We start from the raw sequence: 44,195 nt of genomic DNA on the forward strand, positions 1-44,195 counted from the left end.
GCGCGGCGTACGGCAGGATCTGGTGGGAACGCGCGGGGGCGAACGGCATCATGATCGAGTAGGCGGTCATGCGCGACCTCCGTGAGCCGGGGCATCCGGATCGGGGGACCCGGCCGCCGCCTCCGATACGCGACCTCCGTGAGCCGGGGCGTCGGGATCGGGAGACTCGGCCGCCGGGACCTTCAGCCGGGTCAGCAGGAGCGTCAGGGCCCACAGCAGCCCGGCGAAGACCAGCAGGCTCGCGCCGCCGGACAGGCGGTCGAGCATCAGGCCGGCCACGGCCGGGCCGAGTGCCGCGGCGAGCTGGGTCAGGTTGAAGACGCTGTTCACCCGTCCCTGGAAGCCGTCGGGCGTCCGCAGCAGCCGGGCCGTGGTCAGCACGCTCCCGGCGATGGACATGACGACCATGGCCAGGGCGAGCAGGGCGGCCAGAACGATCCGGTCGCCGGCGGCGGCCATGACGAGCACCAGGCAGCCGGTGACCGCGGTGGCGCCCGTGACGAGCCGTACGGGCGGGAACCTGTCGCCGGCGATGGGGGCGAGCACCGTGCCGACCAGGGCTCCTCCGGTGGCGGCGGCCACGATGAGGCCGACCGACGGTCCGCTCGTGCCGCGCTGGGCGTTGACCATGATGACGAGCAGGAGGATGCCCTGGAGGATCAGGCCGAGCGCCACGGTGGTCAGCAGGCAGATTCGCAGAAGCCTCTCCCTCCACACGAACCGGAATCCGGCGGTGAGGTCGCTCAGGAACCCGGACCCGGCGGGCGGGGTGGCGGCGCGCAGGGACCCGCGCACCGCGAACACGCACACCCCGGACATGACGAACGAGCACGCGTCGAACCAGAACGGGACGCTGGGCGACACGCCGAACAGGAAGCCGCCGACGATCGGGCCGATCAGACTCGCGGCCTGGATACGCCCGAGCGTCACCGACACCGCCGTGGACAGCCGTGACCCGGGAACGAGCCGGCGGAGCGAGGCGAGGACCGCGGCGTTGGACGGCGCGCCCAGGAAACCCAGGACGACGCCCGCACTCAAGAGGATCCAGACCGGTGGGCGGCCACCGAGCGAGGCAAGGGCCAGCGCGGTACTGGCCAGTGCCCGTCCCGCATCGCAGATCAGCAGGACGGTGAGCCGGTCGAAGCGGTCCACGATCGGACCGGCCGGCACACATGCGAGGCCGACGGACGCCGCCCAGACGGCCTCGACCGCGCCGACCCACAGCGTCGAGCCGGTCGAGCGCAGGACCACCAGCGGCAGCACCATTCCCGCCGCGCCCGTGCCCACCTGCGACAGGCCGTTCCCGATCGACATGATCAGGAAGTCGCGATTACCCGACAGCCGCCCGCCCGCGCCACGCGCCGGGCGCCTCGACGTGAGTGGCCGGGTCAACGGGCCGGGCTCGCCGTCAGGGGGGCCGCACCGGCCCAGGCCAGCGGGGTGCCGCCCGGCCCGAGCGCGCCGTGGACGGCGAGAAGCACCCCCGCCGTTCCGGTGCCCAGATCCATGGACAGCCGATTGAGGTCGCCCGAGGGGAAGGCGAGGTGCCGGTGGAAGCGGACCGCGTGCCAGCCGAGGTGACGAAGGTGCGTGTCGACCGCGGGATCGCCGTCGGCGCCGGACAGGTGTGCCAGGACGGCCAGGACTCCCGAACGCCCCTCGAGAAGCCCCGAGGACAGCATCAGATCCGTGCCCAGCCCGGCGCGGACGGCATCGAGGACGTGGCGGTAGTGGTCGTCGTCCGCCCGGTGGGTGAGGTACTCCCGCAGCGCGACCGCGATTCCGGCGCTTCCTCGCATGAGGCTCAGGCGCCAGTCGGTCCCCCCTCGTACTTGGAGGCATCCGTCGGCCGGGACGCCGCAGTGGGCGATGTCCCTGGCCAACGCGGTCGAGGCGGCGTCGAGATAGCGCTCCTGCCCGGTCACCCCGTACAGGCGGGTGAGCAGCAGCGCGACGCCGGACCAGCCGTGCATGAGGCCGGGGCGGGTGACGGCGGCGACGTCGCCCACGTCTCCGTCGATCACACGAGTCAGCCGGTCGGCGATCCGGACCGCCTCCTCGTACGGGCCGCCGCCGACGAGCCCGTCGCGGAGGTGCAGCAGGCCGAGGCCGATCCCGGCGAGACCACCGAACAGACCGGCCGCGCTCCCGCGAAGGTCGAGGCCGCGCAGACGGCTCACCGTGTCGAGGGCTTCGTCGTGTCGGCCCAGCTCGGCGAGTACGTACGCGACTCCCGTCAGCCCGTCGCAGAGCCCCGCCCGTGGCGTGTCGATGCGCCTGTTCGCGTGGATCAGCCAGTCGACGTGTTCCTCGAAACCGGGGTAGCCGGTACGTCCCGTCGCGTGCAGCGCGTAGAGAACACCCGCGGCGCCGTAGGCGAGGGTGGCGCCCTGCCCCTCGAACTGGCGGGGATCTCCGGGGAAGAGCCGGTCATCGCGCCCCGGCGTCGCACTGCAGACGATCGCGTCTCGCATCGCGTCCAGTACCGTCGGCCACGCCGGGGCGTCCCGGGTGTCCGGCCAGGACGGGGGCGGGAGATGCCCCGGCCCGGCGCAGTCGCGGTGCCGGGACGCGGACCGTACGCGAACCGCGAACTCCGGAGGCGGGGCGAGACGTTTCCGCAGCCGGCGTCCGAAGCCCTCCGGCACGGGGAACAGTTCCTCGGCGGCGTCCACCAGGACTCCGATCCTGGCGGGATCGAGCCGGATGAGCTGGGTGATGGGGAGGAACAGGGCCAGGCGCAGGCATTGCAGCGCATAGTCGTCGGGATCGAATCCGGACCGTGCCCACGAGGCGGCGAAGCCCGAGGTGGCCAGGCCCGACGCGGGGTCGTCCGAGAGCTCGTGCGCCGTCTCGAAGTCGACCAGGCACACCCGGCCGTCGGGGCGGACGATCACGTTGCCGGGCTGGAGGTCGCCGAAGACGATCCCTCTTTCGTGCAGGTCGGCCAGGGCCGACCCGACGCGCTCCAGGACGGTCAGCGCCCAGCGCGCGTACTCGGCCCGGCTCGCCGCGGTATGGCCCGGACGGCGCAGCGGGTGCCGCCGGGCGACGGCGTCCTGCAGGCTCTCGCCCTCGACGAACTCTTCCACGAGGAAGTGGTGTTCCCAGTGCACGCGGTGGGCGAGGACCTTGGGGACCACGTCGACGTCGTGCAGTCGTTGCAGGACGGCCCGCGCGCGTAGCAGGCGGGTGACCGCGTCGTCGCCCGCGTCGTCCAGCCCGGCGTGCGGCCGAGCCTCACGGAGCACCACGGTACGGCCGGATTCCGGCTGCGTCGCGCGGTAGACGCCGCCGGCGTTCGACAGGCGCAGGGCCTTAACGACCCGGTAGGGGAACGGCTCCGAGGCCTTCCCGCGCCTCGCCTCGATCCTCGTCTCGATGAAGTGGGGAACCGGTGCCCAGGGCGGCAGCCGGAACGTGGGGCCGCGAAGGTCGGGCGTCAGGCGTCCGGCCGGGTCTCGGATGGCGGGCACGTGCTCGCCCTCGGCGTCAAAGCAGGTCCGGGGTCTGAACGCGCCATAGCGGACGTACAGCGGCCCGGCATTCCATCGCAGGTCGCTGAGCACGTACGGCCCCTCGACGCCGGCGAGCAGCTCGGAAAGGTCGTTCAGCGTCCGTTCGAGAAGGTGTTCGGGCGGGTAGACGGTGATCAGCTTTCCGCTGGACGCGCGTGCGGCCACCTTGCTGTTGGCGATCTCCATGATCTGCCTGCTGCGCAGGAACTTCAGGCTCAATTCGTGCTCGAAGCAGTAGCCGCAGACCGTGTCGATCACTTGGGCCGCGTCGGTCGCGGTGGCCGAGACGTGGATCTTCCATCCCTGGTCCGGCAGGGTCGTACCCCGCTTGGCCAGTTGCACCCAGCCGCCGCTCTCCACCCGTGTCCAGCCGGCCGGCATCGGTGGCCGGAACCTGGTCCCGCCGTCGTCGACGTTGTCCACGGCGTCGGCGAACAACGGGTCCGCCGCCAGAAACAGTTCGGCCAGCATTTCCCCTCCGAAGGCGATTGACCGGTGCCGGCCGGCCGTGGTGAAAGGACCGGCCGGCACCGGGGACGCTCCCGACGCCTGGCGTCAGAAGGCCGTGTTGCTCGACGTCCAGCTCACGCAGTTCGACGGCACCGAAACGGTGTCCTCCTGCATGTCCTGCAAGGCGAGGATCTGTTCCATGGTTCTCACCTCCCTCCCTCCGGGGGATCGGTCGTGGCCGTCCGCGAATCGAGGTGGGGAAGGACCCCCGTACGTTCCCCGAACGCGGCGCCCAGGGCGAGCAGAACGCCCGCGGATCCGGTTGCCAGATCCATGGCCAACCGGCGCATGCGGAAGCCTGGGAAGACCAGGTGTCCGTGGCGCCGCCGGGCGTGCCAGGCGAGGCGGCGGACCTGGTCCCTGATGGCCGGGCCGTCCTCGGCGAAGCCGAGCTCGGCCAGCGTCGCGATCATGCCGGCGCGGCCGCGGAACAGCCCCGCGTTGTGGACGCAGGCCGGCTGGCACGCACGCCTGATGCCGTCGAGCGCCGCTCGCAGGTCGGGTGCCGGACGGTGCCGGAGCTGGTTCCGCAGGACGAAGGCCAGGCCGTTGCTCCCGCCGTGCAGGTACGTCAGGTAGCGGGTGCCGTCGAACAGGTGCACCGTCCCGTCGGGACGGGTCACGCACCGGTCGAGGTCGTGCCGCAGGGCCGTGTCGGCCAGGTCCAGGTAGCGGGGCTCGCCGGTGTGCGCGTACAGGTGCTGAAAGAGCAGGGCCGGCCCGGTCGGGCCGTGCAGCAGGCCGTACGGCTCCGGCCCGCCGGGGGTCGCCGGGAGCCCGTCCCGGACGCGTACGGCGAGGTCGTCGCCGAGGTGTACGGCGCGTGCCAGCATCTCCTCGTCGCCGGTGACCCGGGCGAAGTGGAGAAGGTTCAGCGCGATGCCCGCCAGGCCGCCATTGAGATCGGCCGAACGCGCCGTCTCATCCAGCGGCCGGGAACGGTCGAGCACGGTGAGTGCCGTCTCGCGGTGACCGAGGTGGTCGAGGACGAACGCCACGCCGTGCAGCCCGTCGTAGAGGCCCGGCAGGGGAGCCGGATCGTCGAGGGCCGCCTTCGCCAGCCACCCGACGTACTCCTCCGGAATCTCGGCACCCGCCTGGCCAAGGGCGTAGAGAACCCCCGCCGCCCCGTACCCGAGCGGATGGCCGCCGATCGTCGTCGGCGTCGTCGGCGTCCCCGGGAACAGCCGGTCCCGCCGATGCGGGGTCGCGACCGCGTGGATGCCGCGGATGAGAGAGTCTCGGATCTCCGGCCAGTTCGCCTCTGGCCGGTCCAGCGCATCCCCGGCGGAGTCGGGGTCGGAGCACCCCAGTACGCGCACCAGGTTCGCGCCGAAATCGGGCGGCACCGGGTAATGCCGGGTGACGGCCTCGGACAGCGTCCGCACCTTGGCCCGCTCGTGGTATGGCAGTGGGAGGAACAGCCACAGCCGCAGCCGGTTGATCAGATGGTCGTGCGCCGCGGCTCCGCGGACACCCGCGGGGACGCAGAACTGCGGGTCGTCGGCCGCCGGAGCACGGTCGTCGTCGAGCGATGTCGCCGATTCGAGATCGACCAGTGCGACGCGCCCGTCCGGACGGACCACGACGTTCTCGGGATCGAGCTCGCCCAGCCGGATCCCGCGGCCGAGCAGCCCGTCCACCGCGTCCCGCAGCTGGTCCAGGACGTCCATCGCCCATTTCGTGTACGTGGCGACGTCCCCGGAATCGCGTACGGCCTCTTGGTGAGTGAGCAACGGCAGGCCGGCGAGCATCGAAAGGCTCAGCGGCACGCCTTCGACGAACTCCTCGACCAGGAACCGGTGTTCCCCGAAGGTGCGGCATTCGAGCAGCTCCGGCACGTAGTCCAGGCCGGCGGCCCGCTCCAGCGCCGCGCGATGCCGGTCGAGCCGGGTCACCGCGTCCTCGCCGCGCTCGTCGAGGCCCGCGTACGGCCGGGCCTCACGCAGGACGACCCGCGCGCCGGTCAGCCGATCCGCGGCCACGTACGTGCCGCCCGCGTTGGTGATCGCCAGGGCGCGCTCGATGCGGTACGGGAGCCCGCCCTGGACCGTTTCGCGCATCGCTCGCAGATCCGCGTCCAGCACCTCCGGGACGGAGACCCAGTCGGGCGGACGGAACACCGGAGCGCTGTCCTCCACGACCAGCCGGCCGTCCGGGCAGCGGAGTCTGCTCACCGGTTCGCCGTGCTCGTCGGTCTCGGTGGCCGGAGCGAATGAGCCGTATCGGCAATAGAGCGGGCCGGAGCCGTGCCGCAGCGCGCCCAGCGCATAGGGGCCCGGCTGTCCTTTCAAAAGGGTGTCCAGGTCGAGCAGTGCGGTCGTGAACCGCGCTTCGTCCGCCGGGAAAAGTGTCATCAGCCGGCCGCTTCGCCGGCGGTCGGCGCGCTTGGCATTCAGCGCGCGGGCGGCCCGTCGGCTGCGGATGCCCTCGAATCCGATCGAGTGATTCAGGCAGTACCCGCCCACGATCTCGACCGTGCGCTCGACCAGATGCTCGGCGACCGAAACATGAATCATCCACCCCTGTTCGGGCCCTGCCTCGGCGGACGGACTCAGCCGAACCCACCACCCGTTCTCCGCGCGCCGCCAGCCCGCGGGCACATCCGCCGAGAAGAAAGAGAGACGGGTGTCCCCATCGGGAATCCTGTCCGGGACCTCGAAGAAATCCGGATCGGCGACGTAGAACCGGTCGTAGTCGTTGATGCGCTGCACAGAAATCCCCCGCCTTCGCCGCCGTACCTCTCGGCCGCTCACTGAGAGTGGCGCAGGCGACGGGCGCGGAGGTATCCCCAAACCTCGGGATTGACATCGTCCGGCGCAGACATGCCACCGCCCTGGCGCCGACGGTGATCAAATCGTGTTCTCCCAGAGGTCAACGCCATGGGGCCGAATGGCGTCGTTCAGATGACCACGGATCGGTTCTACCCGGGGGACTACGTCGACGTGAGGTGATTCAGTTCCGTATCGTCACGCCGCCCGGTGCGGAACGCCTCGGACATCGGGGGCGGCACGCCGGGCCTCAGCCTGTCGGGCGCGACGCTCGGCCTCCGCGCTGCGGGCCGCGGCCAAGCCGGCGCGAGCCTGGGCGGCACCGCTGCGGGCGGTCGCCGGATCGACGACCCGGCCCGCGTACTGGGCCAGTACCTCATGCACCGGCGGTGGGGACGGCGGATCCGGGAGGGTCAGACCCGGCGGTGCGCTGCCGCCGGTGGCGGCGAGCACGAGGGACGCGTGACAGCTCGGGCACCTCAATGCGGGCCGGTCGTCCTTGCACATGCCGCCGATGATTGCCCGCACCGCCGACAAAACCAGCACCACGCGGTCGGGACCTGCGGGGCTGCACGGCAGAGAAGGCCGGGTTCGTCGGGTTTCGGCTTCTGCGGAGTCCCTGGTGGTGATTCGATGTTGCGTGTGCGGGCAGGACGACGCCGTCCCGGATGGCGGCCATCACCGGTGACGGCTCTGTCCGTTGGGTTGGCGCTGGCGCTGATCGGCAACCTGGCGACCAACACGGTGCAGGTCGCCGGGCGATGGTGGCCATGGCTGGTCTGGACGGCCACCGGACTGCTGGCCTTGACCGCCGTCATCGTGGAGTACCTCCAGCGGCGTGCGGACCGCGCCGTAGCCGCCGCGGCCGTGGACCTGGACGAGGTCGTGGGCGTGCTCGCCCAGGAGGTACGCCGGCAGTGGCTGGAGGAGGCGGTGTTCCGGCGGGTGCGCCAGCCGCTGCCCCTGTGGGTCCGGTGGTCCTCCACCGGTCGGCCCGTCGCGGCCGGCCGGGATGCCGTACTCGATGACGCCGGCGGGACCGACTGGCGGGAGGTACCGCTGGAAGGCGACTTGAACGGGATCGTCGCCGCGTTCACGTCCCTGCCCCACGCCCAGCTCGTGATCCTCGGCGAGGCCGGAGCCGGCAAGACCGTAATGGCGATGCAGCTGACTCTCGGCCTGATCGAACAACAGGTGCCGGGCGACCCGGTGCCGGTTCTGCTGCCCATCGCGTCCTGGAATCCGAACGTCGAGCACGCGGAGGAGTTCATCACCCGCAGGCTCCGCGAGGAGTACGGGTTCCTGGCCGAATCCGGCACCGACGGGGACCTCGCGGGAACGCTGCTGGCCTCGGGCCGGTTGCTGCCGGTCCTCGACGGTCTGGACGAGATCGCCGACGGCCGGCATGGCGCCGCCGTCGACGCGCTCGACAGATTCGCCGCCGCGGGCAGACCGCTGGTGGTGACCTGCCGCAGCCACGAGTACGAACAGGCCGTGACCCGCAGCGGCACGGTCGTGTCCCGCGCCGCCGTCGTGGAGATCGAACCGACCGACGTCGACCGTGTGATCGCATTCTTGTCCCACCCCGCGCCCTCGCGGTCCCGGTGGAAGCCGGTGTTCGATCATCTGCGCGCGCACCCCGACGGGGTTCTGGCCCGGGCGCTGTCAACGCCGCTGATGGTGGCGCTGGCCCGTACCGGCTTCCAGGACCCCGCCACCGACCCCGCCACCCTGCTCAGCCTGCCCGACCGAAGGACGGTCACCGGCGCACTGCTCGACGGTTTCGTCAACAGCGCCTACCAGCCCGGCCCGCCGACCGGTTCCCTGCGCTCCTATGACCCCGCCAAGGCCACCCGGTGGCTGACCTGCCTGGCCGCTCACCTGGACCGGGCCGGTACCCGCGACCTGTGGTGGTGGCAACTCGGCCCCGGCCTCATGTCACGCCGCCCGGCCCGTACCGAGGTCACGGTCACCGTCCTCGCCGTCCTCGCCGCAGGCCTGGCGGCCGGGCTGGGAGCGGCCCTGCTCGTCGGACCCGGCTTCGCACTCGGGGCGGCCGTGCTGGGTGAGGCGGTCGTCGGAATCAGCGCGACCGGAGCGTTGAGGTGGTTGTGGCCCGGCGGCTACCCGCCTTACGAACCGCTGGCTCTTCCCCGGCGCAGTCGTCGCGGCTACCGGTGCCTGCTCTTCGGCGGGGGGTTCGGGCTGTTGCCCAGCCCGTCGTGGGCCGGGCTCGCCGGCGGTCTGCTGTACGGGCTGGCCGTCCAGTTCATCCCCGCCTGGTCGCTCCCCGCACGGCCGCGACGCGCCACACCCCGCCTGACCCTGCACGCCAACCGCCGTAACGCCCTCGCGGCGGCGCTGCAGCACGCCGTGATCGCTGCGACGATCTTCGCCGCGGTGGCGGCGCTCGTCCCAGGAGCGCCGGGTCCGCTCCTCGCGGCCACGACCGCCGCGCTGGTCTACGGTGCGGCCGCCGCTTTCGGGGCCGGCCTGTGGACCTGGACCCGGTACCGCCTCGCCCACCTCCGCCTCGCCGCCCGCGGCCACCTGCCCTGGCGGTTGTGGGTCTTCCTCGACGACGCCCACCATCGCGGCACGCTCCGCCAGGCCGGAACCGCGTGGCAGTTCCGCCACGCCCTCCTCCAGGACCACCTCGGCGCCCGGGTACGCGGGACCCGCGTCGGTACCGGCGACCAGACCGCCGCCCGAAAACTCGCCGACCTGCTCGTTGAACACGGCCGCCTCGAGGAACTCCGCATCCGCGCTGATGCCGGCGACCAGGTCGCGGGCCGGCGGCTGGCCGATCTGTTCCTCGACCAAGGCCACCTGGACGAGGCCCTGTCGATCCTTCGCACCCAGGCCGACGTGGCCGCCGAGAACCCGGCGGCCGTTCAAGAACGCTGGAACGCCGCCCGGCACCTGGACGACGTACTCGTCCAGCACGGCCGCTTCGAGGAACTCCGCGCCCGCGCCGACGCCGGTGACCAGTCCGCGGGCCGGCGGCTGGACTCTCTGGATCTCGGCCCGGACGGTGACATCACGGCCACTCACCGCCACAGCGGTACCGGTGGGTCGTCGACCTCGCGGACACGCGCCGCCCAAATGAACATGGCACCGATCGCCGACCTGTTCGCCGAACGCGGAGACCTCGACGAGGCCGTCGAGCTCCTTCGCGACTTCGCCGATCCCGGCGACGACCTCGCCACCGACCGGCTGTACGACCTGCTCGCCGAGCAGGGTCGCCTCGCCGAGACGATCGCCTCTTGGCGTACCGGCACCCAGAGTGGCCCCGAGGCCGTGCGCCTGCCCAGATTCCTCGCCAGAGACGGCCGCCTCGACGAAGCGGTCCAGATCCTGCGCGCTCGCGCCGACGCCGGCGACTGGAACGCCGCCTTGCGCCTTCCCAGGCTTCTTGCCGACTACGGCCGCGTGGACGAGGCCATCGCCCTCCTTCGAGCCCGCGCCGACGCCGGCGACTGACACCCGACCGTCGTCAAGCCGGCGGATGCCCACACTCACCGTCCGTCAACCCACATTGGCTACTGCTTCGATTTTCGGAATATCCTATAGTCGGAGTTATGTCAGACAGAGAGATCACGGTCGCCAGGTTGAGCGCCGCGATCCGGCGCTACCAGCGCGAGATCGACGTCTTTGACCAGGCCGTCGCCGAACGGCTGGGGCTCAACCGAACCGATCTTCGATGCGTCGACCTCCTCCTTGACCGGCCACTGAGCCTGACCGAGCTGGCCGAACACGCAGGTCTCAGCCAGTCGGCGATGACGACGGCACTCGACCGCCTGGAAAGGGCCGGATACGCCTGCAGAACCCGGGACACCAACGATCGGCGCCGCTTCCTCGTGCAGCTCACGCCCGAACTCCTCACCCGCGTCGCCGAGATCTTCAAACCGTTCGCGGCCGAGGCCACCGCCGAGCTTGACCGCTATTCCGTATCCGAGCTGGAAACCCTGGTCCGGTTCTTCGCCGACGGGTCCGAGCGGCGGGCCCGCCACGCCCGACGCATCCGAACCACGCCGAAGGTTCGGCAACAGTCCGCACACCCGGACGACGTCCCGCCGACGACGGCCCCGTCGGGCTCGTGAAGGGAAGGCGCACCATGACCGGCATACGACCCGCGTCCCGCAGCACGGCCGCGCGACCCACGTCCCGCACCCTCGCCCGATGGGGATTGATCGGCCTGATCTCGGAAATCGTCGCCGTGTGCACGTGGCTGGTGGCCGGCACATGGCAGGGCCCCGCCTACAGCCCGGTGCACGATGACATCAGCGACATGGGAGCCCTCACCGCCCCGCACGCGTGGGCGTTCCTCATCCCGCAGGCGCTCGCCGGCGCCGGAAGTATCGCCTTCGTACTGTTCGGGCTGCGTCCGTCACTCGCGTACGACGGGCGAGCCGGCCGATCCGGCCCCTGGCTGGCCGCACTCTCGGGGATTCAAGACCTGACCGACGCGGCGTTCCGGCTCGACTGCCGGGCCGCCGACGGCTGCGACCAGGCCCGCGCGACCACTTCCTGGCATGCGCAGCTGCACAGTGCGATCGGCTTCGCATGCGTCCTCGTGCTGATCGTCACGCCGTTCGTGCTCGCCCGCCGCTTCAAGCGCCTGCCCCAGTGGCGTCGCTTCACCGTTCCCTCGGTCCTGCTGGGAATCGTCTTCATCATCGGCCTGATCGCGGTGCTGGCACCCCAGACGGCCGCATATCAGGGGCTGAGTCAACGAACGATCGCAATCGGCGGCGCGGTCTGGGGCATCGCCGTGGCCGCCCACGTCCTCCGGCTGGGACGCAACCGATGCCCTCATGACCCGGCGCGCAGCGCGTAGCCGAAGCCGCGGACCGTGTGGATCATCGGTGGGCCGGTCCGGTCCAGCTTCTTGCGGAGGTAGTAGACGTACGTCTCGACGACCTGTGCGTTGCCGTCGAAGTCGTAGTTCCAGACCAGGTCGAGCAACTGCTCCTTGGACAGCACCTGGCCCGCGTGCTCCATCAGGCAGCGCAGCAACTTGAACTCGGTTGGGGTGAGGGTGATCTGGTCGTCCGCGCGGCGCACCGTACAGGTGTCGACGTCCAGCTCCAGGTCGCCGACCCGCAATCGGCGGAGTACGTCCGGCGCGGCCCGGGTACGGCGCAGCACCACCCGTACCCGGGCGTGCAGTTCCTGCAGGCTGAACGGCTTGGTGATGTAGTCGTCGCCGCCGGAGGACAGGCCCGTGAGCTTGTCCTCCAGCGTGCGGCGTGCGGTCAGGAAGATGATCGGCGGTGCCTGTCCGAGGCCCTGCAGCCGGTCGCACACCCGGAAGCCGTCGATGTCGGGCAGCGAGACGTCCAGCACGATGAGGTCGGGGCGGAACGCCTCCGCCCGGGCCAGCGCCGACCGGCCGTCGGCCGCTGTGGCCACCTCGTAGCCCTGGTAGCGCAGACTGGTCGCGATCAGGTCGCGAATGTTCTCCTCGTCGTCCACCACGAGCAGCCGCGCCGGAGATGTCACCACCCGGCCATGGTGACCCGATCACGGGGTTGTCGCACCTTTTCTGAGTGGTTTATGAGCTGGCGAGGCGACCATGGGGGCATGTCGCTACGGTTGCGCATCCTCGCCGGACTCGTCGGCCTGCTCGTCCTCGGCCTCGCCGCCTTCGGCGTGGGCATCAACAGGCTGATGACGGGTGACCTGGAGAGACAGCTCGACCAGCAGCTGGTGGCGGTGGCGGGCACCGTACGGCAGGTCCTCGCCACCGACAAGGACCAGCACGATCTGGACCGGATCTTCGACCTCGCGCTTCCCCAGAAGGCGGATGCCGACATCCCGCGGGGCTCTGACACGGCGCTCTTCCCACCCGGTCTGGTCATCGAGGTCCGCAGCCAGAACGGCACCCTGCTCGACCGCCAGTTCGCTGCGAAGATGAGGATGGAGTACCCGGACTTCTCACCCGGGCGGCCCGGCGACGCCCCGAATGAGCCGGTCCCCGCCTCGACGGGCCAGGGCGACTACCGGGCGCTGACGGTGACCATGGACGAGGGTGACACCCCGGTGCTGGTGACCCTGGCGATCCCGACCGCCCCGGTCGACGGGGTCCTACGAGAGCTCACCGTCATCGAGCTCGTCCTCGGCGTGATCATCGTAGTGATCGGAGCCGGGCTCGCGCTGGTCATGGCGCGGGTCACCGCGCGCCCGCTCGCCCGGATCGCGGCCACCGCCGACGCCATCTCCGGCGGCGACCTCACCCGGCGGGTGCCCGACAAGAACCCCAGGACCGAGGTGGGCCGGGTCGGGCTGGCGCTGAACGCCATGCTCGGCGAGATCCAGCGGTACGTCGACCGGCTCGTTGCGTCCGAGCAGCGGATGCGGCGGCTCCTCGGCGACGCCTCACACGAACTGTCCACGCCGCTCACCTCCATCCGCGGGTACGCCGAGCTGTTCCGCAGCGGAGCCCAGGACAGGCCGGAGGACCTGGCCCGGGCGATGAGCCGGATCGAGGCCGAGGCGGCCCGGATGACCGGGTTGGTGGAGGAACTGCTGCTGCTCGCCGAACTGGACGAGGGCCGCCCGCTGCGCCTGACGCGGGTCGATCTCGCGACGATCGCCGCCGACGCGGTGGACGACGCCCGGCTCGCGGCTCCGGACCGGACCATCGAGTTGGAGGCCACCGCGGGCCTGTACGTCCGCGGAGAGGAGAACCGGCTCCGGCAGGTCGCCGCGAATCTGCTGTCCAATGCCTGCCGGCACACCCCGCCGGGCACGCCGATCATGGTCACCGCGGCGCCGGGCGTCCTCGAGGTGGCGGACGAAGGGCCGGGCATGGACGCCGAGCGTGCCGCGCACATCTTCGACCGCTTCTACGGCGACGGCTCCGGGCTGGGTCTGGCGATCGTCGCCTCGATCGTGGCAGCCCACGGCGGCACGGTCCAGGTCACCAGTGCGCCCGGCGAGGGCGCGACGTTCCGGATCGAGCTGCCGCCCCTTCAGGAGTCTGACCGGATTCTGACCGGAAGCTGAGCCCGTCCCGAGCCCCGCACCCGAGGCTCACCGGCATGCGAATCCTGTATCTCGCCACCGCCGCCCTCCTGGTGACCGGCGGGGCCACCGCCTGCGGCTCGGGCGCCTCCGGCGGCTCCAGGCCGGCGGTGTCCAGCTCTCCGACGCTCGGCACGGCCGCCAAGGAGGCCAAGGCCCGCCAGTTCGTCGACTGCGCCCGCAAGAACGGCATCCCCAACGTCGCCGACCCCAAGGTGAACGCCGACGGCGACGTCGACATCAGCCCGCCGCCCGGCCTCACGAAGCAGAGCCCGATCGTCCAGAAGGTCATGAAGATCTGCGGCAAGTACCTGGACGGCGTCTTCACTCACGAGAACAAGGACTCCAGCGCGGAATACGACAAGGCGCTCAAGATGGCCGCCTGCGTCCGGCAGCACGGCGTGCCGAACTTCCCCGACCCGTCCCCGGCGCCCTCGGGCGGAGGGGCGAAGTTCGACGTCAGTAAGAACCTGGACAGGGAAGCCGTTGACAAGGCGATGCGAGCCTGCGGCGTCACGCCCCGGCCCAAGCCGAACGGGCGGTAGCCATGAGGCACCTCGGAATTTCGCTCAGCGCCGTCGGAGGCATCGCCCTACTGGTCGGCGGCGGTCTGTGGGCGGCCGCCGGCAAGCCCACCGCGACCGCCGCCCCCAGGCCGTCCGCGGGCACCACGACCGCCGCTGTCACCCGTACCGAACTCGTCGAGACCGACCAGGAGCAGGGCACGCTCGGCTTCGACGGGGCCCGCACCCTCCAGTCGTCGGCGTCCGGCGTCCTCACCGCCGAGCCCGCCGAAGGCACCACCGTCACTCGTGATCAGAAGCTGTACGGCGTCGGCCTGCACCCGGTCCGGCTCTTCTACGGCACCGTGCCGCTGTCGCGCACCCTCGCCGTGGGCGTCTCCGGCGGCAAGGACGTCAAGCAGCTGGAGAGCAACCTGCGCACCCTCGGGTACGACCCGTACCACGACATGACCATCGACGATCACTTCTCCGCCGCGACCCAGGCCGCCGTCATGCGCTGGCAGAAGGCGCACGGAAAGACCAGGACCGGCCAGGTCACCCTGGCCGACCTGGTGTTCCTGCCGAGCGCGGTCCGGATCGGCACCCAGCACGCCAAGCCCGGTGACCGGATCGCGGCGGGCGCCCAGCTCATCGACATCACCGGCACCACCCGCATCGCCACCGTGCACCTGCCCCCGGACAGCGACCTCGCGCACGCCGGGGACAAGGTCACCGTCGAACTGCCGGACGGCAGCAGTACGCCCGGCGTCATCGCTCAGGTCAGCACCACCGCCACCAGCAGCAGCGGTTCCTCCGGCGCGCAGAGCAGCGGCGACAACAACGGCAACTCGAGCTCGAACTCCGGCAACGACGCCACCATCGCGGTGACCGTCCGGCTCACCAAACCCAAGGCCACCGGCGGCCTGGACCAGGCCCCGGTCACCGTCGACTTCACCCGCCGGCGCGCCAAGAACGTCCTCGCCGTACCGGTCACCGCGCTCGTCACCCTCTCCACCGGCGGGTACGCCGTGGATGTCGCCAACGGCGGAACCGTACAGCGAGTCGCGGTCAAGACCGGCATGTTCGCCACCAACGGCGCGGGCACCGGCCAGGTGGAGATCTCCGGCCCGGGCATCACCGAGGGCCGCCGGGTGGTGATCCCGCAGTGAGTCCGGTCATCGAGCTCCGTGACGTACGCAAGACCTATCCGGGGCCGGTCGAGGTCCTGCACGGCATCGATCTGACCATCGAACGCGACGAGCAGGTGGCGATCCTCGGCCCGTCCGGCTCCGGCAAGTCAACACTGCTCAACCTCATCGGCATCCTCGACCGCCCGACCTCCGGCACGCTCGTCGTCAACGGTCAGGACACCGCCGCATTGACCGACCGGCGGCTCGCCGGGCTGCGCGCCGCCGCCATCGGTTTCGTCTTCCAGCAGTTCTTCCTGCTCGACTACCGCACCGCGCTGGACAACGTCGCCGACGGCCTCCTCTACACCGCCACCCCTCTGCGCGAACGCCGCCGCCGGGCCGCCGAGGTCCTGGACCGGGTGGGCCTCGGCGACCGGCTCGGGCACCGCCCGGCCCAGCTGTCCGGCGGCGAACGCCAACGTGTCGCCATCGCCCGCGCCCTCGTCGGCCGGCCCGCCCTCGTACTGGCCGACGAGCCCACCGGCGCCCTCGACACCGCCAACGGCGTCGCCGTCCTCAAACTCCTCAGCGAGCTACACGACGACGGCACCACTCTCATCGTCATCACCCACGACCCCAGCGTCGCCGCCGCCATGGACCGTGAGGTCCACATCCGCGACGGCCGCATCCACCCGGAGCCGACATGAGATCCAGCCGCCTCGCCGCCGCCGATCTGGTCCGCGTCTCGCTCCTCGGCATCGGCGCCCGTAAACTCCGGGCCGCCCTCTCCGTCCTCGGCATCGCGATCGGCATCGCCGCCATCGTCTGCGTCCTGGGCATCTCCCAGTCCAGCGCGGCAGGCCTCCAGCACGAGCTCGACCGGCTCGGCACCAACCTGCTCACCGTCCAGCCCGGCCAGAGCCTCACCGGCGACCAGTCCACCCTCCCGCTGTCCGCCGAACAGACCCTCACCAACGCCCCGTACGTCCAGCAGGTGTCCGGCATCGCCCCGGTCTCCGGCACCGTCCTGCGCAACAAGCACATCGGCTCCATCATCACCGGCGGCATCGGCATCAAGGCGGCCCGTCCCAACCTGCCCTCCGTCCTGCGCGGCCAGGTCGCCCAGGGTGTCTTCCTCAACGCCGCCACCGGCAACTATCCCGTCACCGTCCTCGGCGCGGTGGCCGCCCAGCGCCTCGGCATCACCACCCTGCGCCCCGACACCGCGGTCTCGCTCGGCGGCAAGACCTTCACGGTCGTCGGCATCCTCGCCCCCATCGAGCTGGCCCCCGACATCGACCGCTCCGCCCTCATCGGCTTCGCCGAAGCCGAGCGGGCCTTCCGCATCGACGGCTCGGCCGCCACCATCTACCTGCGCACTGACCCCGAACACGTCGGAGAGGCCGCCAAGACCCTCGCCGCCGCCACCAATCCCGCCCACCCCGACCTGGTCAGCACCAGCCAGCCCTCGGCCGCGCTCAGCGCCCGGCTCGCCGCCAAGAAGACCTTCAACAGCCTCTTCCTCGGCCTCGGCGCCGTCGCCGTCCTGGTCGGCGCGATCGGCATCGCCAACGTCATGGTCATCTCGGTGCTCGAACGCCGCAGTGAGATCGGCCTGCGCCGCGCCCTCGGGGCGACCCGCCGGCACATCGCCGGCCAGTTCATCGGCGAATCCCTCGCCCTCGCGCTCCTCGGCGGTCTCGCCGGCTGCGCCCTCGGCACCCTCGTCACCGTCGGCTATGCCCGGTACGAACACTGGGAGGCCACCATCCCGGCCACGGCCCTGCCCCTCGGCCTGGCCGGCGCCCTCCTCATCGGCACCATCGCCGGCCTCTACCCGGCCGCCCGCGCTGCCCGCCTTTCCCCCACCCAGGCCCTGGCCAGATGACCCCGGCCACGTCCTGTGCCAGCCGAGGATCGGCCTGGGCGAGAAGGTCGACCGCAAGCGAGTCGAACGCCTCCAGGGCGGAGGCGGCGGCGATGGTGGTCGCCGCCTCCTCCGCGTGTGGCTGGGCTGACGGTCAGAGCCAGCCGCCGGCGATGAACTGGACCGGGTCTTCTCCGGGGTTCTCGCGGATGCCGTACACGGCCTGGGCCGTCGCCCACAGGACCGTGCGTCCGAGCTGGTCGGGGTAGCGTTCGACCATCGCGTTGAAGTAGTCGACGGCGGTCTTCTGGGTGCGGAACAGTTCCTCGGCGACGTCGAGGTATTCGCGCGTCTCGGCGATGGTGCGTGCCGCGTCGTCGTCGAGGTCGGAGTTCTGGTGGCCGGCCACGATGGAGCGGGCGCCCAGCGACTCGACCCGGTCGATCGCCTGCCGCCAGTGGTCGAGGCCCGCGAGCGAGGTCTCGCTGAGATAGGGGTGGGCGCTGTTGTAGATGACGTCGCCGGCGACGACGAGTCCGAGATCGGGAACGTGCAGGACGCTGGAGGCGTCGGTGTCGGTGTACCCGGCCTCGACGATGACGAGGTCTTTGCCTTCGAGGGTGAACCGGTTGTCCGGCACCGTCACCGCGGTCACCGGGGACGCCGGAATGCCCGGGTAGACCTTGTCCCAGACGAACGGCCGCGCGGCGACGTTGGCAGAGCGCGTGAGCGCATCCTGCAGGCGGCGGAGGAGCTCTTCTACACGCGTGGCATCCACGCCACCGGGGTGGCGGCACTCATGGAGGCTGCGCACGTCTCGCCTCGGACCTTCTATGTGCACTTCCCGACCAAGAACGCGCTGGTGGAGGAGTATCTCCGCCGGTTCGAGTCAGAGAAGCCGCTCGCCGCTGAAGCAGTGCTGGAGCGCGGCGACCTGACCCCGGTTCAGCGATTGTTGGCGATCTTCGACCCCATGGAGAGCGACTCGCCGGCGCCCTTCCGCGGCTGCCCCTTCCATAACGCCGTCGTCGAAGGTGCCGGAGAGCTCCCGGAAGTCGCCCTTCTCGCGCAGCGCCACAAGCAGGCCTTCCGCGATCGTCTGGTGGCCACAGCCGCCGAGGCCGGAGCAGCCCACCCGGAGAGCCTCGGCAGGCAACTCGCCGTGATCTTCGAGGGCGCCAACGCGCTGGCAGCCTCCTGCAACGACACGGACGCGTTCACCGATGCCCGGCAAGCCGCCAGGACGCTCCTGGACGTAGCCTTCGCGACCGAGCCCAGAGAGTGAATGTCTCGACGACAACAACGTAGGGATCAGTTGGCACTCGATGGACCGCCACCGGTCTCACCGGCGCGTTGTCAGTCGCTACGCTCCACGCTGGTCACGACGGCGGAGCGCAGTCTGCGCCGACCTGGAGTGCAGCCGGTAGCGCCGGGCAACCCCGTCAATGCCTCGTTAATGTTGGACGCGGGGCCGTGAAGGCTCCGCTCACACCCATCTGGCCTGACCTATTCGCCTCTAACGTCGATGTTGTGAACGCGACAAGACTCATGGTCGTACCGGTACGAACCGGATCGGGGACGCTCTGTTTGCGGTTTAGACCGGCCACCGACCAGGGAACGCTTCGGGGTCGGCCGCACCGCCAAAGCTCGTCTGGTCGAGTTCATGGGAGCCGATCAGCCATGGATACATCTGAAGGAACGAGCGGTGAAGGCGATGCTGGCGCCGCTCGGCGTGGCTCTGAGGCAGGCAGACCCGGGCCTGATCGCTGCGATGCGGTCGGCGGGCTGCGGGTCGAGTTCCGGCTGATCGGATTTGTCCGTGTCCTGCTTCGTGGTCTTCACTGTGGGCGAGCTTGTGAAAATTTTCACGAGTGGCCCATGGTGATTACCATCGCGCCATCACCCGCACGCTGGGCGGTAGCAGCCGCCCTCGGCTACCTGGCGTTGCTACCGATCGCCGGCCGGGCGGCGATCGAGTTCGACGCGGCGCTGACGCAACCACTCTCCGCCGCCAGCGCCGACCACGCCTCCGAACCGGCCGAACGGCTTGCCGTCATCACCGGCGACGGGCTTGGCATCACAGATCCGCCCCGCCCTGCCCGGCTTCGGACACTGCCGACTCTTGACCCATCTCGGCGCGCGCGGTGGTCACAAGCCCGATGACGCACGGGGCTGCGTCCACGGACGTTTCCGCCTCGGCCTCGTTTTTGATCGTCAGTTCACAGGTCTTGACGATCCGTCCACGCCGGGATCGAACCTCGGGAGAAGAGCGTTCGTGGCCTCATTCGGCTGCCGCGCCGGACGGTGCGAGCATGTGGCAGCGGTAGTCCTTGGGCGGGAGGTCGTAGACGGAGCGGAAGGCCCGGGTAAAGGTGCTGTGATCGTTGAATCCCCAGCGAGCCGCGATCTGATGGACGGGAGTGAACCGCAGCGCGGGATCGGCGAGGTCGCGGCGGGCTCGTTCGAGGCGCTGTCGGCGGATCCAAGCCGAGACAGTGGTGCTGCGCTGCTCGAACAGCCGGTGCAGGTAAGAGACCGAGATGTGATGGGCGGAGGCGATGGACCGCGGCGTCAGCTCCGGATCACGCAGGTGCCGTTGGACGAACGCTTCGATGCGCACTAGGAGGCCGTGCTGGCCGGAGTCGTCCGGGGTCGCGGCGCCGTCGTCGAGATAGTGGGCAAGCGACGCGGTCATCAGGTCGACGGCGATACCGGCCAGCCGGGGAACGTCTATCGCCCGATAGGAAGCGGAGTCCGCGATCAGGCGGGTGAGGAACTGCGTGAGCAGTGCGCCGACACCGTCCTGTCCGGAGAGGGACACCGCAAGAATGTTGTCGAGCTGACGACTTGGCAATGGCAGGAGCGCCTGGGGCACTTGCACTCGCACTAGCGACGCCGTCCCGCCGTCGCCGACGATTCGTGCCTGAAAAGGATGCCGGCTGTCGTACAGCGCGAAGTCCTGCGTGCCCAGCACGGCTTCACGGCCGAGCTGGCTCACCACGAGCCGTCCATGCAGTGGGAGCAGCACACAATACAGATCTGGGTCGCACTCGCGAATCAGCCGAGGTGTCTGCCGCACTTCAGATGGCGAGCAGGTCAGCTCCACCACGTTGATGTCCGCCAGGTCCAGCGCCCGCGCGACGGCGTGGAAGTTCGCCGATTCCGAATGGCGAAACTGCAGCGGGTGTGCGCTGTTGAGCTGCAGCTCATCGAAGGCGGCAAAGCGGTCCTGCGGCGGAAGGTCGTCGCTGTGGAAGGCCGTTCTGATCATGAGTGTTCGGACTCCGTACGGGACCGTATGGTTCCACGAACGCGCCACCTAACACCGGCTGTACGCCCTCTACCGGCTCACCGCCGTTCCTCGGCGATCCCTGCGTACGCGGAGAGCACCTCGACGGTCACCGTCCGGTGGCCATGACCTTCATGCTCTGCCGGCCCTTCGCCCGCACGAACGTCTTTGCGGAACATGCAAGCCGTGCTCGCCGCCCTGTTCCTGAGGGTCGGCGCGATGAAGAAGGTCCATGACAGGACAGGGCGAACCGTTTCGATCCACGCCATCGCCGCCAGCTGGGGCTTCCCTCGCGCCGCCGACTTCACCCGCGCCTTCCGTACCGCCTACGGCGCCCCACCCAGGGACCACCGGCTTGAGGTGCTGAGCCGCCAAGTGGACGTATTGCCAAGAAGAGTGGACACACCGCCAAGGACATAAAGGCAATCCTTCGGCAAGGTGGAAGGCGTCGGGCTCGCCCGAGATTAATGGCTCCATTCGCCATAGGTGATAGAGCGTTCCAGCTCCATACAAGAGGCCTGACCTGCAATTTCTGAATGGAACGCCCAGTGATCTTTGCCTTGGGCGTCGCCGCCGCCTGCAACCAGGAGAACAATGAAGCTGACCTCATCCGCCGCTGCCCTCGCGGCGGCCGTCCTGCTCGCCTCCCTGCCCGGAGCCGCTGAGGCGACGGCACAGACGACCAGCGGCAAGGCCCTTCCGAGCGTGAACATGGAAGCCCTTGTCAAGGCGGCTCAGATCGACCCGCGGCGGTCCGACACCAAGCTGACCCCGGGCGCCAAGGCCAGTGTGCTTCTCGTCGAGCGGGCGCTGCGCGACCGGCACCTGCTCGACAAGAAGTGGGTGGACGGATACTTCGGCACCACCACGGTCGCCGCCTACGCGAAATACCAGAAGTCGCTCGGCTACAAGGGCCTCCAGGCCAGCGGCCTGCCGGGCAAAACGTCGCTCGTCAAGCTCGGAGCCGGACGCTTCAAGGTCACCCACATCATCACCCCGGGTGCCCGAGTGCACATCGGCAAGTACGTCATCAACACTCGCACGCGCAGCATGCTGAACGAGGCACAGCGGCTGCTCGGCCGCAAACTCGTGCTGGACCAGGGCTCCTACAACCCCGGCGGCGACCCCACCTCCGCGGGCACCCACGACGGCGGCGGCGTCATCGACGTCAACGTCAAAGGGATGAGCTCCGCCACCCGCACCGCGGTCGCCCGCGCCCTGCGCCGTGTCGGCTTCGCCGCATGGGTGCGCAACCCAAAACAAGGCAACTGGCCCTGGCACATCCACGCCACCGCCATCAACGACACCGACCTGTCCTCCCAGGCCCAAAACCAGATCGGTGACTACTACCTCGGCCGCAACGGCCTCGCCAACCGCGGCCCCGACGACGGACCGAAGGTCACCATCCGCACCTGGGAGGAGTACAAGCGCTGACCCACCCGAATCCCAGGCTCCACAAAAAGAAGGAGAACAATATGAGAACCCTCAACAAGATCCTCACCGTGGCGACCGCCGTAGCGGCGCTCGGCGGGTCGGTGCTCGCCACCGCATCCCCCGCCTCGGCGGCGAGCCGCAACGGCAAGTGTGAAAGTGGCGAGTTCTGCCTCTACTTCAACAGCGGCAACAAGGGCTCGGTCTCGGACTTCACCGGCTCGGTGGCCGACTACGGTACCAAGCAGCCTTCATGTTTCGATTTCAAGGGCTCGGGCGCCGGTAAGGGCAAGTGCGTCAAGAACAGCGCCGCCTCGGTCTGGAACCGTAGTAGCAAGACCGTCCGGGTCTACTTCAACAGCAATTACGGCGGCAGGTATCAGGATTTCAAGGCGGGCGCCAAGGGCAACCTGAACTCCGGCCTGAAAAACCAGAACGCCTCACACGAATTCGCCCCCGGCAGCACGTCGAAGTGCTCGACCGCCGGCCTGGGTGACCGGCGAACGTGCGCCCAGGCGGTCGCGTGGGCCAAGTCGCACATAACACACACGTACCACAGCGACTACGCCAACCGCTGTGACCACGTGGTGGGCCTGGCGTACGGCTTCTCGGCGTCCGGCTCGACCAGCGCCTACCGCCACTGGCTCGCCGTGCCGTCCCGCTACAAGCACCCGGGCAGCACCAACGTCCCCGCGGGCGGGCTGGCCTTCTTCTCCGGCGGCTACGGCCACGTGATGATCTCGATCGGCGGCGGCAAGTTCGTCTCCAACGACATCGGAGGCAAGGGCACCCTCACCGTCACCACCATCGGCGCCATCAAGAGCAAGTGGGGCAAGCCCTACCTCGGCTGGACCCAGCCCTGGTTCCAGGCCAACCACTGACCGATGGCGCGGTCCCCGGCACACCTACCGGCCAGGTGCCGGGGCCGGCACCGCCAGAAAGGCGGAGAACCCCGATGAAAACGGTCAAGAGAATCCTCCCGGCGATGACGCTTGGCGGAGCGATCGTCGCCACAGAAGAGAAGGACAACAGTGTCGATACGAGCTGGACGGCTGTTCTCGCGGTTCGCCGCGACGACCGCCGCTGCCGTGGTGGCGATCAGCGGGACGGTCCTCGTCAGCGAATCGCCCGCCTTGGCGGCGAGCCGCAACGGCAAGTGTGAAAGCGGCGAGTTCTGCCTCTACTTCAACAGCGGCAACAAGGGCTCGGTCTCGGACTTCACCGGCTCGGTGGCCGACTACGGTACCAAGCAGCCTTCATGTTTCGATTTCAAGGGCTCGGGCGCCGGTAAGGGCAAGTGCGTCAAGAACAGCGCCGCCTCGGTCTGGAACCGCAGCAGCAAGACCGTCCGGGTCTACTTCAACAGCAATTACGGCGGCAGGTATCAGGATTTCAAGTCGGGTGCCAAAGGCAACCTGAACTCCGGCCTGAAAAACCAGAACGCCTCGCATCGGTTCCTGAGTTCCACGCCGCCGACCGGGTGCAAGACCGACGGTACGAACAGCAAACTGCCCACGACGATCCTCGTGTACCGGGTGTCCCTCGGGCGCGTGGACCGGGTGGCGTTCAAGACCTACGTCAAGAACGTCCTGCCCAACGAGTGGGTGTCGAGCTGGCCGAGGGAGTCTCTCCGGGCCGGAGCGATGGCCGTCAAGAGCTTCGGCTGGTACTGGGCGTTGCACTCGGCGAGCAAGACGCCGTCGGGCCAGTGCTTCGACGTCACCGACAACACGGCGAGCCAGGTGTACAAGCCCGGCTCCGCGAAGGCGTCGACGAACGCCGCGGTGGACGCGACGTGGAGCACCCGGATGACCCGCAGCGGGAAGATCCTGCAGGCCCAGTACTGCTCCACCACGACGGCGTGCAGCGGTTGGGTCAACGGGAACTGGATGTCGCAGTACGGCTCTCGCGACAAGGCCAGAGCGGGCTGGAGCTACTCCAGGATCCTTAAGAACTACTACCGGGGGATCGCCCTCAACTCCTGACAGAGATGATGTAGGCGAGCACCTCCCGACGGGGCCTAACGGAAGCCACCGGGTCGGCCGACGCCGGCCGACCCGGTGTCTGGTGGCCACTGGTGGGTGAGCACTCCTGGCGCCTGGACCGATCGTGAGTCCTGAAGTCAGACCGTGCCCCCGCCGACCGGCCGGGAGATGTGACCGCTGATAAGGGCCTGGACATGACGGCGCCCCGGCGGCCTGGGGGCCGTCGGGGCGGTTGTCTGTTCGGGGGTGGGGTTGCGGGTCGGGGTTGCTGTCACTAGTGGGAGGCCATTGGGATGGTCGGCCGGGGCGCCCGCTGCGGAGTGACGCGCCGTGCCTTGGCGGCCAGGGTTCCGGTGCGGGCCAGCAGCATCGCCAGGGACAGGAAGATCAGGCCGTCGGTGAGAGCGCCGACGGTGATGTGGTTCGTCATCCCCCACTGGACGAGCTGCCTGCTGAAGACGTGGGTGGATCCGTAAGCGAAGTAGATGCGGCCGCCGACGACTGCGATCCAGATCAGCGCGTACGGCAGGCCGGCCCGCGAGGTGACCTTCCCCGTCCGGTCGTCGTGGGAGACGCGCATCGCTCCGGCGGCGAGTACACCCAGGGCCAGGCCCGCCGCCCCGAGGGCGACCTCGAGCACCAGGCCGTTGCCGGAGGTGGCGGCGCCCTTGAGGAAGAAGGGGACGATGACGGCCGCGGCGATGAACGGGCGGACCAGCCGCAGCGCGGTGACCTTGCGGTGGCCGAGGTCGGAGATCAGCACCATGAAGAGGATGACGAGGTTGGGGATCAAGACGCTGGCGTCCACGGGAGCTCCTTGGTGAGCGGGCGGTGTGGTGCGGGTTGGCCGGTCTGTGTGGTGCGCTTACATGGACAACGCTAGGTAGCGACCCCCTCCCGAGGCGTCTGCCCGGGGGTGGACACCGGGTGGAGGCCGGGTAGAGACCGTCGCGTATACCCGGAGTCCACCGCCCGCATCGCCCGCTACCTCCCGGGCAGGTCCGTATGCCCGAGGCGGACGGGGAAGGGGACGGATACGTTGATTGCGTGCTTCGCTCTCTCACCGCGCGCGGGGGTCCCACAGCCATCACGGGCTCGAGCGTGCCCCCGGTGCTGAATGTCGTACGGACGCTCGTCCTCGTGGTGGTGCTTTTAACGGTCCCCCTCGCGCATCCGCGGTTGGGAGCAGGCGGCAGTGGCAAGGCTCTCGCCGTCGCACTGGTCGTCACCGCCGTCAGCTACGTCGGCTGGTTGGTGCTCGCCCGGCGCAGCGAGCGCCTGACGGTCGTGGCGCTGGCCGTGTTGGGAACGGCCGGCGGCGTACTCGCCGGGGTGTCTCCGCTCAGTACGGCCGTCGCGGTCGGCTGCGTGGTGACCTCGGCCGCGGGCATCACGCTGAGCACCGAGGCATCGCTGGCCATCACCGCGGAGACCGTGGCGGCGTTCCTCGTCGCGGGCCTGGTGACCCGGGCGCCGACCGAGACGCTGCTCGGCTACCCGCTCACGTTCATCGGCCTGTGGGCATTCGGCCTGACCCGCCACGCCTACCTGCTCAGGGCCGTACAGGCCGAGCACACGCTCGCCGAGGCCCGCCGCGCACACGAGGCCGAGACCCACGCCGCCGCGCTCGCCGAACGGGCCAGGATCGCCAGGGAAATCCATGACGTACTCGCCCACTCGCTCGCGACGGTGTCGGTGAACCTGCAGGCGGCCGAGGGACTGCTGGGCGCACTGCCCCCCGGACCTCCCGAGCTCGCCAAGGCGATCGAGTGCATCGGCCGCGCCGGTGTCTTCACCAGAGAAGGACTGGCGGACGCCCGTCGGGCGATCCTGGCGCTGCGCGATGACGCCGCGCCGCTGCCGGACCAGCTTTCGGCGCTGGCCGAGGAGTTCCAGGCCGACGGTGACGTGCCCGTCGACTTCACCGTCACCGGGCCGCCGCGTCCGGTCACCGCGGAGGTCGGCCTGGCCGCCTACCGGACCATGCAAGAGGCGCTGACCAACGCACGCAAGCACGCACCAGGGCAGCCGGTCGGATGTTCCCTCGAGTTCACTCCGACGGAGGTCGTGGTCCGGATCGTCAACCCGCTCCCGGCAGAGACCGGCGCCGGGCCACTCGCGGCCGCGGGCGCCGGATACGGGCTCACCGGGCTGCGGGAACGTGCCGCACTGGGCGGGGGCACACTAACGGCGGGGCCGGTCGAGGAGGAGTGGCAGGTATGCCTGAGGATTCCGGCGTGAGCTCTGAGAATTCCGGTGATGCGGTCAGCGTCATCGTCGCCGACGACCAGTCCGCGGTGCGCGAGGGCCTGGCGGCGCTGCTCAGTACGCTGCCCGGCATCGTTGTGGCGGGTCAGGCGGCGGACGGCGACGCCGCGGTGGAGCTTGTCGCGGCGGTGAGCCCGCAGGTCGCGCTCATGGACCTGAACATGCCCGGCTGCGACGGCGTGGCCGCGACGCGCCGCATCACCGCCGACCATCCGGGCACCCGCGTCGTCATCCTCACCACCTACGCCGATGACGAATCCATCATCGGCGCCCTCCAGGCCGGAGCCCTCGGTTACCTGACCAAGGACGCGACGAGGACCGAAATCGGCCGAGCCGTACTGGCCGCCGCGGCCGGTCAGGCGATCCTCGACCCCGGAGTCCAGAAGCGCCTCCTGTCAGCCGCGACCCGCGCAATCGACCCCCCAACCCCACCCGCAACCCCAGACGAGGGAGATCTCACCCCCCGTGAGGCCGAGGTCCTCCGTCTTATCGCAGCAGGCCAGTCCAACCGCGAGATCGCCCGAACCCTCTTCGTCAGCGAGGGAACAGTCAAAACCCACGTGAACCGCATCTTCGCCAAAACCGGCTCCCGCGACCGCGCCCAAGCCACCCGCTACGCCTTCACCCACGGCTACACCGACCCCGTCCCCTGAACCCCCACAGGACCCCGCCTCCAACACGGTGCGGAAGGGCCGCCATCACCTCCCGCCGTCGAGGGCACCTGGTTCCGGCCGGGATCCTGGCCGGGATCACGCCTGCCGCGATGTAGATCGCGGCACGTAGCCGACGAGCGCCCGTTGGACCAGACGTTCCGGCGCGCACGCGCATGCTCAACCAAGATCGACATCGGTTCAAGATCAACTGGTGTTAGCGTGGATTCGTTCGTACGGCGGCGCGCGCCGCCCATCCCCGAAGGACGATCTCATGCGACAGAAAGCCGCACGATTCGGCGCGACGCTGGCGGTGGCAGGCGCCCTCGCCGCCGGCACCCTCTCCGCCGCTACCCCCGCCGGCGCCTCAACCACGGGCTGGGTCGGGAAGGGGGCCTACCGGACCCTTCAAGGCTGCCTTGACGGGGCAACCGCCATCCTCACGGCGGGGCCGTACACGCAGTACGACTGCCGTTGGGACAGCCCGTACTGGGAGCTCTGGGTGAAATAGCGGCCGCGGGAACGGTCAGTCGTTCCGCCGACCACCACGGCCGCCAGTGGATCGTCGAACGCGTCATCGACCACTGGACCCACCCTGACCGGGGCAGCCAGGGACAGGAAGATCGGCTACGGCATGAGGCCGAGCGGTTCACGGTCCGCTGCCCTACCGCTCCCACCAGGCCGGCCGCGTCGACGTCGCCGTTCGCGGCTTCTTCCCCGCACCTTGTCAACCGGGCCCGAGCGGTGGCCGCGTTCGTGAACGTGGCCACCGTGTCGTCCCGGTCGGGTGCCGTGCGTGTCCGCAGCAGGCGCTAACGGCGGCGGGAGTCGGTTGCCTGCTCGGTGGGGGTGCCGCAGGCGCATCCGGCGGTGGTGGCGCTCTTGCCGAGGGTGTCGGCGCCGGCCGGCGGAGGACGAACTACGCGTAATCGGAAACTTTTTGATCTGACGGCGTATCTACACCACCGGTAAGGCCACGCCCCGAGAAGAGGAGCCGTTCCGGATGGTGCGTCGCGTTCGTGTGCTGTTGGTGTCCGCGTTGTTGCTGGTGACGGGCTCGGTGATGGTGTCCGGGCCGGCCTCGGCCGTCATCGGCGGGTCAAAGAGCACTTACGGCCCATGGGCGGTGCGCATGCTCGTCGACGGCAAACCGGTGTGCACCGGGACGGCGGTCACGAAGCAGTGGGTCATCAGCGCCTCGCACTGCTTCTTCGAGCAGGGGCAGGCGGTCGCCGACAAGCGGATCTCGTTCCGGGTCGGCAACCTCGACATGCGTAAGGGCACCACTGTCCGCCCGGTGGGCAAGCGGGCGGGGAACTCGCGCGCTGACATGATGCTCATCAAGGTCTCGCCGATGAAGATCCGCCCGGTGCGGCTGGCCAAGGCCCATGTCCACCCCGGTGAGATCGTGCGGCAGTACGGGTGGGGCGCCACCTGCACCAAGGATGAGAACACCTGCCAGTCGCCCGTGCTCAAGCAGTCGAAGCTGCGGGTCGTACGGTCGGACGCCCGCCGCTGCGAGGGCTACGCCGAACCGGGCGGCACGGACTTCTGCATGGAGAAGGTGTCCGGGATTCCCGCCGGCGGCGACTCTGGAGCCCCGGTGATGAGCATCGGCGCACACGGCAAGGAGACCCTGCTCGGCGTCTTCTACGGCTCCGACCGAGAGAAGATGGCCGGGGCCGGGGAGATCGCCCAGCAACTCGCCTGGATCCACAAAGTCACGAAGCGATAGGGCAGAGCGCAACCCCCGAGGCCGGTCCCCGCGCGGGGACCGGCCTCAGCGCATGGTCGATCCGCCGTCGATGCTGAGCACCTGGCCGGTGACCCATTCGGCGTCGTCCGAGAGCAGGTAGGCGACCGCGGCGGCCACGTCGCCGGGGTCGCCGAGCCTGGGGCTGATTCCTTCTCCGCACCATGTCAACCGCGTGCGTGCCGGGCTGAGGCGTCGGCTGGACCGAAGTCATCGCTTGACCTTCGAGTCGAGTTTGCATCGGCTCAACCGCAGCGGCCGACCGCCGGCTCAACAGCGCACGGCACACCATCATCCTCGTACGAGCCCGCGTCGATCCCGAAACGCGCACGCGGGAGTGGTCCCGTAGGCGGGCTGCTCACTGTTCGGTGCCGCTCTCCGGTGCGAGTATCAGCAGGGAGTCGCGCTTGATCGCGTCCAGGGAAAGTGTCTTGTAGCCAGTCTCCTCGAACAGCACGGTGATCCGGTCGGGTTCGGCGCGCATGACCGTCCCCGGACCCCACGACTTGTGCACCACCTCGGAGTGGACCGGGAATGGACCGTCGACCCGCGTCGTGTCGACCGCCCCCGCGACGCAGTTGTCGCAGTTGTCGCAGGTCTTCGTCGTACGGGGCTCGCCGAAGTACTCCAGCAGATAGCGACGGCGGCACCCGGTGGTCTCGGAGTAGCCGCGCATCATGTCGATGCGCGAGTCGTCCACCCGGCGGCGGCTCTCGTCCAGCTCCATCGCGTCGGCCGCGGCCTGCTTGGGAGCGGGCCCCCGCTCGGCGTACCGCAGGTCTCCCCGGCCGCTCACCTCCACCGCCTTGGTGTGCTGGAGCAGGTTCACGAGAGAGGTCAGCTTGGACGGGCCGATGCCCAGCGTGTCGCGTACGGCGTGGGGCTTCACGGTGCCGCCGTGCTCGTGGAGCAGGACGGCGAGCCGGAGCAGCATCTCCTCGTCCGGCCGGCCGCCGGCGAAGAACCGGCGCAGGCCGAGGTCCTCCGACCGGTAGTACAGGACCGCGTCGGCCGGCTCGCCGTCGCGGCCGGCCCGGCCGATCTCCTGGTAGTAGGAGTCCGGCGACTCGGGCGGGGCACTGTGCAGGACGTAGCGCACATTCGGCTTGTCGATCCCCATGCCGAAGGCGGAGGTGGCCACGACGACGTCGAGCCCGTCCTCGGAGAACAACGTGTGCACCCGCTCGCGTTCGGACGCCTTCATCCCCGCGTGATAGGCCTCCGCGTGCAGCCCGGCCTCGGTCAGCTCTTTGGCGTACGCCGTGGCGTCGCGGCGTGTCGCGACGTACACCAGGCCGAGCCCGGACCGTCCGGCGGCGTCCGCGACGAGCGCGCGCCTCTTGGTGCTCTCCTCGGCGAACCGGCGGACCCGCAGCGCGATGTTGGGCCGGTCGAAGCCCCGGATGACCTGGCGGACGTCGCGGAGGCCGAGCACCTCCACGATGTCCTCGCGTACGGGCGGCGACGCGGTCGCGGTCAGCGCGATCACCGGGGGGTGGCCGAGGCGTTCGATGACCCGGCCGAGCCCGAGGTAGTCGGGCCGGAAGTCATGCCCCCAGGCCGAGACGCAGTGCGCCTCGTCGATCGCGATCAGCGAGGGTCGCGCCGCGGCGAGCCGGTCCACGACATCGGGCTTGGCGAGCTGCTCGGGGGAGAGGAAGACGTACTCGGCCTTACCGGCCCGGATCTGCTCCAGAGAGGCCTCGCTCGAGCCCGCGCGCTGCGCGGAGTTGACGACGACGGCGCCGCCCGCGTTCCGCTCGGTGAGCGAGAGCATCTGGTCCCGCTGCAGGGCGATCAACGGCGAGATCACGATGGTCGGGCCGTCGAGCAACTGGGCCGGGACCTGATAGGTCGCGGACTTGCCGCTGCCGGTCGGCATGACGACGAGTACGTCGTGCCCCTGAAGGAGGGCCTGCATCGCCTCCGTCTGCCCGGGCCGCAGCCGCCGCCAGTCGAAGACCTCCCTCGCCGTCCGCTGAAGACGCCGCCGAGCCCCGAACCGGCCCAACCCATTGCGAATCCCCATCCAGCGCCCTCCCTGACGGCCCTTGTCGTTCGGTCCTCAGGACCGAGGCTCGATCATCCAACCAGGTCCGTACGACGGCCGGTGCCCGCTTTGCCGGTGTATGTGCGTCTCAACCGTGCCGCGCGCCGTCGGGCCAGATGATGCGAACCGGGACGCCACGCCGACCGGCGTAGGTCACGACGTCGGCGGTTCCGCCGTGGCCATGTCGCTGACGAGATCTGGGGCACGAGCCGTGGAGGATGTCGAGAATGCGGTGCCGGCGCACGTGGGGGACGGCCGGTCCGGTGGCGTGGTCGGCCGGGGCGGTGCTCTGTTGCGGTGCGGCGTGGTGCAGCGTGAGCCTGGGCGCGTTTGAGGTGGTGGAGCGCTGGCGCTGCGGAACTGTCGTGTTGTCGGATCGCCGGCGACCAGGGTCCCGGAAATTTCTTCAGAGAAATCCGGGAGGCGGTGTCGGATCGGGGCGGTGGTGTTCGTAGCAGGGGTGAGGCCGCCCGCAAGGGGCGGCGCCAAGGCAGAGGAACCGCGATCATGAAGCTGACGACCGTGACTCAGGTCACCATCGATGGAGTGATGCAGGGAAACGGCGGCGCGTCGGATGAGGACCGCAGGAACGGATTCGAGCGCGGCGGATGGGCCCTGGGGAAGGGTGACAGCGAGACCCACGCGTTCATCAACCAGACCTACCAGCGCGCCGAGGCGTTCCTGTTCGGCCGGCGGACCTACGAGCTGTTCGCCGGCTCATGGGGGACCTTTACGGTCCAGGATGCCCCTGGCTGGGAGTCCGTCGTGGAAGCGTTGAACACACGGCCCAAGTACGTGGCGTCGACCACGCTCACCGATCCGGCGTGGTCGGACACGACCGTCCTGTCCGGAGACGTCGCGGCCGCCGTCCGAGAACTGAAGGCCAAGCCGGGGGGTGAGCTGCAGGTGCACGGCAGTGGCATCCTGACCCGGTGGCTGCTGGACAACGATCTGGTCGACGAGATGACTCTGATCACCATCCCGGTGGTCGTCGGCCAGGGCGCGCGGCTGTTCCCCGACGCGGGCCCGGACCTTGCGCTCGACCTGGTCGAGTCGCGCGTCGACTCCAAGGGCGTGACGATCCAGGTCTACCGGCCGGCCGGGCGCCCGCAGTATGCGCCAACGGCTTGAAGTCCCTGACCACCGAACCACGCTGTCTCGACACCACAGGAGATGATCTTCAGATGCAGTACCTGGTTTCCGTGATCGATGACAAGAGCAATCCCGGCAGCACGGACAGGCAGCCTGCCATCAGCGCGTTCAACGAACGACTGATCGCCGAGGGCTACTGGGTTTTCGCGGGCGGACTCGCGGACACCGACGCGGCCACGGTCATCGACAACCGGGGCGAGCAGGCGGTGTTCAGCGACGGGCCCTTCGTGGAGTCGAAGGAGTACCTCGCCGGCGTCTGGGTGTGGGAGGCCCCCGATCTGGATGTGGCGCTCAAGCTCGCCGCCGAGGCGTCGAAGGTCTGCGATCGGAAGATCGAGGTGCGGCCGTTCCAGTGAGCGACGCCGACGTCCGCGAGGCGATCACCCGGGCCCACCACGAGGAGTGGGCCCGGGTGGTCGCCTCCCTGACCAGGCGATTCGGTGACCTCGACATCGCCGAGGAGGCGGCGGCCGAGGCGTTCGCGACCGCCGTCGAGCGGTGGCCGGCCGACGGCGTGCCCCCCAACCCCGGCGCCTGGCTGACCACCACCGCCAACCGCAAGGCCATCGACCGGATCCGGCGCGAGAACAAGCGCGACGACAAGCACAAGGAGGCTCAGGTGTTGTACGACGACGACCCGCCCGAGCCTGTCGACGCCATCGACGACGACCGGCTCCGGCTGATCTTCACCTGCTGTCACCCGGCGCTCGCGATGGAGACCCGCGTGGCGCTGACGCTGCGCATGGTCGGCGGTCTGACCGTGCCCGAGATCGCCCGCGCCTTCCTGGTGGCCGAGAGTGCCATGGGGCAGCGGATCACCCGCGCGAAGGCCAAGATCAAGGCGGCTCGTATCCCCTATCGCGTGCCGTCCGCCGAGGATCTCCCGGCACGCGTCTCCGGCGTACTCGCCGTCCTCTTTCTCGTATTCAACGAGGGCTACCTGGCGACCGGCTCCGACACCGATCCGGTACGTCGCGACCTGACCGCCGAGGCGATCCGGCTCGCTCGCCTGATCCGTGCCCTCATGCCGGACGACGGTGAGGTGGCCGGGCTGCTGGCGCTGATGCTCCTCATCGAGGCCCGCCGCCCCGCCCGGGTCTCGGCGAGCGGCGAACTGGTCGCGCTCGGCGAGCAGGACCGTGGGGCCTGGGACGCGACGCTGGTCGCCGAGGGTCACCGGCTGGTGCGCGAGCGCCTCGCCGCTGCCGCCGCCGGGGTCGCTCCGGGCCGCTACCAGATCCTCGCGGCGATCAACGCCGTGCACACCTCCGCCCGCGACGTACGCGACACCGACTGGTCACAGGTCCTCGCCCTCTACGACCAGCTCGTCCGCCTCGACCCCTCGCCGATCATCGCCCTCAACCGGGCCATCGCGGTCGCCGAACTCGACGGCCCGGACGTGGCACTGGCAGCCGTCAACCGTCTTGAGGACAAGCTGGCCGGCTATCACGCCTACCACGCCACCCGCGCCGACCTGCTGCGCCGGCTGGGCCGCAGTCAGCAGTCACGCGCGGCCTACGACAAGGCCATCGAACTGGCGGGCAACACCGCCGAGACCGCCTACCTGACCCGCCGCCGCGACCAACTGCGGTAGCGCCCACGGATCCCGATCAACACCCCGCACGCAGCGGCGGCGGCCCCGAGCCACCCGCCGCTTCCTACGCCATGTAGAGACCGTCCTCCATGCGTGGGCCGACGTGCTTGCAGGACCATCCCCGCGTGCGCGGGGATGGGGCATCATCAGGCGTCGATGACCGGTGGTCCGGCTTCCACTCAGTCTGTTCCTCACTTAGCGATCGGGTCTTATCCGCGCGCCGGGCACAGGCCGGTGCCCCCGCCGCCTGCGTGGCCGTTCAGCTATTTCACCGTTTCGGTGACAGCGTGGCCGGTCGTGGGCCAATAAAGGCGGGATCCGGCGTAGCTGAACCAATAGGCACCGGTGTGGTGGGCCGTGGTGGTGAAGGCGAACCGGCCGGAGCCGTCGGTGCGGGCTGTGCCGAGGAGGATCGCGGTCTGCGTCCCCTTGGCCCGGAACCAGACCTGGACGGTAGCACCGGACAGGCCGTACCAGCCGGTGTGCGTGCCCTGCAGCACGCCCCTGAGCCGGACCGGATGACCTCGCCGTACCGGGTTCGGGTTCACGGCCGCGCCGGTGATTCGGCTCGTGCGCTTGACGGTGACCCGGATGGCCGGACTGTACGTCTTGTACCTCGGTACATAGGCACGCCAGTAGCCGGTGCCCAGAGTCCGCGCGGAGAAGTAGAAGTTACCGGCGTTGTAGAAGCGGTCCTTGACGACCGTCTTCCAGCTCTTGCCGTCGGGTGAGTACTGCAGGTCGGCTGGGTCGCCGCCAGGCGGAGCGTTGTAACCGCTGCCGATGCACTGGACGGCTGTTCCGTCGAAGGAGATCCTGCCGCCGGGAACCGGGTGCGACTGTCCCGAGCCGACCGTCAGCTTCACCGTGAACTCTGGGCCGAGCCGAATGAGGAATGGGGAGCTGACGGAAGGGGTAGCGTGCGCTGAGCCGGCGTAGGACGCGCGCCACCAACCGCTCTGCGTGACCACGACCGGGATTCTGTAATCGGCGTACCCGTTCTCCGCCTGGGCGATCGCCTGGTCCGTGGTGCCGTGGTAGGGCGTGTCCGACCAGGTCGTCCCGTCCGGTGAGAATTGCAGCGTGATCGGTTCGCCCCACTGCACCCCGCTCAGGAGGCCTTCCAGGGCGACCGGCTGCCGCATCCCTGTGTAATAGCAGTAATCGGAAGCCGGGGTGATCGAGAGCTTGGTCTGGCTCGTGAGGTGTGCGGGGTCGGCGACGGTCACCGTGCTCTGGGAGGCGGCGTACGGGTCGAACGCGCGGCTGGGCAGGCCACCGTTCTCGAGGGTGGGGTCGTGCGCGATCGTCCATGTTCCGTCGGCCGGAACGAAATCCTGGGTCATGTCGAAGGTGCCGTCGTTTCCGGTCCTGGCCCAGAGACGGAGGTTGCTGTTCGGCGGGGCGCCGTCAGCGAGAGCGGACACCGCGGTGCTGGGAGCGGGATGCCAGGCGCCGTTCGCGTCCTGGTACTCAAGGGTGCCGCTGATCGTGACACTCTGGTTCAGGTGCGGCTGAGCCGGGTCCAGCGTGAGCCCGATGATCCGGCTGGGAAACCGGTCGACCGTGACGGGAATGCGGGCGGTGCGCGAGGCGGTCAGGCCGCCCTGCGCGACCGCCGTGGCCCAGTAGTCGGTGGGCGCGTTCTCCGCTGGAGCGGTCCCGCTGAAAGAGCCGTCGCTGCTGGTCGTCGTCTCCGTCTTGTGTCCGCCGTCGTCGGTCACACGTACGGTCATCCCCGCAGCCGGCTGGGTCTGGCCCTGTGCGTCGGTGTAGACGAGCCGCCCGGAGAAGGCAGGCGGGGTGCGGTCGACTCCGATGGTCGTCGGTGTTACCGAGAACGAGTCGAACCTGGTTGGCACGTGCGCGCGGATCGTCCCAGCGGCCGGAAGCGTGACCTGGTCGCCGGCTTGGTCGGCCACGCTCACGTCAAGGTCGATCACCGGAGTCAGTGGCAGGTCGGCCGCGCTGGTGCTTTCCCAGGTCCCAGCGGTATCACTACCGCTGATGCGAGTGAACTGAGTGAGCGTGGCGTACGGCGTCGCCGTACCGTCGGAGCGCAGCGCGACCGTTACCTGAGTCACTGGCGACGTCGCGTCGATCGTCACATCGATCTTGCTTGACCAGCCGAGCGTAACGGCACGTGCCCCCGGCACGGTGATGGGCGCCGTCGTTGCTCCGGCCGCCGGAACCACAGCGAACGGTATCAACAGTCCGGCCAACGCCAGCAACGACCGCATCAACACTCCCAAAACCCATCTCCACGCCACGGCCTCCCATGAAACGCCAAATCCTTATATCAGCTAAACGCCCCCTGACGATCATGTAATGGTTGACCCGAACCGGTCACGCGGATAAGGCCGAGGCCGCGAACGCCGGACCAGCGTGATCAAGCCGGGCGAGAGTGATACCAGGCCAGAGCAGTTCCGGCAACAAGATCAACTCACCGGGTATCGGCCCGCGGCTGACGCGCGTAGGGAGCGGGAACTCTGACGTTCCCGCTCCCTACGGCCCCGTATGCCTGGCCTGTTTCGTTCGGGATGGGTCAGGTGAAGTTGACGCCGTTCATGGTGGGCTGGAGTGTGCCCAGGGTGAGGCTGTCGCAGATCGGTGGCTGGTAGCCGTCGTCGAGGCCGTGGTAGGTGAGCGGGATCCAGGTGCTGTGCCAGGCGACGCCGAGGCCGTCGGTGGTGCCGCCGGGGCAGCCCTTGGTGGTGTGCCACTTGGTTCCTGCGAAGGCCGAACGTCCGGGCCGCAGCGTGATGGTCATGCCGGCACCGGGGTAGCTCACCTGGGTCGCGGGAATCGCGGTGTAGTTGTTCCGCCCGCCCTCCCCGAGCGGTGTCCAGCCGGCCGGCAGGTAGCAGGTTTCGCTCGACCGGTTGGTGAGGGTCAGCGTGGCGATCGCCTTTTCCGCTGCCATCTCCGCTTCCAGTCCGGAGCCGGGATCTTGAATCTGCAGATCGGCTTTAAGTTCGGATGCCATGCAGCTCGGCGTGTCACCCTGATCGGTGTGCGCCGCCGCCGCTTTCCCGCTGGGGGTGCCATTGGCGGCCGGCGCCGTCTTCGCCGATGAACCCGACGACGTCGAACCCGACGACGTCGACACCTTGCTGTCGATGTTGCAGCCGGTGAGGGCGAGAGCGACCATTCCGCCACCACAAGCCAGAGCGGCAGTCATACGAAGGCGCTTGAACTGCATGGGTAAAACCTCCCCGGTTGCTTACTGACACGACCGGTAAGTTCGATGTCCGGCAATGCCGTGGAGGTTCACAGGAAGATCCGGATTCCCCATTTTTTCTGCCGTGACGGATGTCACGCGAACCCGGGAGGCCGGCAAAGCATCTTAATAGGAAAACCGCCCCAGCTCGTGCCGCAGCGCAGCGGTACAGGCGTCGGGGCCGGGTATGGGTTGCGGTGAACGAGGTCGCCGTGCGCGGCTTTCGCGATCAGCGCCCACGACGTCGATTGACCGGTCACCGAACGTGATCCGAAGGCGTCGTCTGCCCGCCCGCGCCCACTGGGGATCGCGGGCGGGCAGACGACCGTCTTTCAGCGTTGTTTCAGTGTTGCCTGGCGCGACGCTTCCGGGTCACGTACACGAGTGCCGCGCCCGCACCGAGCAGCACGGCACCGATACAGATCATCTGTAGCAGGTGGGACATACCTGTGAAGGGCAGCGGACCTGGGCTTGCGCCATGGTGGGGCGGCTTGGGATGCGGCGGAGAGGTTGGAGGCGGAGAGGTTGGAGGCGGAGAAGTAGGCGGTGTGTGGGAGATGTACACGCCGGCGTCGATCGTGTGATCAACCTCTCCCGACTTGCGCGGCGCCGTGACAGGTGCGTGTCCGTCGCAAAGGTGCCCGGTCGTCGGCGGGATCACATTGGAGTCATGTGCCCGGTTGTTACCGGCCAGTGGGAGCGTGAACCGCAGCGAGGTGGCCGACGGCTGACCCGGCACCTTGCTGGTGTTCGCGGTACACACGTCGAACTGCACCGTGTATTTCCCACCCGGCGTGAGCTGGTAGGCGGCGCCGACCCCACCGAAGTAGTACTCGCCGGCGGCATCGGTCTTGGTCGTAGCGACCTGCTTGCCGCTGGCGCTCAACAGATTGATCGTCGCGTTCGGCAGCAGCACTTCCGCCGGATCCTGGATCCCATTGTGGTCGCCGTCGAACCACACCAGGTTACCGATCTGGATCGGCGCATTCGCCGCCGCATACGCGATATCGCCGAGCCCACCGGCCTTACCGAATCCGTTATCGCCCGGACTGACGAACTGGTACCCGTTGGCGGAATGGTTGTTACCGGGCCCTTGACCGGTCTGGACGTTGTAGTAACCGGTCCCGGCGGCGGCGTAGACGTCGGTCGGGTCCATCTCCGTGCTGACGACCCATTGCTGCTGCGGAATGTAGGCGACCGCCCCTTGCGAGGCTTCGTTGTGCACCCCGGCGGGCTGGTTCGGTGCGCCGTTGTTCCGAACGTAGTCGCCCGGGAAGTATTCGACGACGCCGCTGTTCTCGCCGCCGTCGGTGGCGTAATTGGCGTGGTTGGGGCAATTTCCGGTGCCTTCCCACGAGTATCCACCGGTGGGCTTGGCGCAGGCCATGTTGATGTCACCACCGGACATGCCCATTTCTGGGGTGTTGTTGAGCGGCCGAGGGTCCTGTCCACCCCAACTGAGAACGTCCATGAACCGGTCGCGGAAACCGAGGATCATCGAACCGTCACGGGTGAAGGCGAGGCTGGCGAGCTCGGGCTGCGGATCGACGAAGACGTTGTTTTGTCTGAAGTTGTCCCAGGTCAACAGGTTGGTGTTCCACGGGTTCCAGTGGTTGGCCCGGTCAACTCCGCTGGCACCGGCATAGACGTAACCGCGCTCGCCGGTAAGCGGATGGGTCATCACCGTGGCGAATCGCTTGCCGTCGTAGGCGTAGACGACGGCTTTCAGGTCTGCGCGGTTCTGCGTGCTCTCCGCGTCACACACGCCGCCGACGTAGAGCGTGTTGTCATGCGTGGTAAGTCCGAACGGCCGCCAGTCGGTGCGCGCCGCGCAGTCCGGGTTCGGGATGGTTACCGTCGCTTTGGGTGCGGACGCGGTGGCCCTGGTCGCGTTGAAGCTGACCAGGGTCCGGGTCCGCAGGTTCACCGCGTACAGCGTCGAGCCGTCCTCCGACAGAGCCAGGCCGCCGATGCTCTCTTTACCTGGCGCGTTGGTGAACCCAGGGTCCTTGTTCATGTTGGCGGTGTCGTGCGGCGTCACCGCGGCGCCCGGGACCTTCGCGAACAGGGTCGGCGCGCCCCCGCCGTTGGCCGGCACGGTGTAGATCGCGTTACCACCGTTCGGCCCGTACGAGGTGTATCGCCGGGCGAACGCGCCCTGGAACAGCCGGTGCCGGTACCTGTCGTAGGCCAGCGCGTATGTCGTGCCCACCTGGGATTGCGTGTCGAGCGTGGTCGGGCACGCCGCGTGGTCAGGACACGTACCCCGAACGTTCGTCCCGAACGCCACCAACGACCGGGTGTCTTTCCCGTTAGGACCATTCTGGATCGGCACGAAATACCGCGAGTCCGGCAGCGCGTAGTCGGCCGCGTCCCAGACCCCGGTAATCACCGAGGCGTTCTTGCCGCCCGACACGTCCACAAACGTCGTGAAGCTGTCGAAGTGGTTTGCCGCCGTCGAGGCCGGCGCCGCCCGCAGATAATTACTGTACGTCGCCGGGACGCTGACATCCACGCGGTAGTGGCCGCCGGTCAGCGCGGTCGATCGGGAGACCACCACCTTTCCAGTGGCATCCGTGATGCCGGTGACCTGATGGCCGGCCGGGTCGGTCATCTGAACCTTCATGCCTCGCTGCGGCGCGTCCATGGTCGCGTTGATCACGCCCGTGCCGAAGAAATCCCGCAGGACCTGAACTGTCAGTGTGCCGTCGCCAGTCGAAGCGGCGGCCGTCCCGGGCGTCGCGCTCATGGTGCTACCGAACAGCAAGAGAACGCTAAAGCCCACTCGCGCCAGCGGGCCCGTACGCTCCCCGGCTGTCCGGCGCGATCTTCTATCGACTCGGCCCATAGGCCATCACACTCCCTTGTCATGTGAACCAGACACCCGCTTCGAGCTGCACATCCGCTTCGCGGCCCCGGGTGAGATGTCGGTCACGAAAAGGGGCCCACCGCTGTTTCCGTGGGCCCGGTTTCATGATTGTCCTGGGACGTTGAGGCAGAATCCGCCGCGCGTGAGGGGGTCCATGGCGATCGGCGTATCCAGGCTGTGCTTAGCTGTAGGCGCGCGGGTTAGTGAACGGCGTGTTCGCGGCCTGGGGTGGGACTTTGCTCAGGCCTTGCGCGGGGAAACACGGTAGAACACTGTGCCGAACGGGGGCGATGGAAACGGCTGCGGTGCACCGAATCCCCACTCCGGTTGCGCGGGTTGCTGCGCAACTCAATCATCGTGTTATCGCCCCCAGCGCCAATCGCCATACGCCATAGGTCGGCGGCGCGCACGCCGTACTCGATGCCGTCGAAACCAGTCGGGAACCTGGGCAGGAAACGACATTCGCCCCGAAACCATCACAGCTAACGACTCGCGAAAACAGCAGAGAGTCGGAATGGTCATCCCAAGCACTTCACCGAACACAATACCGTACCGCGTGTGCGCCAAGAGTAAGATCGAGGGAAATCAGGGGATGAATGAGCGGAGGGTGTTAGCGTTGCGCCGCGTGCGGAGCATAAGAACCCAAAAGGGTCACTCGCGGCGCCCGGCCGGCCGGCGTCGATGGCTGCGGCCACGTTGGGTGGCAGCAGCCATCGCCAGTGCGGCTGTCGCGGTGGCCGCGCTCCTGGTCGCTGGCAGCGGCTCCGCCCCTGCCGTTCCGCGCGCATTGACCTCGGATCAGGCGAACCGTCTGGCGATCACGCGGTTCCGCAACTACCAGGCGGGCGGCCGCGCCGTGACGATCACCGTGCCGGGCACCGCCGGTAGGCTGATCATCACCGGATCCATCGACTACCGCGACAAGCTCGGTTATGGCGCGGTGCACGGCACCGGGCGCGATACGTCCAGCGACGGGCTGATCGAGTGGACGGCCACCACCGTGTTCGTCCACCCGATGGCGAACACCCCGGCGGACGCACCGGCATCGCCGCCGGGGTCGGGTTGGTACGGCCGTCCGCTGCAAACGTCCGGCAGTTCGCTGGACAGTTCGCTGGCCATCGCACTGAGTCTCGGTAGCGACCGGCCGGACAATGCCGAACTACTGCCACAGAACGGTGCCGCCTGGGTTGGACAGGGCCGGTTGAACGGCCATCAGGTGGACGTCATGACCGGGCCGAGCGCCCGTGCCACGTCCGGTACGGGGGGTTCCGTGCGCTACTGGATCGGCTCGGACGGCACCATGTACCGGGTTCACGTCGGCGTTGCTTCCGAATCGCAGCCTGTGGTCATCGATTTCGACAGCCAGAAGTACGTTCCGGTCCGGCCGCTACCCGGAGTCACCCCGACGCCGTAGCCACGGCTCAGGACGTCTGCACCCGCGCGCCTGCGGCGAGCAGTGATGCCGGCGGCAGCGGGATGCCTGGCGTGTCCGGTAGGGCTGGAACGGCCGGAACAGCGGTGGCGCCCGTGGTGGTGGCGTTTGGGAACTGTGGCTGAGTGGCAGGCGCCGCCACATTGGTGAACGGAATACCGCGAGGTGCCGTCGGCATCGCCCACGTTCCGGACGGCGAGGACGACCGGGCGGGACGCGGGCAGGACGCGGTTGTCGCGAGATGGGCGGGCATCGTGGTTCGTAGATCGTTGCCGTGCAGGCAGTTGCTCCGTCCCCGCGTGGCGGTGGGGAACCTCCAGCCGACGTCAACGCCGTTGGCGGCGAAGGTGTTGTCCAGGATCCGGTTGCCGTCCGGCGGTATGTCAGCGGTTGCGGTGATCACCAGCCCGGCGTTGCTGTTGTCGGCGATTCGGTTGCGGACGAACTGGTTGTCGCTGCCGCCATCGATGCCGATGCCGATGCCCCACCCGCCGTCGGCCTGTTCGGGGGTCGCCGTCTGCTGGTTGGCCGCGATCAGGTTGCCCGCGATGACGGCACCCTGCTGCGGGAGCAGTTTCTCCTGGTGGTCGGAGTTGGTGGTGAGTCCGACCCGGTTACCGACAAGGCGGTTACCGACCACGTACATGTCGCCGCTGGCATTGGTGCCTTCGTAACCGACCGCGTTGAGTTCGGCGATGTTGTCCCGCACCACAACGCGACAGGGCCTGCACTGTCCGACATAGATCCCCGAGTCGGCCCCGCCTGACGCGTACGAGTGCTCGATGACACCGTCCTGCGCGGAGAACGAGTAGATGCCGTACAGCCCGTTGCGGGTCGCGGTCACGTAGGAGACCAGGAATGATTTCAGGAAGGCGACGGGCTCATCGCCGGTGTCGTAGCCGCCCGACCGCCCCGGCAATCCGGCAGCCGCCTCCGCCGAACCGGTGACCAGGACCCCGTTCTGCGTGTTGTTCTCCACGGTCAGGTTCTCCACGGCTACCCCGGGAGCGGCGACGACGATGCCGTTCGGCTGCTGCAACCGCCCGTCGATGACGACCTTGTCCCGAGACTCGCCACGAAGAGTAATGCGAGCCGTGGATATCTTCACCGACTCGTGGTAAACGCCCGGCGCGACCAACACGAGATCGCCGGACTGAGCCAGAGACACCGCAGCCGAGATCGTCGGGGCGTCGGCCGGCACTTTGATCGTCACATGCACACCGGACGGTCGTCGGCCGTGGCTCGATCCGTCATCGTCGGTGCCGCAGCCGACCAGTACGAGTGCCAGTGTGCCCAGCACGGCGGCCGACACCCGAAGACCGAGACGAGGCATGGTCGGATCCTGGCACGGACGCCGGCCGGATTCGGCGGTGTCAGGATGGATATGGCATTGTTCACACTGTGCGCCGACCCGACTCCCACCCGTCACGCCGCGCGTTCCTCAGTGCCACCAGCACCGTGGCAGCCGCCGGCCTCACCGCCGGGTGCGAATCGCGTTCTGCGCAGCCAGACCGCCCCGATGCCCCTGCGTCGACCCCGTCGGTGTCACCAACGGGCCGATACCAGGCGGGCATCACGTCCCCGCAACCGGCCCAACCGAACCTGCTGGCCGTGGTGGCCGACGTCGGTGATGCCGTGGCCGTCGGCCCGTTGCTGGCCGAACTCGGCCAGACCATCCGCACACTCACCTCGGGGGCCGATGCACGACTGCTGGGCCTGCCGCCGGGCGATCTCACCGTGACGATCGGGGTGGGCCCCCGACTGGTGCGCATGGTCGATCCTTCCCTGCCCGGCGCAGCAGACCTCCCACGATTCTCCCGCGAGCAGATCGCCCCACAGGCACGCGGCGGTGATCTGCTGATACAGATCTGCGCCAGCGACGCCTTGGTGATACCGATCGTCGCTGCCGCACTCCTGGACCAGGCTGGTCACCGGATACACGAACGCTGGCGGCAGTCCGGAGGTCGCGGTTCGAACGTTCCAGTGGATCAGGGCCTTGCCGCGCCACGAAACCTGTTCGGTTTCATCGACGGCATCGTGGGCCCCCACACGACGGCCGAACAACAACGCCACCTATGGCTGGCCGGGCCGGCTCCAGTCGCCGGTGGCACCCTTGCCGTACTACGACGCATGGAACTCGACCTGCCGCGGTTCGCCAGGCTGTCCGTTGCCGACCAGGAGGCCGTCTTCGGCCGACACCGAGCCACTGGCGTGCCCCTCTCCGGCGGCACCATCGCCTCGGGCCCGGACCTCGGCGCCAAAACGCCGGACGGACGCTACCTCGTCCCGGCAGACGCCCACGTCCGCAGAGCGAACGCCAACGCAGTCGGCGTCGGCCTCATGCTCCGTCGCTCCTACAGTACGGACGAACCCGCCCCCGGCCTGCTCTTCATTAGCTTCCAGAACGACATACGAACATTCACCAACACCCTCACCCGTATGGATAATTACGACGCACTGGTGAAATTCACGACCACGACCGCCAGTGGGACCTTCCTGATACTTCCCGGGTTCGACCAGCAACACCCGCTTGGTGCTCAGCTCTTCCACTGAACAGGCCGATAACGGTTGCACGGCCGCTCCTACCTGATCATGGACCTGGGGGAGCGGGCCGAGCACGTGGACCGTGCGGCGGGGATCCACCGACCGGCTCCTCATCTACAGCGAACGCCACCTGGGCCGCGTACTCGCCGAGTACGAACGGCACTACAACCAGCATCGCCCTCATCGGGCACGAGACCGGCGACCACCACAACCGACCTGGGCGGCAGCTCCCACCGGCCTCGACAAGGCCCGGCTCAGGCGCCGAAATGATCACCGCAAGATCAACTAGACCGAAGAAATCGCAGGTCAGCGACCGGGTGAGTGGTAGGGCGCCCGGGGCTCGAACCCGGAACCTATGGATTAAAAGTCCACAGTTCTGTCAAGAAGGCGATATCGCACCGTGTTTCGCGCTGCCGGTACGTGTCGTTTGGTCCGCGTTCGCCGTCCCGTCTCCAGCAGATCGGTTCCCTGCCGTACCGGGTGCTGCCGGGCGGGACCGCGACGGTTCCGGTAGGCCGTTGGCGAGGTGCCTGTGGGTCCTTTTCCAACGGCCTCCGGCCCGAACCGGACGTGATCGTTTCCGATCATCCGGCTCTCCGATGACTACTGCGTGAGTATCGCGGTTGGTTG

General features: G+C 69.0%; 36 protein-coding genes and 1 pseudogene (1 of these 37 running past the window's edge). 21 read left to right on the forward strand and 16 right to left on the reverse strand.

Annotated elements, in window-relative coordinates:
* The 5 genes from ABEA24_RS28755 to ABEA24_RS28775 form a co-directional block, all read right to left on the reverse strand.
* Nucleotides 1–70: the beginning of an LLM class flavin-dependent oxidoreductase gene (locus ABEA24_RS28755; RefSeq protein WP_345434271.1), read on the reverse strand. The gene continues 893 nt to the left of window position 1, outside the view; the window shows 70 of its 963 coding nt (coding positions 1–70); the start codon lies at nt 68–70; its stop codon lies off the left edge, out of view.
* On the reverse strand, nt 67–1,314 hold the full coding sequence (locus ABEA24_RS28760) for an MFS transporter (RefSeq protein WP_345434272.1): 1,248 nt from the start codon (nt 1,312–1,314) through the stop codon (nt 67–69). Before ABEA24_RS28760 ends, ABEA24_RS28755 begins: the two co-directional genes overlap by 4 nt.
* A 74-nt stretch (nt 1,315–1,388) precedes the next feature.
* Nucleotides 1,389–3,989 carry a class III lanthionine synthetase LanKC gene (gene lanKC / locus ABEA24_RS28765; protein ID WP_345434273.1) on the reverse strand — a complete coding sequence of 867 codons (2,601 nt, stop codon included), beginning with the start codon at nt 3,987–3,989 and terminating at the stop codon, nt 1,389–1,391.
* A gap of 185 nt (nt 3,990–4,174) precedes the next feature.
* On the reverse strand, nt 4,175–6,742 hold the full coding sequence (gene lanKC / locus ABEA24_RS28770) for a class III lanthionine synthetase LanKC (protein ID WP_345434274.1): 2,568 nt from the start codon (nt 6,740–6,742) through the stop codon (nt 4,175–4,177).
* A 255-nt stretch (nt 6,743–6,997) separates the two neighbouring features.
* Nucleotides 6,998–7,306, reverse strand: coding sequence for a hypothetical protein (locus ABEA24_RS28775; protein ID WP_345434275.1), 309 nt, complete (start codon nt 7,304–7,306; stop codon nt 6,998–7,000).
* Between the two features lie 177 nt (nt 7,307–7,483).
* On the opposite strand from ABEA24_RS28775, the gene ABEA24_RS28780 reads away from it, so the two are divergent.
* From ABEA24_RS28780 to ABEA24_RS28790, 3 genes are all read left to right on the forward strand, one after another.
* On the forward strand, nt 7,484–10,282 hold the full coding sequence (locus ABEA24_RS28780) for a tetratricopeptide repeat protein (RefSeq protein ID WP_345434276.1): 2,799 nt from the start codon (nt 7,484–7,486) through the stop codon (nt 10,280–10,282).
* Nucleotides 10,283–10,380: 98 nt separating this feature from the next.
* Nucleotides 10,381–10,902: a MarR family winged helix-turn-helix transcriptional regulator gene (locus ABEA24_RS28785; RefSeq protein WP_345434277.1), complete on the forward strand. Its 522-nt coding sequence runs from the start codon at nt 10,381–10,383 to the stop codon at nt 10,900–10,902.
* Nucleotides 10,903–10,916: 14 nt separating this feature from the next.
* Nucleotides 10,917–11,639: a DUF998 domain-containing protein gene (locus tag ABEA24_RS28790; protein ID WP_345434278.1), complete on the forward strand. Its 723-nt coding sequence runs from the start codon at nt 10,917–10,919 to the stop codon at nt 11,637–11,639.
* Here ABEA24_RS28790 and ABEA24_RS28795 read toward each other — a convergent pair.
* Complete coding sequence (locus ABEA24_RS28795; protein ID WP_345434279.1) at nt 11,615–12,307, reverse strand: response regulator transcription factor; 693 nt, start codon at nt 12,305–12,307, stop codon at nt 11,615–11,617. The genes ABEA24_RS28790 and ABEA24_RS28795 overlap by 25 nt on opposite strands.
* A gap of 78 nt (nt 12,308–12,385) precedes the next feature.
* Between ABEA24_RS28795 and ABEA24_RS28800 the strand changes: the two genes are divergently transcribed.
* From ABEA24_RS28800 to ABEA24_RS28820, 5 genes are read left to right on the forward strand one after another with little or no spacing between them, the layout of a single operon-like run.
* On the forward strand, nt 12,386–13,810 hold the full coding sequence (locus ABEA24_RS28800) for a sensor histidine kinase (RefSeq protein ID WP_345434280.1): 1,425 nt from the start codon (nt 12,386–12,388) through the stop codon (nt 13,808–13,810).
* Nucleotides 13,811–13,845: 35 nt separating this feature from the next.
* Complete coding sequence (locus tag ABEA24_RS28805; protein ID WP_345434281.1) at nt 13,846–14,373, forward strand: hypothetical protein; 528 nt, start codon at nt 13,846–13,848, stop codon at nt 14,371–14,373.
* Between the two features lie 2 nt (nt 14,374–14,375).
* The gene (locus ABEA24_RS28810; RefSeq protein WP_345434282.1) at nt 14,376–15,500 is read left to right on the forward strand and encodes a peptidoglycan-binding protein; all 1,125 of its coding nucleotides are present in this window, start codon (nt 14,376–14,378) and stop codon (nt 15,498–15,500) included.
* The gene (locus ABEA24_RS28815) at nt 15,497–16,168 is read left to right on the forward strand and encodes an ABC transporter ATP-binding protein (protein ID WP_345434283.1); all 672 of its coding nucleotides are present in this window, start codon (nt 15,497–15,499) and stop codon (nt 16,166–16,168) included. Before ABEA24_RS28810 ends, ABEA24_RS28815 begins: the two co-directional genes overlap by 4 nt.
* The gene (locus ABEA24_RS28820) at nt 16,165–17,349 is read left to right on the forward strand and encodes an ABC transporter permease (protein ID WP_345434284.1); all 1,185 of its coding nucleotides are present in this window, start codon (nt 16,165–16,167) and stop codon (nt 17,347–17,349) included. Before ABEA24_RS28815 ends, ABEA24_RS28820 begins: the two co-directional genes overlap by 4 nt.
* Before the next feature lie 133 nt (nt 17,350–17,482).
* Here the strand turns inward: ABEA24_RS28820 and ABEA24_RS28825 are convergent, their stop codons facing one another.
* On the reverse strand, nt 17,483–18,106 hold the full coding sequence (locus ABEA24_RS28825; protein ID WP_345434285.1) for an MBL fold metallo-hydrolase: 624 nt from the start codon (nt 18,104–18,106) through the stop codon (nt 17,483–17,485).
* Between the two features lie 9 nt (nt 18,107–18,115).
* Between ABEA24_RS28825 and ABEA24_RS28830 the strand changes: the two genes are divergently transcribed.
* Nucleotides 18,116–18,613 carry a TetR/AcrR family transcriptional regulator gene (locus ABEA24_RS28830; protein WP_345434286.1) on the forward strand — a complete coding sequence of 166 codons (498 nt, stop codon included), beginning with the start codon at nt 18,116–18,118 and terminating at the stop codon, nt 18,611–18,613.
* A 378-nt stretch (nt 18,614–18,991) separates the two neighbouring features.
* On the forward strand, nt 18,992–19,135 hold the full coding sequence (locus ABEA24_RS53720) for a hypothetical protein (protein ID WP_425551243.1): 144 nt from the start codon (nt 18,992–18,994) through the stop codon (nt 19,133–19,135).
* Between the two features lie 474 nt (nt 19,136–19,609).
* On the opposite strand, the gene ABEA24_RS28840 is transcribed toward ABEA24_RS53720, so the two are convergent.
* On the reverse strand, nt 19,610–20,599 hold the full coding sequence (locus tag ABEA24_RS28840; RefSeq protein WP_345434288.1) for an AraC-like ligand-binding domain-containing protein: 990 nt from the start codon (nt 20,597–20,599) through the stop codon (nt 19,610–19,612).
* Between the two features lie 77 nt (nt 20,600–20,676).
* Complete coding sequence (locus tag ABEA24_RS28845; RefSeq protein WP_345434289.1) at nt 20,677–20,925, reverse strand: hypothetical protein; 249 nt, start codon at nt 20,923–20,925, stop codon at nt 20,677–20,679.
* 286 nt (nt 20,926–21,211) lie between these two features.
* Between ABEA24_RS28845 and ABEA24_RS28850 the strand changes: the two genes are divergently transcribed.
* The 3 genes from ABEA24_RS28850 (at nt 21,212) to ABEA24_RS28860 (ending at nt 24,033) form a co-directional block, all read left to right on the forward strand.
* On the forward strand, nt 21,212–22,051 hold the full coding sequence (locus tag ABEA24_RS28850) for a peptidoglycan-binding domain-containing protein (RefSeq protein WP_345434290.1): 840 nt from the start codon (nt 21,212–21,214) through the stop codon (nt 22,049–22,051).
* A 41-nt stretch (nt 22,052–22,092) separates the two neighbouring features.
* The gene (locus tag ABEA24_RS28855; RefSeq protein WP_345434291.1) at nt 22,093–22,929 is read left to right on the forward strand and encodes a peptidase inhibitor family I36 protein; all 837 of its coding nucleotides are present in this window, start codon (nt 22,093–22,095) and stop codon (nt 22,927–22,929) included.
* Nucleotides 22,930–23,079: 150 nt separating this feature from the next.
* Nucleotides 23,080–24,033 carry a peptidase inhibitor family I36 protein gene (locus ABEA24_RS28860; protein ID WP_345434292.1) on the forward strand — a complete coding sequence of 318 codons (954 nt, stop codon included), beginning with the start codon at nt 23,080–23,082 and terminating at the stop codon, nt 24,031–24,033.
* A 274-nt stretch (nt 24,034–24,307) separates the two neighbouring features.
* Here ABEA24_RS28860 and ABEA24_RS28865 read toward each other — a convergent pair whose 3' ends face one another.
* On the reverse strand, nt 24,308–24,841 hold the full coding sequence (locus tag ABEA24_RS28865; RefSeq protein WP_345434293.1) for a hypothetical protein: 534 nt from the start codon (nt 24,839–24,841) through the stop codon (nt 24,308–24,310).
* Nucleotides 24,842–25,080: 239 nt separating this feature from the next.
* On the opposite strand from ABEA24_RS28865, the gene ABEA24_RS28870 reads away from it, so the two are divergent.
* From ABEA24_RS28870 to ABEA24_RS28880, 3 genes are all read left to right on the forward strand, one after another.
* A complete protein-coding gene (locus ABEA24_RS28870; protein WP_345434294.1) occupies nt 25,081–26,274 on the forward strand; it encodes a sensor histidine kinase in 1,194 nt (397 codons plus the stop codon).
* Nucleotides 26,271–26,954 carry a response regulator transcription factor gene (locus ABEA24_RS28875; protein WP_345434295.1) on the forward strand — a complete coding sequence of 228 codons (684 nt, stop codon included), beginning with the start codon at nt 26,271–26,273 and terminating at the stop codon, nt 26,952–26,954. Before ABEA24_RS28870 ends, ABEA24_RS28875 begins: the two co-directional genes overlap by 4 nt.
* Nucleotides 26,955–27,954: 1,000 nt before the next feature.
* Entirely contained in the window at nt 27,955–28,686 is a 732-nt protein-coding gene (locus tag ABEA24_RS28880; protein WP_345434296.1) for a S1 family peptidase, read from the forward strand.
* A 45-nt stretch (nt 28,687–28,731) separates the two neighbouring features.
* Here the strand turns inward: ABEA24_RS28880 and ABEA24_RS28885 are convergent.
* Nucleotides 28,732–28,845 (reverse strand): annotated as a pseudogene (locus tag ABEA24_RS28885) (SDR family oxidoreductase); the annotation flags it as partial.
* A gap of 217 nt (nt 28,846–29,062) precedes the next feature.
* Nucleotides 29,063–30,733 (reverse strand): RecQ family ATP-dependent DNA helicase, encoded by a 1,671-nt coding sequence (locus tag ABEA24_RS28890; RefSeq protein ID WP_345434297.1) that lies wholly within the window; start codon nt 30,731–30,733, stop codon nt 29,063–29,065.
* Between the two features lie 528 nt (nt 30,734–31,261).
* Between ABEA24_RS28890 and ABEA24_RS28895 the strand changes: the two genes are divergently transcribed.
* Genes ABEA24_RS28895 through ABEA24_RS28905 form a run of 3 tightly spaced genes read left to right on the forward strand, consistent with a single transcriptional unit; the run spans nt 31,262 to nt 33,500 of the window.
* The gene (locus tag ABEA24_RS28895) at nt 31,262–31,885 is read left to right on the forward strand and encodes a dihydrofolate reductase family protein (RefSeq protein WP_345434298.1); all 624 of its coding nucleotides are present in this window, start codon (nt 31,262–31,264) and stop codon (nt 31,883–31,885) included.
* A 53-nt stretch (nt 31,886–31,938) separates the two neighbouring features.
* Nucleotides 31,939–32,262: a YciI family protein gene (locus ABEA24_RS28900; protein ID WP_345434299.1), complete on the forward strand. Its 324-nt coding sequence runs from the start codon at nt 31,939–31,941 to the stop codon at nt 32,260–32,262.
* Nucleotides 32,259–33,500: an RNA polymerase sigma factor gene (locus ABEA24_RS28905; protein ID WP_345434300.1), complete on the forward strand. Its 1,242-nt coding sequence runs from the start codon at nt 32,259–32,261 to the stop codon at nt 33,498–33,500. The genes ABEA24_RS28900 and ABEA24_RS28905 overlap by 4 nt, the downstream gene beginning before the upstream one ends.
* Nucleotides 33,501–33,763: 263 nt before the next feature.
* Here the strand turns inward: ABEA24_RS28905 and ABEA24_RS28910 are convergent, their stop codons facing one another.
* From ABEA24_RS28910 to ABEA24_RS28920, 3 genes are all read right to left on the reverse strand, one after another.
* Nucleotides 33,764–35,584 (reverse strand): hypothetical protein, encoded by a 1,821-nt coding sequence (locus ABEA24_RS28910; RefSeq protein WP_345434301.1) that lies wholly within the window; start codon nt 35,582–35,584, stop codon nt 33,764–33,766.
* A gap of 461 nt (nt 35,585–36,045) precedes the next feature.
* Entirely contained in the window at nt 36,046–36,702 is a 657-nt protein-coding gene (locus tag ABEA24_RS28915) for a DUF4232 domain-containing protein (RefSeq protein WP_345434302.1), read from the reverse strand.
* Between the two features lie 361 nt (nt 36,703–37,063).
* Nucleotides 37,064–39,469 carry an SdrD B-like domain-containing protein gene (locus tag ABEA24_RS28920; RefSeq protein WP_345434303.1) on the reverse strand — a complete coding sequence of 802 codons (2,406 nt, stop codon included), beginning with the start codon at nt 39,467–39,469 and terminating at the stop codon, nt 37,064–37,066.
* Nucleotides 39,470–40,322: 853 nt separating this feature from the next.
* Here ABEA24_RS28920 and ABEA24_RS28925 point away from each other — a divergent pair.
* Nucleotides 40,323–41,003: a hypothetical protein gene (locus ABEA24_RS28925; RefSeq protein ID WP_345434304.1), complete on the forward strand. Its 681-nt coding sequence runs from the start codon at nt 40,323–40,325 to the stop codon at nt 41,001–41,003.
* 7 nt (nt 41,004–41,010) lie between these two features.
* Here the strand turns inward: ABEA24_RS28925 and ABEA24_RS28930 are convergent, their stop codons facing one another.
* Nucleotides 41,011–42,321 (reverse strand): right-handed parallel beta-helix repeat-containing protein, encoded by a 1,311-nt coding sequence (locus ABEA24_RS28930; protein WP_345434305.1) that lies wholly within the window; start codon nt 42,319–42,321, stop codon nt 41,011–41,013.
* Nucleotides 42,322–42,563: 242 nt separating this feature from the next.
* Between ABEA24_RS28930 and ABEA24_RS28935 the strand changes: the two genes are divergently transcribed.
* Nucleotides 42,564–43,574, forward strand: coding sequence for a Dyp-type peroxidase (locus ABEA24_RS28935; RefSeq protein WP_345434306.1), 1,011 nt, complete (start codon nt 42,564–42,566; stop codon nt 43,572–43,574).
* The last annotated feature ends 621 nt before the right edge of the window (nt 43,575–44,195 follow it).

The organism is Actinoallomurus vinaceus (assembly GCF_039542055.1).
Taxonomy (GTDB): Bacteria; Actinomycetota; Actinomycetes; order Streptosporangiales; family Streptosporangiaceae; genus Actinoallomurus; species Actinoallomurus vinaceus.

Coding starts and splice junctions, on each gene's coding strand:
- ABEA24_RS28760 (WP_345434272.1), bottom strand. CDS start 1,314: ATGTCGATCGGGAACGGCCTGTCGCAGGTGGGCACGGGCGCGGCGGGA.
- lanKC (WP_345434273.1), bottom strand. CDS start 3,989: ATGCTGGCCGAACTGTTTCTGGCGGCGGACCCGTTGTTCGCCGACGCC.
- ABEA24_RS28775 (WP_345434275.1), bottom strand. CDS start 7,306: ATGTGCAAGGACGACCGGCCCGCATTGAGGTGCCCGAGCTGTCACGCG.
- ABEA24_RS28785 (WP_345434277.1), top strand. CDS start 10,381: ATGTCAGACAGAGAGATCACGGTCGCCAGGTTGAGCGCCGCGATCCGG.
- ABEA24_RS28790 (WP_345434278.1), top strand. CDS start 10,917: ATGACCGGCATACGACCCGCGTCCCGCAGCACGGCCGCGCGACCCACG.
- ABEA24_RS28800 (WP_345434280.1), top strand. CDS start 12,386: ATGTCGCTACGGTTGCGCATCCTCGCCGGACTCGTCGGCCTGCTCGTC.
- ABEA24_RS28805 (WP_345434281.1), top strand. CDS start 13,846: ATGCGAATCCTGTATCTCGCCACCGCCGCCCTCCTGGTGACCGGCGGG.
- ABEA24_RS28810 (WP_345434282.1), top strand. CDS start 14,376: ATGAGGCACCTCGGAATTTCGCTCAGCGCCGTCGGAGGCATCGCCCTA.
- ABEA24_RS28820 (WP_345434284.1), top strand. CDS start 16,165: ATGAGATCCAGCCGCCTCGCCGCCGCCGATCTGGTCCGCGTCTCGCTC.
- ABEA24_RS53720 (WP_425551243.1), top strand. CDS start 18,992: ATGGGAGCCGATCAGCCATGGATACATCTGAAGGAACGAGCGGTGAAG.
- ABEA24_RS28840 (WP_345434288.1), bottom strand. CDS start 20,599: ATGATCAGAACGGCCTTCCACAGCGACGACCTTCCGCCGCAGGACCGC.
- ABEA24_RS28850 (WP_345434290.1), top strand. CDS start 21,212: ATGAAGCTGACCTCATCCGCCGCTGCCCTCGCGGCGGCCGTCCTGCTC.
- ABEA24_RS28855 (WP_345434291.1), top strand. CDS start 22,093: ATGAGAACCCTCAACAAGATCCTCACCGTGGCGACCGCCGTAGCGGCG.
- ABEA24_RS28880 (WP_345434296.1), top strand. CDS start 27,955: ATGGTGCGTCGCGTTCGTGTGCTGTTGGTGTCCGCGTTGTTGCTGGTG.
- ABEA24_RS28890 (WP_345434297.1), bottom strand. CDS start 30,733: ATGGGGATTCGCAATGGGTTGGGCCGGTTCGGGGCTCGGCGGCGTCTT.
- ABEA24_RS28895 (WP_345434298.1), top strand. CDS start 31,262: ATGAAGCTGACGACCGTGACTCAGGTCACCATCGATGGAGTGATGCAG.
- ABEA24_RS28900 (WP_345434299.1), top strand. CDS start 31,939: ATGCAGTACCTGGTTTCCGTGATCGATGACAAGAGCAATCCCGGCAGC.
- ABEA24_RS28915 (WP_345434302.1), bottom strand. CDS start 36,702: ATGCAGTTCAAGCGCCTTCGTATGACTGCCGCTCTGGCTTGTGGTGGC.
- ABEA24_RS28920 (WP_345434303.1), bottom strand. CDS start 39,469: ATGAGCGCGACGCCCGGGACGGCCGCCGCTTCGACTGGCGACGGCACA.